Origin of the sequence: Vibrio sp. HI00D65 (genome assembly GCF_001635455.1) — a bacterium.
Taxonomy (GTDB): domain Bacteria; phylum Pseudomonadota; class Gammaproteobacteria; order Enterobacterales; family Vibrionaceae; genus Vibrio.
This window is the reverse complement of record NZ_LWEH01000035.1, coordinates 1-45,107: the sequence shown is the minus strand read 5'-3', so window position 1 is coordinate 45,107 and position 45,107 is coordinate 1. Positions and strand designations below refer to the sequence as shown.

Below are 45,107 nucleotides of genomic sequence, written 5' to 3'. Positions count from 1 at the left end.
ACATACTCCTCTTGGGCAGCAAGCATGAAGAATGCTGAAGTTAATGATGGCGCGATGCTAGTCTTAGCACAAAAATGGGCACAGGCTTTAATGGGAGTATATACTTGCGTTGGTTCAGTTGAATGTACAAATTGGCTTGTGTCTGAACAAGGTGTTTCTGAAGCTCAAATCACTGAGCTTAAAGACATTATCAACAAAGCTAATAGTTAATCGTGTAATTTTCACATAACAATCTGTTTAAGAGTGATTCGCAACGCTTGGCATTTTTGCTATGCGTTGCGTTTTGTGTTTAAGGTGGTATGCGGGAGCTTCGGTATTGCGTTGCTCACACCTTAACAGGGCGTTATATTTTTTGGAGTAGTACGTTGCTTGAATGGAATGAGTATTTTATAGCAAGAAAAAGCGGTGTTAAAAAGTTGTGGAAACCATTACTTGAAGAAAGGGTTCGTCACTTTGAATCACTTCACGGTGAAGACTTAAAAAAGTATATATACGAGCTTTGTGTGGGGTATTTTGATCATGGTCAGCAACAAATACCATTACAACATCCTAAGATTTGGGAAAAAGTACTTATTCAATGGTCTTCTGAAATAGAGTTAAATAACGAAAAATATATGCTTTGGGCATTTAAGGCTACATGCTTCAAAGACGTATATAAAATAGTTGGTTTAGAACCTAGCTTATTGCTTGAGAGAATTCTCCAGTCAAACTCGGAAAACTATGAAGCAAAACAATTGCTCATGTTGCACCATATAGACACGTTAGATTTTGCATTACACGAATTACCGAGAGGATTGGTTGTAGAGGAGAAAACCTGTATTGATGCGATAAAGCGCTGTGATGCCTTAATTTCTGATACTCCTGAATTGGCTGCTTGCAAAAATAGATGTGATGGTGATTTCGAACATTACAAAAAGATGTACTTTGCATGGAATGAGTATAAATCAAGGGGGCTTGAAGAAGACTTCTTTACATGGTTTGAAAACAAAATATAACAAAGCATTTAAGACGAATTCCCAACGCTCGGCATTTTCGGTTTGCTTCAGTTTAAGTGTTTACGGCACAATACTTTAAGTTCAGTGGTCGCGTTGCACACCACTTAATGCGGCGTTATGTGCTTTAGAGAAATGAACAAACAAAAGGTAGCTTATGAGTCTTCTAATCGATATACCGTATAAGTTGAATAATTTTCTTATATTTGTCACTTGGCTTGCCCACTGGCTAGGGAAGTTTTTAGTTATTGCGATATTTCTAATTGCTAGTTCGGCCCTAATCAATGAAATGTGCCTTTCGTTCGGTGTAAAGATTCTTGCAGAAAACCATTGGTTGTTTGTTTTATCTAATCTTGTATACAACGAGAGGGCGTGGGCTCCTGCTACGGCAGTTGTTGCTACAACGGTTGCAATGGGACATTTCCGGACACTTGAAGTAAATATCGAGAAGGAGAACCGAGAACGAGAATCCGCAAGAACCGAACAACGCACATAACAAACCGTTCAAGAGGGATTCTTAACGCGCGGCATTTTCACTATGCGTTGGTTTTAGTGCTTACAGCGGTATGCGTCGAATTTTGTATTGCGTTGCTCACCCCTTAACAGGGCGTTATAAATACCATCTACTTTTGAGTCTGGTGGTTCTTGGAAGCATACATATTCGAATGTGAGGAAGAGTACATTGAAGTTTTGGTTTGTAGGCGAAGCTATATGTTTGGTCTTTTATATCTTCGTTTTTTCAGAGATTAACTATGATGTAACCCATAATTTTCTTTACTCTGCTGTAGTAATGCTTGTATCTGCTGTCGTTGTCTATTTAATGTTTGCTGTGAAATTTATTAGGATACAGTCTCGAAATCAGACTCCGGTTGAAAGCAGTACATTCAAACAATATGGGCCTAAGAAAAACCGTTGGTATGAAAAATACTCGAAGTCAACAGTTGCTTTCTTATTATGGGTAGCAACAACTTTTTTACTTTCGACGATTGATCAAAGTATTGAGCTAGATAAAAGAGTGACTACTGGGCTGAGCATACTTGAGTCAAAGTCAACGACTATTGGAAGATCCCGAGCAGCGTTAGTAGTGGTTTCTGATGACGGGAAAAGCATAACTTGTCGGGGATATTACAACCACATTATTGAGAAAAATCTGCCCGCTACAGTTAGCCTTATATATTCTAAGACACTAATTGGCTTCGAGAAGATCAACTGCCAACTACATTTAGACAAAGAGTAATTCTCTGTGTTGTGAGAATTTAAGCGGGATGCTTGTAAGCAATGTATTTATAACAAGAGACTATGGTTTCAAGATACTTTTTCATAACTGATCTTGATGCAACTAAGTCATTTAAGCTAACAAGGTTTTGTCCAGAACCTTCATAGTTGGCACTTCCTAACTCAGTTGTGTCCAACATTAAGTTGCAAATCTAATCAAGATCTACATTGAGAAGCGTAAAAAGATGGCGATCATCCCGACCTATACAACCTATCATTGCAATGCTCTAAATGAGCATGTCAAACGACTGTTATCCGATTCAGTCATTGAGCAGCCAAGTATCCTTAGCGGGAGACGTACATTTGCTGTAAGGCTAAAACATCAAGTGATGGTATTGTTTTTCTGACAAAAAATTCACATATTTCAGATTTTTATTAGACTAGGTGCCGATATCATCATTGCTGTCAGCAGCCGTGAGATCAGTGTAAAAAGGAGCTCGCAGTTTTGGTCATGTGAAGAGTGCATCAAGTGTCAATTCACTGGCTAAGAGATCAATCTGATCGTTAATTTAAAAGTTGTTCATTAGGAGTAAGCAATGAAAAAACAAGCGGTAGTAATTTCTGCATCTCTACTGATGGCTTCAGTAGCTCATGCTAATGTTTATGTCGGTGGTAAAGTAGGTAAATCATGGATGGATGATGCCTGTATCGCTGGTCAGCCATGCGATGATGAGGATTCAACATACGGCGCGTACGCTGGATATGAATTCAACCAAAATATTGCTATCGAAGGCGGTATTGAAAAACTGGGCAATTTTGATAAAAGCGCTTTTAACGGCAACGTTCAAGCCTTCACCCTAGCACCAAAATTTAGCCTTCCAGTAACACCAGACATTGCTCTATACGGAAAAGTCGGTGGTGCTTATACCAAGTTTGATGGTAAAGATGATTACTCATACCTTGGTGCTGCAGGGGTGGAATTCAATATTAGCAGCAACGTGACTGCTCGCGCTGAATATCAAGCTCTGACTGATATCAATAACGATGTCACCAAAGCCATGGGTAATAGTGCGACTATCGGCATCTCATACAAATTTGGAGCGAGTCAAGCACCAGTCGCTCAGGCGGAGCCAGAACCAGTGATTGAAGGTGTCGAAGAAGTGGTTGTTGAGCCAGTCATAGTGACAAAAATATTTGATGCAAAAGTAATGGGCGCTGGAAACTTTGAGACTGATAGTGCCAGACTCAAGACAGAAAGTGCCAATGGGCTGGATAGCATCGTTGAAGTCTTAGACGATTACCCTCAGTCTGTGGTACAGCTTACAGGCTACACGGATACATCGGGACCAGAAAAATACAATCAAAAATTATCTGAGCAACGTGCGCAGTCTGTAAAAGCCGTGCTTATCGCTAAAGGCATCGATGAAAGCCGCATTACCGTTACCGGTAAAGGTGAGGCCAACCCTATAGCGTCAAATGAGACGCTCGAAGGCCGTAAACAAAATCGCCGTGTAGAGATCAATATTCCGGCATTTGAATATCAAGTCGAAGAATAAACACTGAGCTTAAATAGGCAGAGATGGCAAAACATGTCATCTCTGCCCACATGGCTTTGTTTCCTTACTCAACCCACCCTGTCTTTTGATATCACTAGGCGACTCGGTAGCTCTCGGGCATACCAAGCTGTGTAAATCGATTTAATATTGATGCCGCTAGCATCATTTCTTGTTGTTGATCATGCCACTATCAATCGTTGGGTTATCAAATTTGCCCATTATTAGGGCATATATTTGTAATTTGTATTAGGGGGGGCGGTATACGGGAAATCTGATTTCAACATTATTGAGTTGGGCAATTATGAGTTTATGAGTTTATGAGTTAGGCTGCAAAAAAGGTACTCCACATGGATCGCGCAGAGCGAGATTCCATATATAAACACGGTTGTTTAGAGCCTTTAGAAGACATTAAGCGTGCAGAACAGCAAGGCATGTTGAATTAAAAATAATATAAATCGAGATAGACAGGAATGAAAAAGTTATTAGCAATAATATTACCACTAGTTTCGATGTCAAGTATGGCAAATGATTTAGGTTATGAAATAAAAAATGGTCAGTTTCAGACTTCGGAGGGACAGATTCCTGCTGGATGTTTTGCTCAGCTCAAAACTGACTTGAATGGTGATAATTCAGTAGCGTCAATTTATGTAAATCGTAATTCATATAGAGGTTGCATCGCTTCCAATATCCCCTTCCCTGGAGGCGATGAAACGCTAGTTGAGTATCAAATATCCGAAGAACTAAACGGTAATATATTTAAGCTCAATGTCTGTGAAAAAGTCGAAGGGTCAATGGGTTTAGATTGCGATAAAATTCTGATCCAGTTTTCTAATCGCTTATACGTGACACCTGATAGTTCAAAATATGTACTGTCTATTGAAAAAATTGGCGAGTGGTAGTTTGATCTGCGCCAGCTTAAGTTTCTCCTGAGCTCAGATAAAAACGTTCAAACTTCCAGTAACATCGCAATCACCCCGCATATAGCGGGGCGGGTTTAACCGGCTAATAAAGCCATCTACTCAACGTTTTAAGGCTGTCCGTATGCACAACATCTTTGCTGTTGTACCACTCTAATACGCGGTCTCCATAGTAAGTAATATCTTGAATTGAAGGCGACTCTGCCGAATCTTTGGGTTGATAGATATATCCCGAAATAACCCCTAAGCGTAAGTTTTTAGTTTTTCTCTGAGTGTCCAGCACATTTCGGGCGAGTGTGGCGCCTGTTAATTGCCCCGTGACGCTTTGGCCAAGCAACATACCCATACTCCCTCTCCTCACTAAAGGAGCGCTGAGTAGGTTATCGGTACTGTTAACATCAGATAACTTTGTATTGCGTAGGTCACCGACAATACTACCCAAGTTAGTTCGACTGTCTCCCTCTATGTATAATTGATTGTTGCTCGTGTTTAGGGTGATCATATTTTCGTTGTCTTCCGCAGACCCAAAGAGGCCGCCCACATTGTTGCTCTTCTGAACCCAAAGGTTAGAATGAAAGGCCTTGATCGTTTCTGCTTCACTATTCGTTCTAATAAGACCGGCGACTATGCCAACTCCTTGCGGAACTGTTTCACCTGTCGCTTGGACCTGGCTGTGAGTGACGATGACGTTTGTCAGTTTACTCTTCTGGATATCACCAGCTAAGATACCGGCAGCATTAACTTTACCGCCTACTTTTAGCGTAATGTTTTCAAAGGTAAGGTCTCTGACAGTAGCGTCGTCCAATTCTGAAAAGAATCCTGCGTAACGGCTGTTTGTATCAATAGTGAGGTTACGAATGGCATAATTTCTTCCATCAAGTGTGCCATTAAAATCGATAGGCGCCGTTAAAGTGTAACCACTGCAGTCAATATCGTGACTTAAATAGTAGCTTTTCGTTGTACGCTGCTCTATTTCAAGTGCCTTGCTACATGTATCTATCTCTTCACTCGCTAAGGCTGGAACATTCGCAACAACGCGTGTTACTAGGGCGTTGGCATATTACGAATCGATAAGGTCTTCAAGTTAATTGCCGTGCCACTACCAAATGTAATCGCCTGGTTACCTAGTAATGTTTGTATTGATGAAACCGAAGCTGAAACCTGCTTTACAGGAGCGCCCTGGCGCTCCCCGTCACAACATTGCTTTTGGTTTACCGGGGAAAAAGCCACCTCATGAAAGGTGGCGAAGATTGCGGCCAGTGTGTCAGCCTAGGAGTTGCTACAATTTTAGTTGCATTTTGTTTGTATTCCAGATTTTAACTTGCAGATAATTTGAAGTGAGCCGGAAATGTAGTGGTGTAGTACGAAAACTTTCACAATGGGAAAGGTGAATTAGACAACTAAGCAAAATAATTTTGTGTGCTGTCAGCAAAGCGATCTCCTACTTAGATACTGAACACGCGCTTGAGCGAGTAATAATATTTAAGTTAATTCACAACTTGCTAAGTTAGGAAAAACGCCACTAGAAATTGTCCAAAACCTTCACAGGTTGAATTTTTACCCGTGGCATTTTCTAGCTCGAAAACCGTATTGCTCCGGCGCCGCCGGAGTAATACGGAAACTTTCGGTAATTTCTGAAGTTCACATCCTCATCGCAAGGCAATACGGGCATTAGATTGAGCGTGAGTATAATTAGCGTTACTATTGGTTGCATATGATTAGGGGAAATATCCGTCGATAAAGCGTTAGCCATCAAAATGGAGAAAACATGGAAGTACAATTTTTAGAGAACAATTCTGATTATGAGTCAGTCCTAGAAGTGTTGTTACAACTTCGCCCAAATTACAACTTAGATACTTTGTCTGGTCAGATCGAGAAGCAGCAATCAAATGGTTACCAAGTCGTCTATGTCAAATCGCCAGAAGGTGTACTAGCAGCAGCAGGCTTTAGGGTAGGTGAAAAGCTTGCTTGGGGTAAGCATATTTACATTGAAGACTTGGTAACTAATGCGCAATTTCGTTCGAGTGGAGTAGGTAAATTTATTATCGATTGGTTTAAAGCATATGCTTTAGAAAGCGGTTACGAACAAATACATTTGGATTCTGGTGTTCAGCGTTTTCCAGCACATAAGTTCTATTTACGCGAAGGTTTCAATATCGCTAGTCACCATTTTTCTATAGTTGGCGTCCAAAACGGCTAACAAATAAGGATTAACCGTTGCGTAGCCAACGTTAAATCCCAAGTGTTGAACAAGCCCGAGCATTTATAAGTAAATTGTGCTCTATAAGGGAGGCGGGGTGTTTCCCATACTTTTAGTTATTCATGATTTGCTAATGTATGGTTTTGAGAAAATGATTTTTGTCCAATTGTGAGTTTTGATACCAACAAGCCGACTGTATAATCTAGTCGTGGCTAACCCGCGATTGTGTAAGATTGAGTATTAGTCACTGCACATAATCCATTTAGTTTGGCAACTATGCTCACCATATACAAGGGTAAAGATTAATTGGAAGAGTGTAATCATCTATGCCATAAATTCATAAAGGAGGTAAAACAACTTGAAAGGCGATTTTAAAATACAATTGGAAGAAACAGAGTTCAATTACCTTTTTGATCGAGTAGCACTGCTAAGTGAGTCTGTTCGTCAAAAGTACGCGGTTAAAACCTTTGGCAGAGATGATATTCGAGGCTTTCAAGTTGGAGAAAGCCTTAGCCCTATGAATTGTAGAATTCGTGGTGCGTATGAACTGCATGAGGTTTCCCAGTATCTATTGGAAAAGTTCCATAACTCACAGGATGCTTTCTATCTTCCCACTATTGGCACTGCAAAAACTTTAAAAAATAAATTAAAGGAAATCAATGCTGAACCGCTCCGAGGTTGGATTCATGGGCAGTTTTTTGTTGAAGTTGATAGCGTACAACCTTATCAAGAAACACTTAAAACTCGCCTGCTCAGCTGTGATGAAATGGATACTTTTATTCAGATACATTCGACTGGTTTTAAATCAACTAAAGATCATCAGGATTTGGTAACTGCGATGTTCAAAGGATTAGTCGCGCACGGACTTGGAGAGGCATATGTAGTTGAAGACGGTCTACGTCCAATAGCCGCTGGTTTTGTTTATTTTTCAGACAATAATATTGCGTACTTAGCCACAGCTGTCACTAGGAGAAATGATCGAAACAAAGGTGCTCATCAAGCTCTGATTCTACGCCGTATTGAATCTGCCAGACAGAGAGGGATGAAGTATGTTTCTGCTACAGCTCGACTAAATTCACAGAGTCGTAGAAATATGGAAACACTAGGTTTTATTTTATCGCATACGCAAATTTTGGTAAAAAAGAGTGAAGGGGAAGAGTAAACATCGTGTGAGGCTAGCGCATTTTAACCGACCCTGTAAATAATTCTGTGTAACTGTCAGGGTTACATGTATTCCGTTAATCGGTCTTCGAACATAATCATAAAGCGGTTTAGAAATAGTTAGGCGGGTAGCCGCAGAGTTTCTCATAAGGAACCTTGATGAATTTGGTACTCAAGCTAAGAGTTTTGCCGAGTATTTTGCATCTGATAAATCAGGCTCTGTATCAGAAAGAGGAAGATTCGCTTTAAAGCAGTTAGAAAAAACTAGTTAGGACAACATGTTTATAATTTGTATACATCTGCTGAGCGCATATTCACTTTTGATACCGATAAAACTGTTTTAACGATGAAAGGAATTGTCCAATTTCGTGCACGAGCGGCATCGCTTGAAGTTTTGCCGTTCTGCTGTTTTGGGGGGATGGAAAGCTCTCTGAAGGGTAGATTTTGCCCTAAGCCCCAAACTCATTTCTGTCCAGAACCTTCACAGGTTGAATTTTTACCCGTGCCATTTTTTTATCTCGAAAGTGCCCCAAAGTGTGCTTAGAACGTATGAATTTAGCATGAGAACTATTGTGGCAACAGCTTGCTGGCAAATTGTCTAACACTTATTCGTGCATCAGGCTGGAATATATTTTGCCGATCAATTCATGCTATACAGAAAAATCTGTATTTTGTGATGTAGGTACTGAACTGTAGATCTTAAATTATTGTTATTTATAGCAAAAAAGATGTATGGTTTACGTCGTTAAGATACTAGACAGAATAATTCTATATTTAAGTACAGAATTATTCTGTCCAATATAGCTGTTATGAGTACACAGGATTTTTAGTGGCTTTATATTTAGATTCAATAAAAGTTTCACCTAGAAGGGGTCTTTTAAAAGTCATAGATGAATACTCAATGTCATCGGATAGCGTTAGTTTAACTGATGATATTCGCTTCAAACTAGTAGAAATATTGCCATTGGGTTCGGTACCTGAAGATAGTTTCTCTAAAAACGATATCGCTCTAGTTGTCCGCGTTCCATTTCATAGAAGAGGGACGTTATTGTTTGGTTTCGGTGCAATTTTAGGTTGGCGTCCTCTAGTGACAATAGAGTTTGATGTTATTTCTTTGGCTACCGGTGAGACAATTGAAACATTGCGTTCAACGAACAAGCTTAGTTGGAGTGGATATATTAGAGGTCTCCTACGTTTGAACTCAATCATTCATTTTAAACCAGAGTTTGGGTTTGCAGACATTGAACCACTTATAGAGCTGTCTGTATTGAGCCTTTTGAAGGAGATTCAAACTAAGTACTCATAACAAACTGCTTAAGACGGACTATCAACGCTCGGCAATTTTGGTTTTAGTTTGGTACAGTGTTTACGGCGGCTAGCCGCTATAATGGCACTTGGTTTTATGGTGTTTTACGTAGCAACGGCCTAACAGAAGTAAGAGGAGGTTGGGTTATGTTGATGCCTGTTGATACGAAATGTGTTTTTTATGGATGATATTATAAATTTTATTGGTTTTTGTTTAGTAATCTTAAACATATTACTTTTCTTATCAAGTTGCGTTTGTTTCATGAAAAGTTTCTATTGTTTATTTTATGACCGAACTGAATTTTTTAGCGCTTTCTTTAAGTCTCTGATTTTTTTCTTTTTGTCTGGGGTTTTATACTACGTAGTAAGTTCAAACGCAGAATTACTAAACTTTGAAATTGTCGAAAAAGTTAATTAACTTGAGTCCAGATAAAAGAAAATAGCGCTAGTTTTGCTTTTAGGAGGTTCTGTCACAAACTTTGAGCCTTTAAGTTTAGATCTGCTTAGTAACTTCCCTCGGTAATTAGGCTAACGACAAAGTCGCTTGATGATCACACTTCACAGGTTGCACGTCTTAACTCAGTTGTGTCCAAAAGCGTCTTAGGTTGAGTTTTTACCCGTGGCACTTTCTAGCTCGAAAGTGCCCCAAAATTTGTTTCGCTAAAAAGTCCAACCTGCAGCCAACGGTTTCCACAAGCTCACGGTCAAAGAGCTAACAGGCATCTTGTCTAAACGCTGGGCGGTTAGCCTAGAGTACCCAACCGCAGAGCTGGCGCTCAGCGTTCTTTCGGATATGACAGGGCTTGAATTCAATCTGCCTGATGCTGACTACATCAAAACCACGATCCCAAACTTTGTTTGCCAAGGAACGGGCTATCAATGTTTAAAACAAGTCGCCAAGGCGTTCTCTATTCCTGATTGTGTTTGGTTCCAACATACTGACCAGGTGGTGTACTTAGGTTCGTATCAAGATAGTCACTTCCACAATAAACCGATGGCACTACCGGAAGAGTTCACCAGTCGCCAAAGTGGTAACAGTGTCACCTATGTTCCGTTCCCTATGCTAAGGCCGGGCAGAGTCATGAACGACAAGCGAGTTAATCGAGTTGATTTGATTTAAGATGAAATGACCGCTTATTGGAAGGCTGAACAATCCGAAGTACCCCCCAAGAAACGTGAAACGCTGCAGAATTTCCCAGAGCTGGCAGCAGGTTTTCATTTGCCGAAGTTTGGTCGTGTTGAGGCGGTAAGAGACACCGCAATAGCAGGGCAGAGCGCAGATCCATTTCGGCCAAGGTTTGCGGTAGATGTTCAGATGATCGATGAAGACTTAAACCCAGATAGTAACGTGCCTGTCTATCGTTCGATCCCATTGCCTGTTCACATGAGTGGGCATGAATCTGGATTGCTGTCTTACCCTTTAGAGGGAACGTTGGTTGAAATCGCCTTCGCCTATGGTCGCAATGACCGACCTATCATTCGTGGTGTTTATGGCCGTGAATATGCTTTGCCGTCGATAGAGCCAGGGGAGCAACTGCAGCAGCAAAGTGAAGAGGTCAGCCACCGAATTGATGCTGCAGGAAATACCACCCAGCAAACCGACCAAACGCAAAGCCAAAAAGCATTCGAAAAGCTCGACCAAATAGAACGCTATCGTGGTGAATTTGGTCAGCACCATATTTTGGTTGATGAGCACAGCATTGAAGAAGTGGTCGGCAAAAAGCTCATTGAGGCACTCGGCGCGATTAACCTAATTGCAAGTGATGACATCGTGCTAGGCAGCTTGGGTAACATGCAAACTGCGACTGCTGGCGAATTAGTGGAGACGGTTGGCAAAGTTCGTCGAAGTATTGCAGCAGAACACCAATGGCTGCAGTCACCAAAAACGTGGGTAGGCTCTAAGCAAGAGAACGTCTTGATGCTTTTGTCTGAACTTATGCAGGTAGTGAAAGAGTTGGCCGACACATTGGCAACTCATACGCATAGTGGCGTAGTAGCTGGCCAGGCAACAACTAAAGCACCAGTTCAAGGGAGTGCCATTAGTGGGCATGGATCGGATAGCTCCAACCTTAAAGGGCGACTCGACCCAATTACACAAACAAGTTAGCTCACAGAAACGCCCACAATCCAAAATTACAGCGTAAGCTGTTTGTAATTTTGGTCGACGCTTTAGCGTTGTCACGGTAAGTACCCCGGGCATGCCCGGGTGAATCTTTTCGTTGCGTGCTGGCACTGGGTTTTAAACTGCTTGGCATCAAAGAAGGTGTCAGCCTTAAATAGTTACAAAGACAGACTAGTAACAATATTATGCATTCAGTGGATTGATATTAAAGGTCGATTTATGTAAATTGATGCTGATCATGTTGCACATGGTATTGGAAAGATGTGAGCGTGATGGAAATCAAACGTGAGCATTTACGATACTACTGTCAACGTTGGTGGGGAGTTTAGTGACTGAGAGCATGACCTTGTTTGTAAGAGTTAACAAGTTATGTCTAGGATGAACTTTGAATGAGTATAATCATATAAAAATTAGGATACATAATGTTCGGTAGTGGTAAACATATTTTGGGGCCTTTAATTGCACTGTTCATCCTTAATGGATGTGGTGGTGGTGGTGGTGGTGGTGGTTTGTCAATTAAACCCAAAAGTCAAACAATTGATATTCAGGCAAAAGCTGACACAACGTCCTTAGGGTTAATTGATGTTTCAATCGATAATTATGAAGACAAAAAAATTTTTATAAATGTTGAGTCTGAAACTTATAAATTAATTAAAGATGTATCTGCTAAATTTACCTCAAAAACTGATGGGTTTATAAAACTAAAATATAAAGCGCATTCATCTATGGCACCAGGTGTTTATAATGATAATATGAAAGTCAGGTTCTGTTATGATAGAGAGTGTAATAATCTTGTTAATGGTTCACCTTTTATCGTTAAGACGACCTATTCAGTACCAAATAAGTCTATTTCAATTAGTAAAAATAATACAAGCATTGATCTTTTAGAAGTTAAGTTTGAACCTGGAAGACTATCTACCGAAAAAAAAATACCTCTGAATGTTAATGGAATAGGTATAAATGGCGTATATATTAAACAATCTTATACTGGTGATGCAACGCAGTATTCATATGTATCTTGGACTGAATCCAATCGTTTAGATTTATTTGTAGAACTCAAAAATCCAGACATTTTTGATCTTGAAGATGATGATAGTGAAATAGAAATCAACGCATGTTATGACTACCAATGTAATTACCTTGTTCATGGTAGTCCAATAAAAATATCTGTAAACGTGAAAGCTACAGAAACTATAAGTCTAACTAGTCAAAAGTTACTCGATCACAATATTGTTGACGCGGAGTTTAATCCTGTTTTAAATTCTATAGTTATGGTTTCATCTGAGCCATCAAACTCTGCTTATATATATGATACTGACTCTGAACTGAGCTATAAAATTGAACTTAATAAAGAGCCAACAGCTGTAACGGTTGCAAATGATAATGGTGCTATTGCAATCGGTCATGATGATAGTATAAGTGTTATTGAACCTAATACTCTACAGTTAGATAAGTCAACAGTCTCAGAGTTTGAAGTTTCTAGTGCGGTTTATGATTTGGTGATGAACAATAAAAAAGTACATTTTATACCAAAATCTGGCCAATGGACTGATGTTGTTACAGTTGATACAAACACAAAGAAAGTGAGTACATCAACCGGACCTAATATTTACGATAGTTCTAAGATAAAGCTTAGTCCATCTGGTAATTCTCTTTATATAATTTCAACATCTTTATCGCCCTCTGATATTGCTAAATTTGGTATATCACCAGACTCAGTAGAGTATAAATATGATTCACCATATCATGGCGATTATGGTATGTGCGATGGAATGTGGCTCTACCAAACAGATCGGATTTATACTAGATGTGGGAATACATTTAGTACGAGTGATAACAAAGATGATGATATTATTTATACTGGTACATTACCATTGGTTGAATCTATGCCTTGCTCGAAAATAGAACATTTAGTAGAAGCGAATACTAGTAATGAGGTTATGTATATTGAAGACAATGGTTGTTATCCGTATGACCCAGACGCAAAGCAACGGTTAAGGTTATCTGAAAGTGATACTTTAGAAAACAGAGGTTATTATAGCTTACCAAAGGATAATGGCTCTCGCCTACGCGGAGATTACGTTTTCTATAATAACAATGATAAACGTTTTTTGATAAGCCATACAAAAGAAGATAGTAAGCATTATTTGAGTGAGATAAATATAATCTCAAAATAACACATGAACATGGCGACTTAAGAAATATATTACCTTAAGTCGCTAAATTTTAATCATTGAATACATCAAACCTCTCAGTGCTAGTTCACTTAACAGTAATTCGAAATACATGAAAAACCGTGACTACTGGGATAGTCAATTGTTTGTCCGCTTGTTATTTCTATCGTAAGGGGCAATTTTTTCTCCCACTCTGAAAGTGTTTTTTCTTTCTTCATATCTTGCCGTACTTTATAGATCAAAAGTCGTCGCCACTTTGTCGCCATGAACTTTATGTTTTTAACTAAACTGTTGTTTTATAAGGTTTAATTTTGGGTTTGTACATGATGGCTTCTTTGATTCAATCAGGCCTAGATCTAACACCAATTATCACTCACCACTTTAAGGTTGATGACTTCCAAAAAGGCTTTGACGCTATGCGTAGCGGGCTTTCAGGTCAGGTAATCCTTGATTGGGAATAGTCTAAATTAGTCTCTGATTTGCAAAAGGCGACAGTGTAAATTGTCGCCTTTTTTACGTCTAAAACTGCCAAGTAATGCTCAATTTTGGCCCCGCCATAAATGCGAGGTAAAAGTGTGTCTTAGTACATGCGTTACTTATCTACTTGGGAGATGCTCAGGAGTTGTTGTTTTTGCTTTTGGCGTTTGAACGGGTGCAATAGCTGAAACTATTTCAGCAGCCAACTAAGAAGTCGTTTTGGCTGAAGGTATGGTTGAAAAACAGGTTTGTCACGAAGGAATGGCCACATTCGGGTCACTACCACTTTAATATAAAAAGCTAAGCTCGGCATTGATAGCCTTCAGCCGTTGATTAGGTAAACCAAATTGCCTGATTTGACTCTGTGTAATGTGTCTTCTAACGTACTATTGTGATATCGGGGTTCTTGTTATGTATCAACTATACTTACAATTAATTACATTACTATGCATTATTAGGGAAATGTATGTGTGATAATTCTATCAATTATTTCGATGGTAGTGCTACATTTTTATTCACATGATTGATTGTTGATGTTAGCAGCTTCCAAATACGATTTTTGCGTCTTAAACACCGCCACTGATATTGGAATCACACTATGCAACTTATACATAACTTTCAAACGAAACACTCCCTCTTAGCCCTGTTAGGTGTGGGTTTATTTGGCTGTGGTGGCGGAGGTGGTGGTAGCTCAACAACTGTTACCGCAATTGAAGAGCCACAAACGCCATATTCACCAGAGCTAGCAGCAAACACAGCCGTTTTAAATTTGAAAGACAACGGTAATGTTGATGTTGAAAGTGTTGAAAACACAGCGAGATTAGTATCGGTCTTATACGATGAAGTCATTCAGGATATCTTCGTTGGCCTTGGCCTTCCAAGAAGCGCAAGTATAGACGAGTTGAAAAGTGCCATGTCTGGAAAGAACAATGAGTTCATAAACGGATACAGAAAAACATATTTAGTAAATAATGATGATATCCGTATTTCTTATGATGAGGGTAATGCTTTGAGCTTTGCTACAGAATATGTTTTTGAAGACCAATCTGATGCTAGAGGGGATACGTATGAGAATCTTGGCTATGTAATAGAGTTAAGCGATACAATGGTATGTGACCTAAGGTTCAACTTTCCTGGAATAGATGAATACTTGTCCTGTGATAACTCCGAGATTGAAATGTCATACAAACATTCTGGGCAATCCACAGAGTATAAATTCAAAGTGGATAGAGTAGAGGAGAGCTTTCCAAACACCTCTGTGAGTTACTATCCGAATACGAAAAAAGTATTTCTGAACAACTCTAACTCTGGATTCTTGAACAATGATACGACAATTACGTGGTCACCTTAGTTAATATAAACATCAGTATATGTTATTAAGCACATTAATGAAGTTGTGCTGATTCAGGTAACTCGTAACACTGTTATTAAAGGCCTGCTTGATCCAATAGCCACCTTCCTCCTCGGTGGCTATTATATTGCTCAAAAATAGTAGCCTAGTTGTAGAGCGGTTTGTTTTGCTGTTCCAGCACTATGTAAGTATTTAAGTTACAAAACTATAAAGAAGTAGTTGAGAGATTACGGTACCATTTCTCTGATTATCAGTTTACGATAGTTACTAGCAAGAAAAACCATCTGTTGACAGCTTACGAGCTAAATAGAATGCAGAGGCCTTACATCGCTCATGTCTCGAATTATTAGCACTACAATGAAGGCTTGCTATTCAAGAAGCCTGATTTTGAAGAGTGCCCCCTCACTTTGATCTTTGAGGAGAGCACTCAAAAGAGCAAACCAACTTAATAGTGCTGCTCTTTCTGCAAGGCTCAGGACAAATAGATATCTAGAGCATCTCTCTAATTACTCGGATACTGTAGTGCTTTCCACTCAGCGTACGATCCATCATAGAGTGCTGAATCTATTCCTATCAATTGCAGAGCAATCAATAAAATAGTGCCAGCATAGCCTGATCCGCACGAAGATATAACGTGGTCAATATCTTGGCCATTTATTGCATCCTCAATAACCTGCTTTATTTCCTCTTGAGGCTTAAACATACCAGTATCACTATCCAACAATGTTGCGAATGGGACGTTAATGGCACCTGGAATATGGCTCACACCCGAAGTGGAGAAGTTCTCACTTCGTCGAGCATCCAACAAAACAGTATGATCACTTCGATTAAGAACATCATCGAAAAGAGCAATCCAACTCTGTTCCTTTTTTACGATGTAATTGCCCACTCTTGCACTATTGAGATTGGTTGAGGTCGGTAAAGCAAGAGATTTCCAACGCTTCAAACCGCCATCAAGCACCCTAACGTTGTGAAACCCCCAATACCGCATCGCCCACCATATTCGACCAGCGAACATATGAAAGTAATCGTCATAGAGAATGACAAGATCGTCTTGGTTAATACCTAGTGCTGCAAAATCAGCTTGCGCTTGCTCAATCTCGGCCACTGGAGCTAAGGCTATTGGTAAATCAGTATTTACAAAGGTTTTCGTCCAATCCAGAAAACGAGCACCCTTAATATGTTCACTTAAAAAAGCTTGACGAGAACACTGAACATCTTCCCCCCAGCGTCCTCTAACATCAAAGAACTTTGTACTTTGATCGTTCAATTTCTTTGCCGCTTCCTCCGCAGAGATGAGAGGGCTTTGGTTGTTTGGCATCATCACTGTAAACATAAACGCCACCTATTTGTTAGATATTGGGATAGCATCAATAGGTGTCTCATATGCAACAAACATGACGCAGTCTTCTTTGCTTGCACAGTAGCCATCATGAGCAAGATCTGCAGGTCCAAACGCGTAATCACCTTTTTTCAGCACCACTCTTTCGAACCCTTTATAAGTAGTGTGGAACTCGCCCTCGAGCAGAATCATATGTTCAGTGGAAGTATGTGTATGGAAAGGAATTTCGGCTAAGCTCGGGAATTTAATAAAGACATCGTTATTGTTGCCTCCTAACTCACCATTTAGGGACGCTATCTGACAAGGTAAAAAGTCGGGACAATTAACCCAAGTGAGATCTTTACTGTTATGCGAGTATACCAATGGTTCTTTTAATGTATCAGAACCAAATGAATTAAAGCTCATAGCTGCAATCAATACAGCTAGTGTCTTATTTATTGTATTTAGTTTTACTTTTTTATTCCGCATGAATCATTCCAATATAAATTCGGGACACAACCAGACTACTTATTAATAGTTGTAAACGTTTTACTAACGATTAACCAATCACCCTTTATTTTCAAAAGCGTCAGATAGTCAACCCAGTAGAAGTCACTAAGCTCTAACTTTACTTTTGCAAATGCCATATCGTTTACGACTTCAACACTGAGGATAGAACCCACCACCTCTGCATTATTCGTAACAGCATACTCGACTAGAGCATCTCGAGGTATAAAGTGAATCGAGCCATCCTCGTTCAAAGAATGTAGATTGGTACTAGAATAAAACGATCTTTCTATATTATCTTTAGCAAACTCTGAATTTTCCAATGCGGAAATATAGAGGTTCACTTTATCCTTAACGGCTTGCTCTTGATTTTTAATATCCATAATTACCTCATGCTATTTAATAAGAAAATGAGATTTAGATGTCGATCACTTTTCGATTAACAACTAAATCAACCTTGATTTACACTATATTATTTAATGTTAATTTTGATAATTAGTATATTTAAGAAATCACTTTTGCTACTGTGCAACAGTTGGAGTTAGGAACTGATAACTAGATAGAGACCGTAGGCATTAGAGCTTTTCAAAAACGAGAAGAGAACTCGTTAACTATCTGCAATAAAAGTAAAAAAGCAATAAGTCACCCTAATCAGACGAGCCTTACTTTTTTGCTACTGACAATAAAATCATTTCTTTACAGGGTCACATTAATGATAGTCTTACGTTGTTAGAGACATTTTCAGGGAGCTTATTTTGTCAATTTTTTTGGGTATTACGGAATTTGTTGCAGTAGCAGAAACCCAAGGCTTTAGCACTGCAGGTAGACACCTTGGCATTGCCACCTCACAAATTAGTCGACGTGTTTCAGAGCTTGAAGAGAGACTAGGTGTCGCTCTAGTTGCGCGAACAACAAGAAAAGTAAGGCTAACTGACGCTGGTCACTCGTACTATGAATATTGCAAAAGAATAATAGAGCAAATAGACACAGCGAATGAAGTCGTGACAGAAGGTAAAGCCCGTTTATCAGGGACACTCAGAATATCAGCAGGAGGCGATTTTGCAGAAAACCACGTCATACCAGCGTTGATGGACTTTGTTTCTGAACATCCAGACTTAGAGCTAGATATCGACTTTAATTCAAAGGTGATCGACTTTATCGATGATGGTTATGATTTCGCAATAAGGTTTGGATCACTCCCTGACTCTAATTTAATAGCAAGAAAACTTTCTGACCATTTATACGCAGCGGTCGCTAGCCCTGATTATTTGAACAAGTTCGGTAGGCCGACCTCACCACGTGATCTAGCAAGACACAGGTGTATTACTACAACTTATAACCGCTGGACTTTCCAGGATGAGGGCGAGGACATCAATATTTCTGTCAAAGGGCAGGTAAGGGCTAATAATGTTAAGACACTGGTAAATGCGTGCAAGAAAGGGCTTGGTGTGCTGTATCTTCCCAAGTCTATTTTTTCTGAAGAGCTAAAAAACAAACAGTTAGAGCCTATATTAACTCACTATTGGAAGAATAGAGGCTCTACGTGGATAGTTTATTCTGAAAGAAAATTTCTGCCTCTCAAAAGTCGCTTAGCTATTGAGTATCTGGTCTCTAAGTTCTCAAACACACAGGAGCATCTGTAAATTCATAGTAGTAGTCAAAATACATACCGCTTTATCTCTTTGTTGTAAACGTAAATGAGTCATCAGCAGAAGTTGCTAGCGCTCCAGCATTAAACCGGTGCCAACGCTGTCTAAGATCAACTGCTATGAACTTCAAACTAACCACAACAAAGCCATATTTGAGTATCAAGGTATATATAACAAAGACTCAGCAGGGTAGATGTTGCTATCAAACAAAGCGATGGTGTCATCAATAGGATAGAGTTCGGCCTAAATTCCTTTACAAAAAAGCTAATGAAAACAAAACCAAAAGTGGTTTGAAACCAAGAATAAACTTAAAACATACTATTCATTTTGAAGTGACATACGATCTACTCTCTATGATAGATTTCAAGCACTGAATTTAATTATTGGTGTATAAAATGGTACGAGTAGACGTCATAAAATTATCTAATACACTGATTAACGCAGACGTTCCAGAGAAGAGAGCGGTGTTACTTGCCCAAGCATTTAAAGAATCGATTAATGAAATCGAACCCGTCTCTCAATCGTATGTGAACAAAAAGATTGAGAAGTCCAAAAATGAAACTCTTCAGTATCTGTTGGCATTCTTGGGACTACAGATGATCTTTATTCCTTGTTTTCATTACATCATGACTAATCTGTAGACATAAAAAAGTCCGATATTGGCGTACCAATATCGGACTTTTATGTTTAATGGGTAATTTGCGCTAAGGTTAGCTTAATTAACCCGCAGCAGCCTGCATGATTAGGCCACAGATGTAAGCGCCGTATGTACCTAATGCGTAACCTAGTACGGCCATCAAGATACCTACTGGAGCCAATGCTGGGTGGAATGCTGCTGCAACCACAGGAGCCGATGCTGCACCACCAACGTTAGCTTGGCTACCTACTGCCATGAAGAACAGTGGTGCACGAATGATTTTCGCCATCGCAATCATGAGTAGGGCATGGATAGTTAGCCATGTGATACCAATAAAGAAGTAACCTGGGTTGTCAAAGATTGCTGTAACGTCCATTTGCATACCGATGGTAGCAACTAGGATATAGATGAACGCTGAACCAATTTTCGATGCACCACTGTGCTCTAGGTTACGTGTCGATTTGAAGCACGAAGCGATCAACGCGAACGTTGTTACCATAACGATTAGCCAGAAGAAGCCAGATGTTAGGCTGTATTTTGCTAGTTCTGGAGCGTTCGTTGAGATCCATGGTGCGATTAGGTCACTGAAGAAGTGAGCAAGGCCTGTTAGACCAAAGGCAATCCCAGCGATCTTCATGAGATCGGTTGTTGTTGTCGGGCGAGCGTTTTCTTCTTGGTATTTCGATACCGTTTCTTTCAGCTCTTCGATTGAAGAAGTGTCTGCTTTTAGCCATGCGTCAATTTTCTTCTGACGGCCAGCCATAATCAGTAGAACTGCCATCCAGATGTTTGCACAGATAACGTCAACCGTAATCATTGATGAAAACAGTTTATCATTTACCTCGAACACTTCTTTCATCGCAGCTTGGTTTGCACCGCCACCAATCCAAGAACCTGCTACTGTCGTTAGGCCGCGCCATACGTCGCCAGATACTAGGTCAGGGTTTACTTGGTCGATGATTAGAATCGCCAGAGGACCACCAATGATAATACCAGCGGTACCGGTTAGGAACATAATGACGGCTTTTGAGCCAAGACCAAAGATCTTACGTAGGTCTGCTGAAATGATTAGTAGAACCAGTGCCGCAGGTAGGAGGTAGCGGCTTGCTACGAAGTATAGTTTTGAGTTTGACGCATCGATGATACCAAAGCTGTTCAACAATGAAGGAACAAAGTAGCAGAGCAATAGGCCAGGGATGAATGAATAGAATTTTTTCAGTGCGCTGTTTTGGCTACTTTCCGTGATAAATACACCGCCAAGAATAACAGCTAACATGCCCATAATTACGGCATCATTAGTGATCATTATTATATCTCCTTTAAGGTGAGCGCATAGGTCTCACTTTTTTGATGGCAGGACTATACCGATAACTTCAATTCGTTACAAATTGTAACCACAGACGCCTTTTGAAACATTTATGTTAATTAGATTGGCTCTGATTTGTGAATTAGACGATTCAGATATTGGTTTTGTGAATGCTTTTGTGGTAGTTGGTAAGGTCAACTTTGATATATGCAATGGTTTTCAACGCCCTGAAACTGGTTCTCGGAATTTTAACTGAGTCAAGTATGGTTAAAATAAGTGCATATAAACCATAGTTTTAATAAGGTTTGTGCGTGGTGGGTATGTTTCAAAAATGTGAAAAGTTAAATCCTTTTTGAAGAGAGGGATGAGATTAAAAATCATAACCTGATCACATTAATTGCGATTATTATCCATCTACACATCAATAAATAGCACTTGTTTACGGTATTTAGAAGCCATACATAAAGAAAAAGCGGCTAAGTAGCCGCTTTTAACTAGGTTTAGGAATCGAAGTCTATGATTCCTCTTCCTCAAAACCGTCAGCATAACCTTTTGGAGGTGGTGTCCAACCACGCTCTGAGCGAGAGTGCTTATCGGAGCGGTCTTTCTTCATGTCTTCTTTCATTGCTTCTTCGAGGTGAATAAATATCTGTCGATAGTTGTTGTCGTACCTTGGATTGTCTTCTGCTTCCGACCAAGCTTTGAATAGCTTTTCAGACTTACGGCTTTCAACACGTTGATAGGTCGATTTCTGCTGCTCTACGAAGAATGGATGATGACCCAACGAGCGTAAGGCTTGTGCGCCCATTTCTAGTGCTGAGTGGTAGGTTTCTGATTCCACGAAATCAGCGCCAGCTTCTCTCAAGCGGTAACTATGACCACGGTCGAACGCACGAACCAAGATTTTTACTTTAGGATAGGTGTGCTTCACGTATTTGACGAGCTCCACGCTAGAGTCTTGATTATCGATGGCCACAACAAGCATTGCTGCTTCTTCGATACCCGCAGTGTGCAATAGGTCGTGACGAGTCGCATCACCAAAGTAAGACTTAATATTAATAGAGCGCAGTACATCTACTTGGTTAGCCTGATGGTCCAGAACCACCGTTTTAACATCATTCGATACCAATAAGCGGTTAACGATCTGACCGAATCGACCGATACCAGCAATGATTACAGTGCCTTTCTCTTCGATGGTATCTTCTTCACGGTCATTAGATTTTTGCTCGTAACGAGGCAGGATTACCTTATCAAACAGAATAAACAGGCCTGGAGTTAGGAACATCGAAAGAGCAACCACTAGTGATAGCGTTTGAACTAGGTCAGCTGGTAGTACGTGGTTTTGCGCAGAGAAGCTTAATAGTACGAATCCGAATTCACCGGTTTGTGCCAAGCTCAGTGTAAATAACCAACGGTCACTATTTTTGATTTTAAAGATCAGCGCGAGGGTGAATAGTACTAGTGCTTTAAGTGCCATTACACCAATTGTTAGGCCGATGATAAGTGCAAAGTCGTTGAACAAAACACCAAAGTCGATGTCTGCACCTACCGTGATAAAGAACAGACCAAGTAATAACCCTTTGAATGGGTCGATGTTCGATTCCAGTTCGTGCCTGAATTCACTGTTCGCTAATACCACGCCCGCAAGGAAAGTCCCCAACGCAGGTGATAGACCGACAAGGCTCATCAGCGCAGCAATACCAATGACCAGCATCAGTGCGGTCGCTGTGAAGATTTCACGTAAACCGGAGCTTGCCACGAAGCGGAACAGTGGGCGACTTAAGTAGTGCCCTCCAACGACCACAATCGCGATCGATGCCGTAATCACAAGACCGTAAGCCCAGCTTGGAAGGCCTGCCACTAAACTCAACTCATCGTGGTGTGCTACGGTTTGTGCTGCGGTTTCAGCCGAAGCAACCAACTCAGGCAATGCAAGTAAAGGAATGAATGCCAGCATCGGAATTACGGCAATATCTTGGAATAAAAGAACCGAGAAAGCATTCTTACCGCCTTCGGTCTTTGATAGCCCTTTTTCATTGAACGTTTGGAGAACGATTGCTGTTGAAGAGAGTGCAAAGATTAAGCCGATAGTGAGAGCGATAGTCCAAGGTTGGCCAAGTACAAGAGCAATGCCCATTACAATGGCTACGGTGCCTCCCACTTGCAGGCCACCAAGCCCCATCAAGCGGTTTCGCATTGCCCATAGCATCTTAGGCTCAAGTTCAAGGCCAACTAGAAACAGCATCATCACCACGCCGAATTCGGCAAAGTGCTGAATTGTAGTTGTCTCTTCACCCACAAGACCAATGATAGGGCCGATGACAACACCGGCAATCAAATAACCGAGTACTGAACCTAACCCCAACCTTTTAGCAATCGGTACTGCGATAACAGCAGCGACTAAGTAAATAAATGCCTGTAGAAAATATCCCGTCATTATTTAACCTCAGCTTTTAAATCTTCAACGTAGTGATTGAGCTTTTCTGCCTTGCCGGCTTTTTTTACGTTCACTTTGCCAGCAACTAATGCCTCTAATAGAAACTTATAGTTGTCGACATGCTCTTGAATGCGGTTTTCTTCCAGAGCGGTACGTGAACCAAATAGCGCGAAGGGGGCAAGATAGTTCATGCCACATAATGAGGCCGTTTGCTCAATAGGGTGAAGCAATTCTCTGATGGTGAAATGGTTGTAGCCATGGCATTGGTAGGCGTCTTGTTTACCACCAGCTGTGATACTACAGACTAAGCTTTTGCCTTCTAATTCATTGCCATCCGTGCCGTAGGCAAAACCATACTCAAGAACAAGGTCTTGCCACTCTTTTAGAATTGCCGGAGTTGAATACCAATAAAGTGGGAATTGAAAAATGATGATGTCATGGTCCAACAGGCGTTTCTGTTCACGATAGATGTTAATTTTGAAAGTTGGATATTCAGCATAGAGATCAACACAGGTCACGCCATCAATATGCTTGGCTTGTTCGAATAATGGTTTGTTTGCTTCAGAGCGATGCTGAGAAGGGTGGGCGAATAGCACCAAGACTCGATTTTTCGACATAAAGCCCTCTTTGTCCGTTAACGAATAATGCTTATTGGAATTATAGATATACAATAATAGAAGAATGATTGAAGAACAACGAATTAGCCCATACTTATCTGTTTAGATACATAGGTTTACCGAGTGTTTAATTATATAAAACATGCTCTGATTTAGGAGTTTCTCGCACCTCCACTCTACGACTAAGTAAAACTAATTATTCGTGAATAATAAAAGTGAACCAGCGTATTTTATGTCAACGTTGGTAGAGAACGTAAATAATTCAATCTCTCTACATAGAACAACAATGAATAAAGGAAAAAGTATGAGCATGGACTTGCGTCAACAGTGTAATTTGTTTATTTCAGGTCACTTAGTCCGACTCCGGCACAAACATTTGCTCAAATGGCTGAATGGGGTGAACAGCACAACATACATCACGATACATACGGGGATGGTGAGTTCATCGGAGGCTTTGAAACCAAAGTCGCAGAGTTGCTTGGTTATGAAGCGGCTGTGTTTGTGATCACTGGCACCATGAATCAACCAACAGCGTTAGAGATCGCCCGCCAAGAGAAAAGAAACCCGCTGATTGCGATGCATGAATCGAGTCATATTCTGCGTCATGAGCGCCAAGGGTATCAGCTCCAGAACCGCTTTAATATGCTGCCAGTGGGCAATGTGTTTCGTACTTGGAATGTCGATGACTTGAAAGCGTGGCCAGATGAAATTGCAGCAGCGCTTTACGAGTTGCCGATGCGAGAAATTGGTGGTCAGCTACCAGAATGGGAAGAACTCGAAGCGATTAAGCAGTATAGCAATGGACAATCCATTCATCTGCATATGGATGGTGCACGCTTGTGGGAGTGTGGTGCATGTTACCAAAAACCTTACAGTGAAATCGCAAAGGGATTTGATAGTGCTTATGTCTCTCTATACAAGGGGCTAAACGGACTTGGTGGCTCACTGCTGTTGGGGGATAAAGAGTTTGTAGCCAAGGCATCAGCTTGGATGAAACGACAAGGCGGTAATGTCTATCATCGTACGCCTTATGTTGTATCGGCATCTATGCAGTTCGATCAACGAGTAGCACAGATGCCTGCTTTGTATGAACACACGAGACAAATCTACCAAATTTCATTGGACTACCCTCAACTAAAAGTGAACCCGCAACAACCGCAAGTCAACATGTTTCATCTTTATTTACCGGTGAGTTACGAAGACGGGGGTTGCTTTAATAGACAATATTGCTAGTAAGTACAAAGTATGGATAGGAAACTCAGCGATCTGTGAGTTACCGAATCAATGCAAGATTGAGTGGTATGTGGGGGATAACTTACTAAATCTACCAGATCATGAGCTGATCGATATCTTGGACCTGATTAGTGAAGCTCTGATTTGAGTGCAGAGAAGCTGAATTGAATGTGGTGAGGAGTGCTCATTAGAATGAATACAAGCGGGCTTGCTTGTATTCATTCAGACAGAGATAGCGCTAGGGTGTTACATATACTGGTTGATATACACGTCGACTAGGAACATGAATACTGGAACGGTGCTAATAACTCCGAAGAAGACGATAGGCACCCAGTTTTTCATTTTCTTTTTAGGCTGCTCTGTATTGTTCATAGTTTCGACCTTAAATTCGTTGTTTAGTCTGCGCTTTAGTTAGAACTGAATGGTATCAAATAAATTCAATGAGCCCTATGTGGATTTAGTGTTTCGTGGCGTGCATCAAACACAGAAAATAGCGTTGATTCATAAACGGTTCATAAAGGCTCAACAATAATGAACCTATTGAAACAAGCACTGCCTTATTTGGCATAGTAATTAAATTGCACTCAGAGAGTTGGAGAATACAGAATGAAAACAATAGGTAACATCATTTGGTTTCTGTTCGGTGGCGTATTTATGGGGTTGGCGTGGTGGTTCTTTGGGTTGCTTGCATTCCTAACCATCGTTGGTATTCCGTGGGGTAGAGCGTGTTTTGTTATGGGTAATTTCTCGTTCTTTCCATTTGGTCAAGAGGCTATTTCTCGAGATGAACTGACCAATGAAATGGATATCGGGACAAGCCCATTAGGTATGATAGGTAATATCATATGGTTCTTGTTTGCAGGTATTTGGCTTGCCATTGGTCATATCATGTCGGCTGTAGCGTGCTTTATTACCATCATCGGTATTCCATTTGCGATTCAGCACCTTAAGCTAGCGGTTATCTCATTGGCACCAATCGGTAAAACAGTGGTAGATAAACGCGAAGCAGAAGCGGCACGAGTAAGAAATTACAAAGGTTAAGATTTCTGTTTATCTTTTGGCTGACTGTGACAATCATCCGTTTCTTCTGCAACAGCAGAGTAGTGGGTAGCGAGTGATGCCAATAATGAAGTGCTAACTATCCAAAGACTCAATGGAAGCTGTTTGTCATTCTGTGTGTCAATAATTTGACTGTAACTAAGCAGTTACAACAATGCGACTTTTAATGATGTTTAACTTGAGTTGTGGTTATTCAAAACAGAGGTTTGATTGGTATCTGGCAGGTAAAGAAAACGGGCTCTGAAAATGAGCCCGTTTTTTGGTTGGCTTATAATTTACTTAACGTTAGATTACATTGCTGCTTCGAAAATCGCAGAGATTTCTTCGTGAGTCGCTTGCTTAGGGTTAGTAAAGCCACATGCGTCTTTCAGAGCGTTGTCAGACAATGTAGGAATGTCTTCTAGCCTTGCACCAAGTTGCGCGATACCTGTTGGGATGTTCACGTCATTTGCTAGTTGAACAATTGCTTCTATCGCTGCTTCTGCACCTTGCTCTGGTGTCATACCTTCAACATTCACGCCCATTGCTTTCGCAACATCACGCAGACGCTCAGGACAAACTTGCGCATTGTAGCGTTGAACGTGTGGTAGCAAGATAGCGTTACACACGCCGTGTGGAAGGTCGTAGAAGCCACCTAATTGGTGCGCCATTGCGTGAACATAGCCTAGTGACGCGTTGTTGAACGCCATACCCGCCATGAACTGTGCGTAAGCCATTTGCTCACGAGCTTCAATGTCTTCGCCGTGTGCTACAGCTGTTCGTAGGTGTGCTTGTACAAGTTCAATGGCTTTAATTGCTACTGCGTCTGTAATTGGTGTCGCTGCGATAGAAACGTAAGCTTCGATTGCGTGTGTTAGTGCATCCATACCCGTTGCAGCAGTCAATGATGCAGGCTTAGCAAGCATTAGCTCAGGATCGTTTACAGAAATAAGCGGTGTTGTGTGCCTATCAACGATAGCCATCTTAATGTGACGCTCTTCATCAGTGATGATGCAGAAACGTGTCATTTCTGAAGCAGTGCCTGCAGTCGTGTTGATAGCGATAAGAGGAATCATCGGTTTTTCAGATTGATCGACACCTTCGTAATCTGCAATTTTGCCGCCGTTAGAAGCCACAAGTGCAATACCTTTTGCACAGTCGTGTGGAGATCCGCCACCAAGAGAGATAATAAAGTCACAGTCGTTGTTTGTGAGTAGCCCAAGGCCATCGTTTACGTTTGTGATGGTTGGGTTTGGTTGAGTGCCGTCGAATACCACAGCACCCACTCCGCGTTCGCCAAGAAGGTCCTGAACCTGCTTAACCACACCAATTTGGTTTAGGATTTTATCGGTTACTATAAGGCCTTTTTTAAAGCCTTGAGACTGAATGCTATCAGCAGCATCCTTTAAACAGCCGGTACCCATAAAGTTGATTGTAGGGATGTAAAATGCACTAGACATTGAAAAACTCCAGTCAATTATGATTTTTGTTGCCTCTATCTTGTTGGCAAATAACTGGTCACCTATTGATCTGGAACAACTTTGAACCAGAGCTACCACTTTTTGGTTATTGGTTGTGATGGAGCTCATATAGCAATCGTTTTTGTAGTTCTCTGATGTGTATATTGCCCGTAATGAATAGCAAAATGATTGATAGAACTAGGGTCAGTATGCTGCTCTATAGCCATGAATAAAAAAGGCTATTCAGGCTGTGCTGGTTTACGTGCTTCATTTATTAGCTCTTGAATCGAATCAGTACTGCACACGGTCTGAGTTTCTGGTTGCTCAGGCGAATCTGACGCCTCTTGTGGCTCTTCATCGTAGTATTTGACCAGGAATGGGGTGAGCATGACGGATGACGGTAAGAAGTGCTTCATAGTACCCCCCCGGACCAGTTTGTGTATTTCTTTTATGATACTTATTTAATATGTGGCAAAATTTGCGGTACATCATGACTTGTTGCTTGTTTTCTACAAATTCTTAGAACTATATTCAGGCTCACAAAAATGGTAGTAGAATGCATACTTAACCGTGAGGTTAGGAAATAACAAAATATAAATACCGCTCGATAGCGCGAATAACAGGACAGATAATGAAGTACGATTGGATATTCTTTGATGCGGATGAAACCTTGTTCCACTTTGACGCTTTTCAAGGAATGAAGCTAATGTTCTCACGTTTTGATGTGGATTTTAGCGAGCAGGATTATTCCGTTTATCAAGAAGTAAACCTACCGCTATGGGTAGACTATCAAGATGGCCGAATTACGGCTGATCAACTGAAGCACATACGCTTTGAAAGCTGGGCTGAAAAGTTAGAAACAACAACTGCAGAATTAAACAGCGCATTCCTAACAGCAATGGCGGACATCTGTTCTCTTCTTCCGGGTGCCAAAGAGCTAATGGAATCGTTACAAGGCAAAGTGAACATGGGCATTATTACCAATGGCTTCACTGAGCTGCAATCGATCCGTTTAGAGCGTACTGGCATGACTGATTACTTCGAGCATGTGATCATTTCTGAAGAAGTCGGCGTCGCTAAACCAGATGCTGAGATCTTTGAACATGCACACAAGCTTGTTGGCTTACCCGCAAAGCAGCGCATTTTGATGGTGGGAGATAACCCACACTCAGATATTTTAGGTGGCTTAGATTTTGGTATCGAGACCTGTTGGTTAAACAGCGAGGAGAAGGCAACGCCAGAAGGTATTAACCCTCATTATCAAGTTAAGTCTTTAGCTGAGCTGCAAGCACTTCTGCTAGCGTAACGGCTAACCAACTTTAGCTTTATTCGTTGATCATCACTTTATTAGTTGATCACTAATAGCCGAGTGCAATTCTGTGCTCGGCTACTTAATTTCTACAGGTTTCACTTTTCGATTGTAGTACTCAAGCGTATTTATGCTTTAGGCTGCCACGATAACTACTCAGAACAAATAGAAGGAATAAGTGTGCTGAAATCTCATCGCCATAGCTGCTACGGTATCGCTGCCATTTTACTTTGGAGCTGTTTAATTGCGTTGTCTCGTAGTGTGTCAGAGCAATTAGGTCCAATTGGCGGCGCAGCCAGCCTTTATACAGTGAGCTCACTATTTTTGGTTTGCGTGATGGGGTTACCTAAGCCGAAACGCTTCTCAAAGTCTTATTTGTTGATTGGTGGCGCGCTATTTGTTTGCTATGAGGTCTTTCTAGCCTTGGCATTAGGCATGGCAAATAACCGACATCAAGCCTTAGAGATGGCGGTTATCAATTACCTTTGGCCTGCACTGACAGTATTGTTTGCGGTATTACTCAGCGATAAAAAGATAAATTGGCTGGTGTACCCAAGTATCTTTTTAGCTTTCTTTGGTGTGGCTTGGAGCATCAGTGGCGACCAAGGCCTCTCTGTTGAACAGATTGCGGCAAATATTGCGACTAATCCTAAAACTTATTCGATGGCGTTCTTCGGTGCGATTATCTGGGCGGTTTACTGTAACTACACTCAGAAAGTTGCGAAAGGGCAGAATGCGATTGTCCTGTTCTTTATCGCGACAGCGATTACTTTGTGGATCAAATACGCACTGAGCAGTGAAACCGGTATGGCGATGACTAGCAGTGCCGCGATTGATTTGGTTTTAGCTGGTGTGTGCATGGGCGCGGGCTACGCGCTTTGGAATACCGCGATATTGGGAGGCAACATGGTCTTTCTTGCTACCATGTCTTACTTCACGCCAATTTTTGCAACCTTACTCTCTTCTATGATTTTAGGTTTAACGCTGACTATCACATTTTGGCAGGGGGTATGTATGGTGACGATTGGGTCACTGGCTTGCTGGTGGGTTACAAGAGAAAAAAAGCGGACGGTTAAGCTGTCGGCTTCTGAAGAGGTTCAATCTCAATAGCAATTGCGTTTATCTACCGATTGCTGGGTAAGAACTAGCTCGCGATGTTGAGGGTCAGTTGAAGCTCATATGGCATCTTAGACAGGCGTCGCTGCAGTTGGCGGCGCGTACGTTCAATATCATCAATCGCAATCGCTTGTTGGTCGTTGGTATGAATATCAACGTTGATTCTTAGCTCAGGACCAACCTTAGTCACACCGATTAGCTCCAAGTCTTGTTCTGCTTCTTTGTCTACCGCGATAACGTTCTTATCTACCGCGTCACAAATTTCTTTGTTTGCAGACATCATTAGTAGCTCACGAATAGCCTCTCTTAGCATATCGAACGGTACTTTGATGAAGTAGAAAGACATCAGCAACATCATCATTGGGTCGGCATACACGGCGTATTTTGCGAACGGCGAGAATGTCATTGACCAAGCCACGACGAAACCTGTTGTTACCGCGACACTCAATAGTGTATCCATTTGCCACTGCTTAGACTCAGCCTGAATCAAGCCTGATGAAATGTTCTTACTCTTTTTAGCGATATACCACCACGCATAACCACAGCCCAATACGTTGAAAATACCAAACAGAGTTGCGATAGAAGCATCAATTTCACGACCGCCTGTCATCAAAGCGCCAATCGCTGAGTACAGTGAATAACCAACCACAAGTAAAATGACAGCGGCTTTAATCGTGATGACGATAGGCTCGATGATCGCACGACCAAACGGGAATTCACGATCAGAAGGGCGATTAATGTATTTTGAGGCAGCTAGTGACAATAAAGTTAGCAGTAAGCTAATAAGAGAGTAGACGCCGTCAAATACTATGACCAGAGAGCCAACGAGAAGACCCAACACTAATCCGCCAAAAGCGAAGCCTGATGCTAAAAGGGCTGAGAACAATAGAACTCGATTTTCGTTTTGGCTTTTCCTGTCACACATAATATTTTCCAGATGTTTTTGATAATTTTATTGTTCTAATATTGAGCGAGATTTTCAAACTTTATCTGATGATTTTTATGTTAAAGAACATGGCTTTTTATATTATTCATTTTAATTCAGTTGCTTACATTAATTTGTAGGTGTCAGTAAAATTGGCGATGACTGTTTTCGGGGACTAGTGTGCAACTGAATCAAGATCGCTTATCATTAATAAAACACATATTTGAGCGGTGTTTTATAGCTCGGTGAAGGGCATTAGCGCTTGAGATAGTGGGAAAGAAAGGATGGCGATGAAGTTTGATGGTATTCTCGACAGCGATTTTTGGGCAATCGCTAACCCTATTATGGATAATTTGATGGAGGGCTCAACCAATGTGGATCATGCCCAAAATTGTCGCGACTTTACTCAATGAATGAAGGATATAGTGACGTCTGAGTATTTAGAAAATGTGTGTCATCATTATCAACACAGCAACGGCTTTTTTGCAGAGCGCGAACCTGTTGCGGTGTTTAGGCGTTCTGATTCCGTTGCTTTTATATGGAAGCAAGCGTACACCATTGCCAAAGGCGAATTCGTTGCTGAAATGGTGTTAGTTGAAGAAGACGGACGCTATCTAGTGGATCACGTAATGGTCTTCTAACTAGCCTCAATTAGAAATCAAATAGGTAATCACTCAGCTGGTCCGCGAGCCAGTTCATACCTGGGTGTTCAGCCATCCCTGCTGCCGTAAACATGCAGTAATCTTCTTGAGTTAGGCCGTAGGTGTGTTTGATCACTGCTAATTCTTGCTCACGCAGCAGATGACGTATAAGTGGCTCTGGCATTACGCCCCATGCGTCTTCACGCAAGATCGTATCCAGCATAAAGTCAAAGCTAGAGAAACCAATGTAACGACGAGAGAAGGGCTCAAGCTCTGGATTATCTTTTTCGTTGAGATAGACCATGGTCGCTTGCATCGAATTTCTTAGCACTTCGTCGGAGACGCGGCGCATTGCGCTCAGGTCATGTCCTTTCTTACACACAGACATCATTCGAATCTTACCAAGCGGGTTATAGATGATTCGTGGGTCATCTACCCGTTCGTAATCAACGCCGAATGCAAAATCAACTTGTTGAGTTTCTACGAGGTTAGCTAAGTCACCACTCGATGCTAGAACGAAGTTGAAAGAAGTAGAAGGGTACTTGTTATTCAGCGTGTGAGATAAATCTTGCCACATTTCATCGGGCAGAGAATCATCGCGAGCAATCCATATCTCGGCGTTGAACTCACCAGAAACATGGAGGCAGGTTTGTTTAATACGCGCAGCGGTCACCAACATTCCTTCGCAATCTTTATAGATGGCTTTGCCTGCTTCAGACAGCTCGACGTGGTTGCCACTACGTACGAAAAGTTCTACATCTAACTCTTTCTCCAAGGCTTTGATCGACATGCTTAGCTTGGTTCGGTTGCATTCTAGCTGGCGAGCAGCTTCAGATACTGACCCTAAATCAGCAACAGAACAGAAGGCTTGGACTTGAGAAAGGTTCATTTCGTTTCCAGATTGAGCGGTTGTTGGTGCATATTATATGAATATTGTGCTGACTATCTTAGAAATAGTCCATCTTTGCATGATAACTCTATGACGAATTGACTAATTTAGTTTACTCTGGGCAGGTTCCGAACCTACAAGAAGTAAAGATGGAGGCCATGATGGCGAAACAATGGGACGAGTACGCCGTTGATTGGGATAAAGATCCTGCGACCGCAGTATTCGCACAGTCCGTATTTGACCAGTTAACACAGCTCGTTGATTTAAACGGAACCCGTGTTCTTGATTTTGGTTGTGGTACAGGACTACTCAGCCAAAAAATATCTCCTTTAGCAAAAGAGATCATCGCACTCGACATGTCTGAAGGGATGATTGAAGAGCTAGATAAGAAAGAGCTATCCAACGTTGAACCGGTTGTTGATATTCTATCGCGCGGGCTTGCAGCTCAGCATCCAGCATTCCGAAATCAGTTCGATCTAGTGGTCGCATCGTCGGTTTGTGGATTTATCCCGAACCTACAAGACACAGTAAGCCTGATTTATACGCTACTCGAGAACGATGGCACGTTTGTTCACTGGGACTGGTGTCTAGAAAACGGTAGTGATGATTACGGCGTAAGCCCTGAACGTTCAAAGAACGTATTGAGTGCTGCTGGGTTTTCTGTCGTTGAAGTATCGACACCTTTCTCCGTTGATACCCCACAAGGCAAGCTAAAAGTGCTGATGGGCGTTGGGCGTAAGTAGTTCATTTGAAGCTCGTGGCTAGCTGTTTGGCGAGAACTAAAATCCAAAGCACGTTTTAGCAAACAAATTAAAACATAAATAACCGAACCCACATCAACGGTCTTAGTGCCAGTTATGTGGGTTTTCTATTTCTAGTAACTTCAACAACTTGTGTTTTAAACGTGTGATTTCAGGGCATTTGAGAACATTAATTACAAACATATCATTTCCATTTTGGAAATGTAGCTTTGCATAGATTTCATTAGTGGAAACTAAATCGTCAGATATAGAATAAGCCCATAACAATGCTAAGGGTTTAATCATGAGCCACCAATCTGCTTCTCCACAACTTTCAGAACAACAACAGCGCTTTAGCAATATCATTTCAGATGCCAACCTGTCGCCAAAACAGAAGTCGATCTATCTTGCCTTAGAAGCTGAAGCGAGCCTACCGTATATGCCGATATGTCACGAAGTAGAACAAGCCTTACAACAAGGCGTGCTATGTGACATGTTTGAAGGTCATGCTCCATTTAAGCCACGCTATGTGCTTCCTGATTATTCTAAATACTTACATCAAGGCTCAAAGTATTTAGAGCTTAGCGCGGCAACTAATTTCGATGAAGCATTGAACATGCTTACCATCCTTTACCATCACGTCCCGTCGGTCACATCTATTCCGGTTTACTTAGGCCAATTGGATGATGTGTTGATGCCTTTCGTTGGCGACTTAACTGAAGAGCAGGTTTATCAAAAGCTAAAACTATTCTGGATCATGCTAGACCGCACACTGCCAGATGCGTTCATGCATGTGAATATCGGCCCAACAGACAACATCATCTGTCGTACTATTTTGCGAGTTGATGCTGAACTCAAGCAGATTGCGCCAAACCTTACTTTTATGTACGACCCAGCCATAACACCTGATGATCTGCTGCGTCATGCTGCGAGCAATATTTGTGAATGCAGCAAGCCACACATTGCTAACTACCCAGCACACGCTGCGGCATACGGTGATAAGCGCTTCGGCATCGTGAGCTGTTACAACTCTCTGCCTCTAGCTGGTGGCTCAAACACGTTGGTACGTATGAACCTGAAACAATTGGCGTTGAGGTCTGAAGACAGTGTCGATTTCCTACGGCAAGTGTTACCACACTACAGTGCAATCATGGTTGAGCTGATGAATGCCCGCAGCCGCTTCTTGCATGAGGAATCTAACTTCTTCGAGGGCTTTTTAACGAAAGAAGGTTTGATCGAGGAAGATCGTTTTGCACCAATGTTCGGCATCTACGGTATGGCTGAAGCTGTGAATATCTTGATGGAGAAAGAAGGTAAAGCAGGGCGTTATGGTCATGACGAACAAGCTAACCAGCTTGGACATCTCATTTCAGAAAAACTGGCCGAAATTGTTGATAGTTCTGAAGTGAAATATGGTCTAGAGGGCAAGGTTCTATTGCATGCTCAAGGTGGTATCAGCTTAGATGAAGGTGTCACTCCAGGTGTGCGTATTCCTTATGGTACGGAGCCGGACCCAGTATCTTACGTTCGTGCGACTGCGGGTCATCATAAATTCTACACCTCAGGTATCAGTGACATTTTGACCATTGACGAAACCGTGAAGTCAAATCCTGAAGCCATGTTCAACCTGTGTAAAGGCGCAATTCAAGCGGGTTACCGTGAGTTTACCGCTAACGTTGTGTCAAACGACTTAGTTCGCGTGACAGGTTACATAATTAAGTTGTCTGATATCGCTAAATACGACGAAGAAGGTTCGCGCACCAACACGACTTTCTTAGGAACTGAAGCGGCGAAAAATACAGGCATCTTAGAGCGTAAACCGCGCGTGGCAAGTTTAGAGATGTCGCCAACGTACGAATAACCTGGTGTTCGAATCACATTAACTATGAAAATTTCTGATCTAACAACTCAAATGGCTAGGGTTAATAATAATAAGACAGAAAAACAAGCGAAGGTCAGCCGTGTGCTGACCTTTTCTTGTGTTGATGGGCCGGGAAATCGGCTTGTGCTGTTTCTACAGGGATGCAACTTTGACTGTATAACCTGTCATAACCCTCATACCATCAATTACTGTAATCATTGTAGAGACTGCGTTAGTGGGTGCCCAAATGGTGCTTTGAGTACTATTGGTGGCAAAGTGGTATGGGATCCACTGGCTTGCGCTGATTGCGATCAGTGTATTGATGTTTGTGGCCATAAATCGAGTCCGAAAATCACTACGATGACGATCTCAGAGGTACTAGAGCTTGTGAGACATAATCAGTTCTTCCTGAGTGGTATTACCGTTTCGGGCGGCGAAGCGACCATGCAGCTGCCGTTTATCATTGACTTATTTGAAGCAATTAAAAGCGATCCGCAGCTAGCGCATTTAACGTGTTTTATTGATAGTAATGGCTCGCTGTCAAAACAAGGTTGGGACAAGGTGTTGCCTTATCTTGATGGAGCGATGATTGATCTTAAATCTTGGCAATCAGAAACCCATAAGTGGTTAGTGGGAAGAGGGAATCATCGTGTGTTTGAAACCATCAATTACCTAGCGGAACAAGGGAAGTTACACGAAGTTAGGCTTTTGCATATTCCTGGCAAGAGCGACCTTGAAGACGAAATAGAGCAAGTTGGGCATTACTTAAAAGGGTTGCCGAGTGATGTTCAAATTCGACTCAATGCCTTTCAACATCACGGCGTGATTGGAGAGGCGTTGGATTGGTCTAAGTGTACAAAACTACAGATGCAAAGCTTCCGCGACAAGCTCTATGCGATTGTTCAGAGGCCGATGCAAACGCCAGAGGTTTATACCTAATATTCTCGGTCTTTACTGACCAAAGAGTTAAGCTTCTAAAAACAGGTCACACAGCCATTTGATCGCCTGATCATTCATGTTTGGCTTGTTCCACACTAAGCTATATGCCACTTTTCCGTAATCGAAGGGAAGTGGCTTACTCACTAATCCATGCGCTTGTTTCGCATGTTCAGCCCACTGTTTCGAACAAGTGAACAGGAAAGGGGTATTGTGACAGAGTACAGCTGCAGCACCAAAGTCAGCGACCGAAATAGCCATCTCTCTCGGCTTATGGCGTTGAACTAAGCTTTGCTCGAAGTAAGGCTGTGACAGTTCATTATCTAAGATGCCAATGTGCTTGTAGTCTAGGTAGCCCTCAACCGTCAGTTCTTGTTGTGCCAGCGGATGATGAGCTCCCATTAAGCACACCATCTCATCAGGTAGAATCGTTTCCCACACTAACTCTTTGTTGTCGGTCGGTGGCTGGGAAATATCGTGAGGCAATAAGATCAAATTAACCTTGCCGCTGAGCAAAGCATCGAACCCGAGCTGCTGCTTCGAATAGATATGAAGTTTGGCCTCTGGAGCAAGCTCTGTGGTGATCCTGCTGATCTTAGAGGCGAATACTTCAAAAGTACTCTCGCGCATCGAGAGTGAAAAGCTACCTTGATATTCCTCTGGAGCAAAGCTCTTCTGATGAAGCAATCCATTCATGCTGGAAAGAATCGCGTGAACCGTTGGAGCAATTTGAAGTGCGAAGGGCGTTGGGATGAGCTTAGTGCCATCTCGGAAGAACAGCTCGTCGTTGAGGAACTCACGAAGCTGAGACAGAGTTTTACTTACACTTGATGGGCTTACATAGAGTTGCTCAGAGGTTTGAGTCACGCTATGGGTATTCAGCATAATGTGTAGGGCAGTGAGGTGCTTAAGGCTCACTCTCGATAAGTGTAAGTAATCCATTTATGACTCACGAATTCAAATTGGCTTGTGATTTTGAATTTACACCAAAACCGAACAAGCCAAATTAATAAAGGTTATTTGCGAGCTAACTTATGGTGAGCTCGTGAAAAGTGGCCTGCGCAAAATGCACCTACGATTGAAAGCTCACCGGCTAAACACAATGCAGCACAAACCTCAGCCAATGCTTGGGATTTACCATTGCCGTGTAGACCTAGTAAATCAAGACACGCTTTTTGGCTTGGAAGGCCTGTACCACCACCAACAGTACCCACCATGAGGTTAGGAAGCGTTACACTTGCGTATAAACCGCCTTTTTTGTTCAGTTCCATGCGAGTCATGCCAATGGCAGATTCTGAGACACAAGCAGCGTCTTGTCCGCAAGCGATGTAAAGTGCAGCCAGTGCATTAGCGTAATGGGCATTGATACCGATAGTGCCGCTAAGAGCGCCGCCCACAGTGGTCATTTGACCAAACTGAACCATCTTCTCTGGCGTGGTATGTAGATACTTAGCCACCAGTTCTGCTGGGATATTAACCTCAGCGGTTACCTTTTTGCCTCGCACGCTGCGCAAAGTTTGGGTATTCGCTTTCTTATCACCCGACAAGTTACCATCAAGGAAGGCGTGGTCTGGTTTAACAGGGGTGTGTTCTATGATGTACTCAAATACCGCATTGGTCGCGATGGTAACCATATTCTGACCAGATGCATCCCCCGTAAGAAACTCAAACACCAAATAAACATGGTTGCCTTCAATGTTGATATTGATATTGGTAAGTTTGCCGTGGGAGGTGGTAGATTCAGCTAAGGTTTTAAACTTCTCATACTGAGTTACTGCCCATGCCACAAACTGTCCAGCTTCAACTAAACCTTGGAATGCAAAACCTGGGGTACGTGTGACGCCTTCATTGAGCAACATTGCACTCGCACCACCACAAGCACTAATGAGTTTAGAGCCTCGGTTATAAGACGCGACAAGTGCTGCCTCGGTTGTTGCCAGTGGAACTAGGTAATCACCTTGGGCAAATAGGCCATTTACACGCAGCGGACCAGAAATACCGACAGGCACTTTCACTGTGCCAACGAAGTACTCGATGTTTTTTTCATAGGCTTGCATCTGACTTTCGGTATGAGGGTCGAGTAGCTCTTGTTGTGATTCTGCGTTGTCGAGAGCCGTCCAACGGCGTGTCACATTCTTTTCGGTCAGGTAAGGGCTAGGTGTCAGCTTCTTTGCCGGCTTTTCAAAATGAGGCTGGAGTTTATTTTCTAATTCGTCTGCGGAGATATCGCCCCCTAAAATAGAAACATAGTCGCGGCGATGCAGATTTAGTTTTGGCATAAATAGTATGAAGTAAAGTTTGTGCAGCAAATTGGTTTGCGCTGATTCTACCGAGTAATTAACCAGAAACAAGCGCCAGATATAATGAGTTACAGTTTGTGCGCTTATTACATCGAAAAGCCTCTAAAATGCTTGAGTTGTCTGGTTTCAAACCCTTGGAAACCATCATTGAACTTGATTGTAGTCTAGCTCAAATGATCAGCAAGGCTTAAATATGGATGTCGAGTAAGCTGCCAATGGCTTCGTTTTGGCGCTCCACAACGCTAGCACCGACACGGTTATAGTTAGCACTCTGCGTTAATTTGACCAACGCATCGCTTGAAGAAGCAGTAGGTTCTGGTTCTTTAAATGAAAGTGATTGCTCAGGTTCAACTTGATTAAAGCTGAAATCGCTGTCTTCGATTACATCGTCGTCAGACTCGGGCACATGTTCAAAGACTTGATTATGTTTTGAGGCTTGGTTGAGTTCGATCGCCGCTTCTTCAGCCATGTTGGCAGACTGCTGAATAATGGCGTAACCAGATTGAATACCAGATATCGACATAGCAGGACCTTTAATTGACGTATGGGAAGAGTCTAGGTGGGCGATATTTTAAGCGCAATGGTGAGCGGGTAAGAACTACCAAAAAAGGATAAACTTAAGCCAAAATAGTGAGGTCTGTCTATTAACTGAAGAGATCGTTAAGTGCGTTTAGCTCTTCATCAGTAAGCAGAGCTGCTTTATCTGTTTCCAGGTTACCGTCGATCTCGCCTTGCAACGCTTTGAGTTGCTCCGGGCTAAGAAGTTGGATCTGCTGTTTAAATGTTTCAAACTGTTGAGTATTCATAATGTGACCTTGCTGCAATTTCATATGCTCTAATGAGCATAGTCTACTGTAACCAGAAATCAAATAAGATTAAGCGAATATTAAACTTATTTCTTCGTTTTCTAGAACTAAGACAACTATAAATTCCTGTGGTTGCTTTTTGTCCGAGGAATGTTAAGCAAAGTTAAGGCTTGGTCAATCAAAATCAGAAAGTCATGACAATGTAAAAATCGACTCATCCCTTGTGCCGTAAGGCTAGATGAGGAGTTGCCCTATCCAAATATAGGTATTGGCAGAGCAACCTGCAAATTTAACAAATGATCAAAAGGCAGCGATTGTCACTATCTTTCTGTTTTTACAGTACTTTGTGCTTCTATCAAGAAGCGTCCGTATCAAAACGCTTTGTCGATTTTTACTTTAACTGCAAATTTGGTTGCTAGCGTATGCAATTCTGGAAGCATTCGATAGATCAAATGCAGCTGCTGTAGAACCATTCTGACAGAATTTTCATCTTCTTCTCGCCACTCACTCAAACGTTTATCCAAATCAGGATCGTAGGTATTTTTGACTTCACACTGTTCGCAGTGAGAGTAAAGCTGATTATTGAGCGCGTCGAGGTGCTCATGGATGACACGGTGAGCATCTAAAACGAGCTTGTGTGTCGACTCGTCGTCGATACGTGTTCTATGCGCACCTAGAGCGGAAATGTAGCTTAATAGGGCATGGTTGAGCGTTAGGAATCGGAAACTCTCATCTTCAGAAGTACGATATTTCCCTGGTTCGACTAACATACTGCTGATCGCCACGGTCAGATTCGCATCGTTGTTGTGCGCACTGCGACGAGCGATACGGTAATTTAACGTGTCTTTCTTGCCGACTCGATACTGACCGATGATTTGTGCCAAGTAGTTCTTGTTGGCATCGAGCGCGTCAGCCATTACCTTATGCAGTCGCTTTGATTGCCAGTCTGGTAACACATAAACGACAGCCAATACCGCCAGAGCACAACCAATGAAGGTATCTGCCAGCCGCGGCAGAACTACAGCGTAGCCTTCACCAAGCTGGTTAAAGCAGAACAATACCAATAGGGTTATGAATCCTGTCGCGAAGCCATAATTATTGATGCGGAACGCAAAGAACATCACGCCACTGATCACAATGAAGACCAGTTGGCTTTCTTGAGAAGGGAAGAAGGTGAGCAGTGGAACACCCATCAACAAACCAGCAACGGTGCCAATAACACGAGCAGTCAGCTTTTGGCGGGTAGCACTGTAGTTGGGTTGGCAAACAAACAGTGTTGTTAGCAAGATCCAATAACCGCGTTCAATCTCAAACACCTGGATGATCCCGTAGCCAAGTGTCAGTGTGATTGCCATACGAATCGCGTGGCGAAACAGCATAGAGTCAGTATGTAGGTTGGCTTTGATCTTTTGCCACATTGCCGACAACGTATGCGGGTTTGTGTCGTCCAATACATCTTCTTCTAGCTTTTCTGCATCTGGGTTACTTATGTTAGATAACTGCTTCTCAACGGTCGCTAGGTTATTGAACAGATAATCCAGTTGGTTTAGCAGCGGTTTCCATTCGGGTTTATTCTGTTGGTGTAGATGGTTAAGTGAAGACATCAGCTCATCTAGTGCCAATACAGACTTGTCACCGTGTTGATACTCAGAACCAACTTGTAGTGAGCTCGCAACTTCTTTACATGCCGTTGCCTGCGCTTCAAGTAAGTATTTGAAGCGAAACAGCACGTCAGAGCGTTCAAAGTGTTTAGCAAGCTCTTGATAACGATAGTGGGTCGAACTTACACGCTCGTGAATGTCTTGCGCGATGAAATAAGTATTTAAGAAGCGGTCACTAGGGCCATCAATGTGTCCGCGCTTAGAACGGGTAAGCAGGGTTGCTTTACACATGTTGAGCGCGTTCACTGTACTCGCATTTAATTTGGCTGCAATAATACGGTGTGGTTGCGGAATAAGGTCAGAAACAGGGTAGAAAAGCTCAGCCTTAGATTCCATGTAGGTGCCGATTTGGTCAAACACTGTGGCAAGGTTCTGCTGTACAGGTTGCATTGGCCACACAATCTGCCAAATCATCGACATGAAGTAGTACCAAGCTGCGCCTGTTAGTAGCAACAAAGGCTGGAACCATAAGTTGGTGCTCTCATGGGCACCCAGCATGGTGTAGATGGCGACTAGCAGAGAACCAAAGGCGATACTGGCATATTTAGGCCCGATTGCACCTAGCATGATGAATGAGAATGTTGATGCAAATAGACCTAACGCGAACAGCCATGGCGTGTCGAAAAGCAGTTCAATAGAAAAGGCAGCGACTGCAAAACAGATAAAGGTTAAGGTCAGGGCTTTGAGTCGCCCTGTAAAGCTATCGTCGCTTTCCGCCAGTGCGGCTGCGATGACACCAAGAATCAGAGGGGTGATGAGTGTGTTCTGTCCATAATACCAAGCAGGCACCACCACACCGAGCAGAGTGATGAGAATTAATACGCTGTAATTTATGGTTTTATTTGCCCAATAGAGGCGTAGTTTGGCTGAAAATTCCACAGTCACTCGCTTGACGCACGAAAAACCATAATCCTAACAGAAATCAAGCACAAGAATCTGATACTTATCCATAATTGTCCGTAGGTGGTCATGAAAGCGTCGATAAGATATGAGATATTATTAATTCTCATTGCATCATGATATAAATTCAATATTCCCAATTAAGAGCACACTCCAATGCAGCTAAGCGCTAACAAGACTGCACAATTTTTTATTCAAAATGAATACCATCAGGTTGAACTCGATGGTTCACGTCTGCTGTTGTCGTCAGTAGGCAGTGAGGAACGTATCCCATTTACTATTTGGAGTGGAAAGATCGCGATCAAACGCGGACTGTTTTGGGGATCGTTACAGTTTTTTGCTAACCAACAAGACGGTAATCAGCGCAGTTGGTTAGTTCAAGGTCTACCTTGGGACCAGTGTCGTCAATTTGCACGCGCATCGGTGGCGGCATACCAGAAGTGGCACGACACACTATGCGAGCAGTTAGCCGAACACGTGCCTCAATGGGAAGCTGAGCTTCTACGGTTAGAGCAACTTCCAGCTTTTCTTCCTCATTCTAAAGTAAACACTTGGGTTGAGACGGTTAACTCTGGCCTAGAGAGTATGACGATGACGCTGGACGAAGCTGCGCAGCGTATGCCAAATCGCATCGCAAGGCTGCAGCCGTGGTTGTCTGACACAGAGGCTAAGCAAGTGGAAAGAAACCAGCAATGGCTGGAGACAGAGAGAAAAAACTGGGAAGTCTTGTTTGCTCAATGTGAGTCATCGCCGTTGAACTTTTCACAGCAATACGCGGTTTTAATGAACGATGACCACAACCTGATTCTTGCAGGTGCGGGCTCAGGGAAAACCAGTGTTCTGACAGCGCGTGTCGCTTACTTATTGCAAAGTCACCAAGCGCAAGCTGAAGAGCTTTTATTGCTTGCCTTTGGTCGTGAAGCGGCCGAAGAGATGAAGCAGCGCCTCTACAGCAAAATTGGGTTGTCGGCTGAGAAGCTTCAAGTGAATACCTTCCACCAGTTGGGTTTGAAGATCTTGAATGAGGTTGAAACCGAACGTGTGGTAATTTCTCCCCTTGCTTTAGATGACAATCAGCGCCAAGCCTGGTGCATTGATTGGTTGAAGAAGCACTGGATGACGCCGACCAACTTCAAACGTTGGCAGAAACACTTATCTAAATGGCCAATTGCTTACCTAACGGGTGATGATGAGCTAGGCAGCCACGTTTCAAACCTTAAGTTAATTGGCTGGCTTGAAAAGCAACTGGAACAGTTGAACGCATCAGGCTTAACCAAGAAAGAAGTGCAGCAGCAGCTTATCGATCACCGTGATTACACTCGTCTTAACAGCGAGCTATCCCTGTGCTGGCCTTGTGTGACGGCGTGGCAGAAGGCATTGAAAGAAGAGAACCATATCGATTTCTCGACCATGATCAGCCGTGCGACTCAGTACGTCGAAAAAGGTAAGTTTATCTCGCCTTGGAAGTTCATCATGATCGATGAATATCAAGACATCTCTCCTGATCGTCTTGCTTTGGTTGAGGCGCTGTGTAACCAGTCTAAAGCCGAACACCAAGCCTCTATTTTTGCCGTGGGCGATGATTGGCAATCTATTTACCAATTTGCGGGTGCAGACGTTGATTTAACTACAGGCTTTAAAGATCGTTTCGCAAGCTCGACAATTCATCACCTAGACACCACGTATCGTTTCAACAATCAGTTAGGTGCTGTGGCGAATCGTTTTGTGCAAGAAAACCCAATTCAGTTGCCGAAAGAACTAAACAGCTTCAAGCAACAGAAACAAAAGGCGGTCTACAGTGCGCCAAGTAAAGAGGTTGAGAAGATCCTTGATCAACTTAACCGCCAATCTAAAGGTAAAACCAACAAGTCGGTGTTGATGCTTGGCCGCAATCACTACCATAAACCTGAGTTGTTGGAAGACTGGAAGAAGATCTACACCTCTATTGATATCAACTTCATGACTTGTCACGCCAGTAAGGGCAAAGAAGCAGACTTCGTTATTATCCTTTGCGTGGATGAAGGGCAATTCCCAGCGAAGAAGAAGCAACTGCATATTGATGGTGCATTGACTGAATCGTCAGATGTGTTCCCATATGCGGAAGAACGTCGCCTGTTTTACGTGGCGATGACTCGGGCCAAAGAGAAAGTATGGATCACGCACAGCGGCGATGGTTCAGGCTTCGTACAAGAACTGCATGGTTCTGACTACCCAGTAGTTCGTAAGAAGTAGCGACTTAGATGGTGTGTCGATTGATTAAGAGCTCAAGTTGCTGTCGCTGTATTTAATTCTCAGACATAAAGTAGAAGGACACACATACGGAACATGGCTCAATCAATTACATCGAATTTTCCGCGAAAGATATTGCATCGACCAAGGCGTTTTTTAGCCAAGTGTTTGGTTGGCGCTTTGAAGATTATGGGCCTGAGTACTCTGCTTTTGAAGGTAAAGGGTTAATGGGCGGTTTCTACTTGGCTGATTTGTCTTCAGATGCAGGAAAGGGCGGGGCATTGATGGTTTTCTACAGTGAAGATCTCGAACAGACCGAACGTGATGTGCTTGTGCGGGCGGGGAGATCAATCATGACATATTCAGCTTCCCTGGTGGTCGACGTTTCCATTTTAGAGAGCCAAGTGGCAATGAAATGGCAGTCTGGAGTGACAAATAGCCTCTTCTCAGAACTTCTATATTCAGATAAACAAAAGCCTGCGATTAAGCAGGCTTTTTAGTCTGTGACGTATTGGTCTGTCTTAACGAGAACTAGGTACGCTCAGCCAGATACGCTTCGTAATCTGGAATTTCGATAATCACTTCTTCTTCTAGCATTGAGGAGTTGAAAAGGAAGTTCGCAGTCGCGCGGTTGGTTGCAACTGGAATGTTCCAAACACTCGCGATACGCAGTAGTGCTTTTACATCAGGGTCGTGTGGTACGGCATTAAGTGGATCCCAGAAGAAAATCAGCATGTCGATTTTGCCTTCTGAAATCAGAGCGCCAAGTTGTTGGTCACCACCCATTGGGCCACTGATCATGCTTTTGATTGCTAAACCTGTCTCTTTGCTCAGCAGAGAACCCGTTGTACCAGTCGCATAAAGGAAGTGGCTTTGTAGCTTCTCTTTGTTCTCTTTTACCCATCTTAGTAGCTCAGGTTTGAAGTGGTCATGAGCGACTAAAGCGATATGTTTATGCGTTGGCATAGTACGCGTTGTTTTTTGCATGAATTTTCCCTAAATTATCGTTCGTATTTTTATTTTTATGAGTGCTTAGCTCAATATAACACTATGGATTCACACTGAATACCGGCCGAAACTCAGAAGGTGACAATGAATCGGCAATCAAATTATTGCCGA

The 45,107-nt window shown here is 42.2% G+C and carries 39 protein-coding genes and 4 pseudogenes; 25 read left to right on the top strand and 18 right to left on the bottom strand.

Features of this window, described 5'->3' with window-relative positions:
* From A3712_RS06555 to A3712_RS06530, 5 genes are all read left to right on the top strand, one after another.
* Positions 1–210, top strand: a 210-nt coding sequence (locus A3712_RS06555; protein ID WP_231891770.1) for a hypothetical protein, incomplete at its 5' end; no start/stop codon positions are given.
* A 155-nt stretch (positions 211–365) separates the two neighbouring features.
* Positions 366–995: a hypothetical protein gene (locus A3712_RS06550; protein ID WP_063522785.1), complete on the top strand. Its 630-nt coding sequence runs from the start codon at positions 366–368 to the stop codon at positions 993–995.
* Between the two features lie 679 nt (positions 996–1,674).
* Complete coding sequence (locus A3712_RS06540; protein WP_063522783.1) at positions 1,675–2,229, top strand: hypothetical protein; 555 nt, start codon at positions 1,675–1,677, stop codon at positions 2,227–2,229.
* 574 nt (positions 2,230–2,803) lie between these two features.
* Positions 2,804–3,763 carry an OmpA family protein gene (locus A3712_RS06535; RefSeq protein WP_063522782.1) on the top strand — a complete coding sequence of 320 codons (960 nt, stop codon included), beginning with the start codon at positions 2,804–2,806 and terminating at the stop codon, positions 3,761–3,763.
* A 470-nt stretch (positions 3,764–4,233) separates the two neighbouring features.
* Positions 4,234–4,662, top strand: a complete 429-nt coding sequence (locus tag A3712_RS06530) for a hypothetical protein (protein ID WP_063522781.1) — start codon at positions 4,234–4,236, stop codon at positions 4,660–4,662.
* A gap of 103 nt (positions 4,663–4,765) precedes the next feature.
* Here A3712_RS06530 and A3712_RS06525 read toward each other — a convergent pair whose 3' ends face one another.
* On the bottom strand, positions 4,766–5,485 hold the full coding sequence (locus tag A3712_RS06525; protein WP_063522780.1) for a hypothetical protein: 720 nt from the start codon (positions 5,483–5,485) through the stop codon (positions 4,766–4,768).
* Positions 5,486–6,448: 963 nt separating this feature from the next.
* Between A3712_RS06525 and A3712_RS06520 the strand changes: the two genes are divergently transcribed.
* The 8 genes and pseudogenes from A3712_RS06520 to A3712_RS06495 all read left to right on the top strand — a co-directional run bounded on the left by A3712_RS06520 (position 6,449) and on the right by A3712_RS06495 (position 15,470).
* Positions 6,449–6,880 carry a GNAT family N-acetyltransferase gene (locus A3712_RS06520; protein WP_063522779.1) on the top strand — a complete coding sequence of 144 codons (432 nt, stop codon included), beginning with the start codon at positions 6,449–6,451 and terminating at the stop codon, positions 6,878–6,880.
* Positions 6,881–7,238: 358 nt separating this feature from the next.
* Positions 7,239–8,042 carry a GNAT family N-acetyltransferase gene (locus tag A3712_RS06515; RefSeq protein WP_063522778.1) on the top strand — a complete coding sequence of 268 codons (804 nt, stop codon included), beginning with the start codon at positions 7,239–7,241 and terminating at the stop codon, positions 8,040–8,042.
* A gap of 828 nt (positions 8,043–8,870) precedes the next feature.
* Positions 8,871–9,347: a hypothetical protein gene (locus A3712_RS06510; RefSeq protein ID WP_231891769.1), complete on the top strand. Its 477-nt coding sequence runs from the start codon at positions 8,871–8,873 to the stop codon at positions 9,345–9,347.
* A 723-nt stretch (positions 9,348–10,070) separates the two neighbouring features.
* On the top strand, positions 10,071–10,466 hold the full coding sequence (locus A3712_RS28825; RefSeq protein WP_231891768.1) for a hypothetical protein: 396 nt from the start codon (positions 10,071–10,073) through the stop codon (positions 10,464–10,466).
* Between the two features lie 6 nt (positions 10,467–10,472).
* Positions 10,473–11,453: a hypothetical protein gene (locus tag A3712_RS06505; protein WP_231891767.1), complete on the top strand. Its 981-nt coding sequence runs from the start codon at positions 10,473–10,475 to the stop codon at positions 11,451–11,453.
* A gap of 437 nt (positions 11,454–11,890) precedes the next feature.
* Positions 11,891–13,645: a YncE family protein gene (locus tag A3712_RS06500; RefSeq protein WP_063522776.1), complete on the top strand. Its 1,755-nt coding sequence runs from the start codon at positions 11,891–11,893 to the stop codon at positions 13,643–13,645.
* 317 nt (positions 13,646–13,962) lie between these two features.
* Positions 13,963–14,103: pseudogene (locus A3712_RS26545) on the top strand (L-threonine 3-dehydrogenase); the annotation flags it as partial.
* Between the two features lie 614 nt (positions 14,104–14,717).
* A complete protein-coding gene (locus A3712_RS06495) occupies positions 14,718–15,470 on the top strand; it encodes a hypothetical protein (protein ID WP_063522775.1) in 753 nt (250 codons plus the stop codon).
* A 502-nt stretch (positions 15,471–15,972) separates the two neighbouring features.
* Here the strand turns inward: A3712_RS06495 and A3712_RS06490 are convergent.
* From A3712_RS06490 to A3712_RS06480, 3 genes are read right to left on the bottom strand one after another with little or no spacing between them, the layout of a single operon-like run.
* Positions 15,973–16,806, bottom strand: coding sequence for a sulfurtransferase (locus tag A3712_RS06490; RefSeq protein ID WP_063522774.1), 834 nt, complete (start codon positions 16,804–16,806; stop codon positions 15,973–15,975).
* Positions 16,807–16,815: 9 nt separating this feature from the next.
* Positions 16,816–17,280 (bottom strand): cupin domain-containing protein, encoded by a 465-nt coding sequence (locus A3712_RS06485; protein WP_063522773.1) that lies wholly within the window; start codon positions 17,278–17,280, stop codon positions 16,816–16,818.
* Between the two features lie 35 nt (positions 17,281–17,315).
* Positions 17,316–17,681: a nuclear transport factor 2 family protein gene (locus tag A3712_RS06480; RefSeq protein ID WP_063522772.1), complete on the bottom strand. Its 366-nt coding sequence runs from the start codon at positions 17,679–17,681 to the stop codon at positions 17,316–17,318.
* A 372-nt stretch (positions 17,682–18,053) separates the two neighbouring features.
* Between A3712_RS06480 and A3712_RS06475 the strand changes: the two genes are divergently transcribed.
* The gene (locus A3712_RS06475) at positions 18,054–18,941 is read left to right on the top strand and encodes a LysR family transcriptional regulator (RefSeq protein WP_063522771.1); all 888 of its coding nucleotides are present in this window, start codon (positions 18,054–18,056) and stop codon (positions 18,939–18,941) included.
* A 401-nt stretch (positions 18,942–19,342) separates the two neighbouring features.
* Positions 19,343–19,588: a hypothetical protein gene (locus tag A3712_RS06470; RefSeq protein WP_063522770.1), complete on the top strand. Its 246-nt coding sequence runs from the start codon at positions 19,343–19,345 to the stop codon at positions 19,586–19,588.
* Between the two features lie 78 nt (positions 19,589–19,666).
* On the opposite strand, the gene A3712_RS06465 is transcribed toward A3712_RS06470, so the two are convergent.
* The 3 genes from A3712_RS06465 to A3712_RS06455 form a co-directional block, all read right to left on the bottom strand.
* The gene (locus tag A3712_RS06465) at positions 19,667–20,890 is read right to left on the bottom strand and encodes a DUF819 family protein (RefSeq protein ID WP_063522769.1); all 1,224 of its coding nucleotides are present in this window, start codon (positions 20,888–20,890) and stop codon (positions 19,667–19,669) included.
* Between the two features lie 514 nt (positions 20,891–21,404).
* Positions 21,405–23,327 (bottom strand): monovalent cation:proton antiporter-2 (CPA2) family protein, encoded by a 1,923-nt coding sequence (locus A3712_RS06460; RefSeq protein WP_063522768.1) that lies wholly within the window; start codon positions 23,325–23,327, stop codon positions 21,405–21,407.
* Positions 23,327–23,944, bottom strand: a complete 618-nt coding sequence (locus tag A3712_RS06455; RefSeq protein ID WP_063522767.1) for an NAD(P)H-dependent oxidoreductase — start codon at positions 23,942–23,944, stop codon at positions 23,327–23,329. Before A3712_RS06455 ends, A3712_RS06460 begins: the two co-directional genes overlap by 1 nt.
* Positions 23,945–24,248: 304 nt before the next feature.
* Between A3712_RS06455 and A3712_RS06450 the strand changes: the two are divergent.
* Positions 24,249–25,325, top strand: a pseudogene (locus A3712_RS06450) (threonine aldolase family protein).
* Positions 25,326–25,423: 98 nt separating this feature from the next.
* Here the strand turns inward: A3712_RS06450 and A3712_RS28615 are convergent.
* A complete protein-coding gene (locus A3712_RS28615) occupies positions 25,424–25,549 on the bottom strand; it encodes a hypothetical protein (RefSeq protein WP_269451412.1) in 126 nt (41 codons plus the stop codon).
* Between the two features lie 234 nt (positions 25,550–25,783).
* On the opposite strand from A3712_RS28615, the gene A3712_RS06445 reads away from it, so the two are divergent.
* Positions 25,784–26,218 (top strand): YccF domain-containing protein, encoded by a 435-nt coding sequence (locus A3712_RS06445; protein WP_004740303.1) that lies wholly within the window; start codon positions 25,784–25,786, stop codon positions 26,216–26,218.
* Positions 26,219–26,526: 308 nt separating this feature from the next.
* Here A3712_RS06445 and yiaY read toward each other — a convergent pair whose 3' ends face one another.
* Positions 26,527–27,675, bottom strand: a complete 1,149-nt coding sequence (yiaY, locus tag A3712_RS06440) for an L-threonine dehydrogenase (RefSeq protein WP_063522788.1) — start codon at positions 27,673–27,675, stop codon at positions 26,527–26,529.
* A gap of 239 nt (positions 27,676–27,914) precedes the next feature.
* Entirely contained in the window at positions 27,915–28,091 is a 177-nt protein-coding gene (locus tag A3712_RS27680) for a hypothetical protein (RefSeq protein WP_197465793.1), read from the bottom strand.
* A 215-nt stretch (positions 28,092–28,306) separates the two neighbouring features.
* Here A3712_RS27680 and yjjG point away from each other — a divergent pair, with 215 nt between their 5' ends.
* The gene (gene yjjG, locus A3712_RS06435) at positions 28,307–28,981 is read left to right on the top strand and encodes a pyrimidine 5'-nucleotidase (RefSeq protein ID WP_063522766.1); all 675 of its coding nucleotides are present in this window, start codon (positions 28,307–28,309) and stop codon (positions 28,979–28,981) included.
* A 183-nt stretch (positions 28,982–29,164) separates the two neighbouring features.
* Complete coding sequence (gene yddG, locus A3712_RS06430; protein WP_063522765.1) at positions 29,165–30,094, top strand: aromatic amino acid DMT transporter YddG; 930 nt, start codon at positions 29,165–29,167, stop codon at positions 30,092–30,094.
* Positions 30,095–30,128: 34 nt separating this feature from the next.
* Here yddG and A3712_RS06425 read toward each other — a convergent pair whose 3' ends face one another.
* Entirely contained in the window at positions 30,129–31,025 is an 897-nt protein-coding gene (locus A3712_RS06425) for a cation diffusion facilitator family transporter (RefSeq protein WP_063522764.1), read from the bottom strand.
* 290 nt (positions 31,026–31,315) lie between these two features.
* On the opposite strand from A3712_RS06425, the pseudogene A3712_RS06420 reads away from it, so the two are divergent.
* Positions 31,316–31,666: pseudogene (locus A3712_RS06420) on the top strand (hypothetical protein).
* 10 nt (positions 31,667–31,676) lie between these two features.
* Here A3712_RS06420 and A3712_RS06415 read toward each other — a convergent pair.
* Positions 31,677–32,555, bottom strand: coding sequence for a LysR family transcriptional regulator (locus A3712_RS06415; RefSeq protein ID WP_063522763.1), 879 nt, complete (start codon positions 32,553–32,555; stop codon positions 31,677–31,679).
* 161 nt (positions 32,556–32,716) lie between these two features.
* Here A3712_RS06415 and A3712_RS06410 point away from each other — a divergent pair, with 161 nt between their 5' ends.
* From A3712_RS06410 to A3712_RS06395, 3 genes are all read left to right on the top strand, one after another.
* A complete protein-coding gene (locus tag A3712_RS06410) occupies positions 32,717–33,298 on the top strand; it encodes a class I SAM-dependent DNA methyltransferase (protein ID WP_063522762.1) in 582 nt (193 codons plus the stop codon).
* A gap of 301 nt (positions 33,299–33,599) precedes the next feature.
* The gene (locus tag A3712_RS06400) at positions 33,600–35,156 is read left to right on the top strand and encodes a YjjI family glycine radical enzyme (RefSeq protein ID WP_063522760.1); all 1,557 of its coding nucleotides are present in this window, start codon (positions 33,600–33,602) and stop codon (positions 35,154–35,156) included.
* A 24-nt stretch (positions 35,157–35,180) separates the two neighbouring features.
* Entirely contained in the window at positions 35,181–36,095 is a 915-nt protein-coding gene (locus tag A3712_RS06395; RefSeq protein WP_063522759.1) for a YjjW family glycine radical enzyme activase, read from the top strand.
* Positions 36,096–36,122: 27 nt separating this feature from the next.
* Here A3712_RS06395 and A3712_RS06390 read toward each other — a convergent pair whose 3' ends face one another.
* The 5 genes from A3712_RS06390 to yccS form a co-directional block, all read right to left on the bottom strand.
* On the bottom strand, positions 36,123–37,034 hold the full coding sequence (locus A3712_RS06390; protein ID WP_063522758.1) for a LysR family transcriptional regulator: 912 nt from the start codon (positions 37,032–37,034) through the stop codon (positions 36,123–36,125).
* Positions 37,035–37,108: 74 nt separating this feature from the next.
* A complete protein-coding gene (locus tag A3712_RS06385) occupies positions 37,109–38,371 on the bottom strand; it encodes a hydroxymethylglutaryl-CoA reductase (protein WP_063522787.1) in 1,263 nt (420 codons plus the stop codon).
* Between the two features lie 208 nt (positions 38,372–38,579).
* A complete protein-coding gene (locus A3712_RS06380; protein ID WP_063522757.1) occupies positions 38,580–38,915 on the bottom strand; it encodes a hypothetical protein in 336 nt (111 codons plus the stop codon).
* Positions 38,916–39,036: 121 nt separating this feature from the next.
* The gene (locus tag A3712_RS06375; RefSeq protein ID WP_063522756.1) at positions 39,037–39,222 is read right to left on the bottom strand and encodes a hypothetical protein; all 186 of its coding nucleotides are present in this window, start codon (positions 39,220–39,222) and stop codon (positions 39,037–39,039) included.
* Positions 39,223–39,569: 347 nt separating this feature from the next.
* Positions 39,570–41,738 carry a YccS family putative transporter gene (gene yccS / locus A3712_RS06370; RefSeq protein ID WP_063522755.1) on the bottom strand — a complete coding sequence of 723 codons (2,169 nt, stop codon included), beginning with the start codon at positions 41,736–41,738 and terminating at the stop codon, positions 39,570–39,572.
* A gap of 177 nt (positions 41,739–41,915) precedes the next feature.
* Here yccS and helD point away from each other — a divergent pair, with 177 nt between their 5' ends.
* Complete coding sequence (gene helD, locus A3712_RS06365) at positions 41,916–43,991, top strand: DNA helicase IV (RefSeq protein ID WP_063522754.1); 2,076 nt, start codon at positions 41,916–41,918, stop codon at positions 43,989–43,991.
* Between the two features lie 101 nt (positions 43,992–44,092).
* Positions 44,093–44,427, top strand: a pseudogene (locus tag A3712_RS06360) (VOC family protein).
* A 92-nt stretch (positions 44,428–44,519) separates the two neighbouring features.
* Here the strand turns inward: A3712_RS06360 and A3712_RS06355 are convergent.
* Positions 44,520–44,975 (bottom strand): methylglyoxal synthase, encoded by a 456-nt coding sequence (locus A3712_RS06355; RefSeq protein WP_004740283.1) that lies wholly within the window; start codon positions 44,973–44,975, stop codon positions 44,520–44,522.
* Between the last annotated feature and the right edge of the window lie 132 nt (positions 44,976–45,107).

Bases quoted from the DNA above. Each gene is read 5' to 3' on its own strand.
- A3712_RS06535 (WP_063522782.1), top strand. From the start codon at position 2,804: ATGAAAAAACAAGCGGTAGTAATTTCTGCATCTCTACTGATGGCTTCA.
- A3712_RS06530 (WP_063522781.1), top strand. From the start codon at position 4,234: ATGAAAAAGTTATTAGCAATAATATTACCACTAGTTTCGATGTCAAGT.
- A3712_RS06520 (WP_063522779.1), top strand. From the start codon at position 6,449: ATGGAAGTACAATTTTTAGAGAACAATTCTGATTATGAGTCAGTCCTA.
- A3712_RS06505 (WP_231891767.1), top strand. From the start codon at position 10,473: ATGACCGCTTATTGGAAGGCTGAACAATCCGAAGTACCCCCCAAGAAA.
- A3712_RS06500 (WP_063522776.1), top strand. From the start codon at position 11,891: ATGTTCGGTAGTGGTAAACATATTTTGGGGCCTTTAATTGCACTGTTC.
- A3712_RS06495 (WP_063522775.1), top strand. From the start codon at position 14,718: ATGCAACTTATACATAACTTTCAAACGAAACACTCCCTCTTAGCCCTG.
- A3712_RS06490 (WP_063522774.1), bottom strand. From the start codon at position 16,806: ATGTTTACAGTGATGATGCCAAACAACCAAAGCCCTCTCATCTCTGCG.
- A3712_RS06485 (WP_063522773.1), bottom strand. From the start codon at position 17,280: ATGCGGAATAAAAAAGTAAAACTAAATACAATAAATAAGACACTAGCT.
- A3712_RS06480 (WP_063522772.1), bottom strand. From the start codon at position 17,681: ATGGATATTAAAAATCAAGAGCAAGCCGTTAAGGATAAAGTGAACCTC.
- A3712_RS06470 (WP_063522770.1), top strand. From the start codon at position 19,343: ATGGTACGAGTAGACGTCATAAAATTATCTAATACACTGATTAACGCA.
- A3712_RS06465 (WP_063522769.1), bottom strand. From the start codon at position 20,890: ATGATCACTAATGATGCCGTAATTATGGGCATGTTAGCTGTTATTCTT.
- A3712_RS06460 (WP_063522768.1), bottom strand. From the start codon at position 23,327: ATGACGGGATATTTTCTACAGGCATTTATTTACTTAGTCGCTGCTGTT.
- A3712_RS06455 (WP_063522767.1), bottom strand. From the start codon at position 23,944: ATGTCGAAAAATCGAGTCTTGGTGCTATTCGCCCACCCTTCTCAGCAT.
- A3712_RS28615 (WP_269451412.1), bottom strand. From the start codon at position 25,549: ATGAACAATACAGAGCAGCCTAAAAAGAAAATGAAAAACTGGGTGCCT.
- A3712_RS06445 (WP_004740303.1), top strand. From the start codon at position 25,784: ATGAAAACAATAGGTAACATCATTTGGTTTCTGTTCGGTGGCGTATTT.
- yiaY (WP_063522788.1), bottom strand. From the start codon at position 27,675: ATGTCTAGTGCATTTTACATCCCTACAATCAACTTTATGGGTACCGGC.
- A3712_RS27680 (WP_197465793.1), bottom strand. From the start codon at position 28,091: ATGAAGCACTTCTTACCGTCATCCGTCATGCTCACCCCATTCCTGGTC.
- yjjG (WP_063522766.1), top strand. From the start codon at position 28,307: ATGAAGTACGATTGGATATTCTTTGATGCGGATGAAACCTTGTTCCAC.
- A3712_RS06425 (WP_063522764.1), bottom strand. From the start codon at position 31,025: ATGTGTGACAGGAAAAGCCAAAACGAAAATCGAGTTCTATTGTTCTCA.
- A3712_RS06415 (WP_063522763.1), bottom strand. From the start codon at position 32,555: ATGAACCTTTCTCAAGTCCAAGCCTTCTGTTCTGTTGCTGATTTAGGG.
- A3712_RS06410 (WP_063522762.1), top strand. From the start codon at position 32,717: ATGGCGAAACAATGGGACGAGTACGCCGTTGATTGGGATAAAGATCCT.
- A3712_RS06400 (WP_063522760.1), top strand. From the start codon at position 33,600: ATGAGCCACCAATCTGCTTCTCCACAACTTTCAGAACAACAACAGCGC.
- A3712_RS06395 (WP_063522759.1), top strand. From the start codon at position 35,181: ATGAAAATTTCTGATCTAACAACTCAAATGGCTAGGGTTAATAATAAT.
- A3712_RS06390 (WP_063522758.1), bottom strand. From the start codon at position 37,034: ATGGATTACTTACACTTATCGAGAGTGAGCCTTAAGCACCTCACTGCC.
- A3712_RS06385 (WP_063522787.1), bottom strand. From the start codon at position 38,371: ATGCCAAAACTAAATCTGCATCGCCGCGACTATGTTTCTATTTTAGGG.
- A3712_RS06380 (WP_063522757.1), bottom strand. From the start codon at position 38,915: ATGTCGATATCTGGTATTCAATCTGGTTACGCCATTATTCAGCAGTCT.
- A3712_RS06375 (WP_063522756.1), bottom strand. From the start codon at position 39,222: ATGAAATTGCAGCAAGGTCACATTATGAATACTCAACAGTTTGAAACA.
- helD (WP_063522754.1), top strand. From the start codon at position 41,916: ATGCAGCTAAGCGCTAACAAGACTGCACAATTTTTTATTCAAAATGAA.
- A3712_RS06355 (WP_004740283.1), bottom strand. From the start codon at position 44,975: ATGCAAAAAACAACGCGTACTATGCCAACGCATAAACATATCGCTTTA.